This window comes from Methylobacterium sp. AC832 (genome assembly GCF_979256025.1).
Window position 1 is genome coordinate 227,807 of sequence record NZ_CEEDMV010000004.1, and the last position, 57,478, is coordinate 285,284.

48 protein-coding genes and 1 tRNA gene are annotated in these 57,478 nt (G+C 67.0%); 17 read left to right on the forward strand and 32 right to left on the reverse strand.

Annotated features, from left to right (window positions below; translation table 11 throughout):
• A partial coding sequence (locus tag AC0IXR_RS15710) for a calcium-binding protein (RefSeq protein WP_471761402.1) occupies nt 1-2,022 on the reverse strand: 2,022 nt, incomplete at its 3' end.
• A gap of 845 nt (nt 2,023-2,867) precedes the next feature.
• Between AC0IXR_RS15710 and AC0IXR_RS15715 the strand changes: the two genes are divergently transcribed.
• Entirely contained in the window at nt 2,868-6,623 is a 3,756-nt protein-coding gene (locus AC0IXR_RS15715) for an AAA family ATPase (protein WP_471761403.1), read from the forward strand.
• Between the two features lie 121 nt (nt 6,624-6,744).
• Here AC0IXR_RS15715 and AC0IXR_RS15720 read toward each other — a convergent pair whose 3' ends face one another.
• From AC0IXR_RS15720 to AC0IXR_RS15735, 4 genes are all read right to left on the reverse strand, one after another.
• Entirely contained in the window at nt 6,745-8,658 is a 1,914-nt protein-coding gene (locus AC0IXR_RS15720; RefSeq protein WP_471761404.1) for a methyl-accepting chemotaxis protein, read from the reverse strand.
• Nucleotides 8,659-9,218: 560 nt separating this feature from the next.
• A complete protein-coding gene (locus AC0IXR_RS15725; protein WP_471761405.1) occupies nt 9,219-11,045 on the reverse strand; it encodes a M10 family metallopeptidase in 1,827 nt (608 codons plus the stop codon).
• A gap of 231 nt (nt 11,046-11,276) precedes the next feature.
• Nucleotides 11,277-11,729 carry a cupredoxin domain-containing protein gene (locus AC0IXR_RS15730; protein WP_156467635.1) on the reverse strand — a complete coding sequence of 151 codons (453 nt, stop codon included), beginning with the start codon at nt 11,727-11,729 and terminating at the stop codon, nt 11,277-11,279.
• A 140-nt stretch (nt 11,730-11,869) separates the two neighbouring features.
• Entirely contained in the window at nt 11,870-12,532 is a 663-nt protein-coding gene (locus AC0IXR_RS15735) for an HAD family hydrolase (RefSeq protein WP_207411069.1), read from the reverse strand.
• A 236-nt stretch (nt 12,533-12,768) separates the two neighbouring features.
• Between AC0IXR_RS15735 and AC0IXR_RS15740 the strand changes: the two genes are divergently transcribed.
• Nucleotides 12,769-13,020 (forward strand): hypothetical protein, encoded by a 252-nt coding sequence (locus AC0IXR_RS15740; RefSeq protein WP_471761406.1) that lies wholly within the window; start codon nt 12,769-12,771, stop codon nt 13,018-13,020.
• Between the two features lie 31 nt (nt 13,021-13,051).
• Here the strand turns inward: AC0IXR_RS15740 and rmf are convergent, their stop codons facing one another.
• From rmf to AC0IXR_RS15765, 5 genes are all read right to left on the reverse strand, one after another.
• Complete coding sequence (gene rmf / locus AC0IXR_RS15745; protein WP_082470600.1) at nt 13,052-13,240, reverse strand: ribosome modulation factor; 189 nt, start codon at nt 13,238-13,240, stop codon at nt 13,052-13,054.
• A 31-nt stretch (nt 13,241-13,271) separates the two neighbouring features.
• A complete protein-coding gene (locus AC0IXR_RS15750) occupies nt 13,272-13,652 on the reverse strand; it encodes a hypothetical protein (protein WP_471761407.1) in 381 nt (126 codons plus the stop codon).
• Between the two features lie 76 nt (nt 13,653-13,728).
• Nucleotides 13,729-14,016, reverse strand: coding sequence for a hypothetical protein (locus tag AC0IXR_RS15755; protein ID WP_311276875.1), 288 nt, complete (start codon nt 14,014-14,016; stop codon nt 13,729-13,731).
• 95 nt (nt 14,017-14,111) lie between these two features.
• On the reverse strand, nt 14,112-14,360 hold the full coding sequence (locus AC0IXR_RS15760; protein ID WP_461221869.1) for a hypothetical protein: 249 nt from the start codon (nt 14,358-14,360) through the stop codon (nt 14,112-14,114).
• A gap of 270 nt (nt 14,361-14,630) precedes the next feature.
• Nucleotides 14,631-14,707: transfer RNA gene (locus AC0IXR_RS15765), tRNA-Arg, on the reverse strand.
• 189 nt (nt 14,708-14,896) lie between these two features.
• On the opposite strand from AC0IXR_RS15765, the gene AC0IXR_RS15770 reads away from it, so the two are divergent.
• Both AC0IXR_RS15770 and AC0IXR_RS15775 read left to right on the forward strand, forming a co-directional pair.
• Nucleotides 14,897-15,946: a cysteine synthase A gene (locus tag AC0IXR_RS15770; RefSeq protein WP_471761408.1), complete on the forward strand. Its 1,050-nt coding sequence runs from the start codon at nt 14,897-14,899 to the stop codon at nt 15,944-15,946.
• 188 nt (nt 15,947-16,134) lie between these two features.
• Nucleotides 16,135-16,290 (forward strand): hypothetical protein, encoded by a 156-nt coding sequence (locus tag AC0IXR_RS15775; RefSeq protein WP_018046049.1) that lies wholly within the window; start codon nt 16,135-16,137, stop codon nt 16,288-16,290.
• A 66-nt stretch (nt 16,291-16,356) separates the two neighbouring features.
• Here the strand turns inward: AC0IXR_RS15775 and AC0IXR_RS15780 are convergent, their stop codons facing one another.
• Nucleotides 16,357-17,781 carry a serine protease gene (locus AC0IXR_RS15780; protein ID WP_471761409.1) on the reverse strand — a complete coding sequence of 475 codons (1,425 nt, stop codon included), beginning with the start codon at nt 17,779-17,781 and terminating at the stop codon, nt 16,357-16,359.
• Nucleotides 17,782-18,061: 280 nt separating this feature from the next.
• Between AC0IXR_RS15780 and AC0IXR_RS15785 the strand changes: the two genes are divergently transcribed.
• The 4 genes from AC0IXR_RS15785 to AC0IXR_RS15800 all read left to right on the forward strand — a co-directional run bounded on the left by AC0IXR_RS15785 (nt 18,062) and on the right by AC0IXR_RS15800 (nt 27,776).
• Nucleotides 18,062-23,302, forward strand: coding sequence for an alpha-2-macroglobulin family protein (locus AC0IXR_RS15785; RefSeq protein WP_471761585.1), 5,241 nt, complete (start codon nt 18,062-18,064; stop codon nt 23,300-23,302).
• A 4-nt stretch (nt 23,303-23,306) separates the two neighbouring features.
• Complete coding sequence (gene pbpC, locus AC0IXR_RS15790) at nt 23,307-25,511, forward strand: penicillin-binding protein 1C (RefSeq protein ID WP_471761410.1); 2,205 nt, start codon at nt 23,307-23,309, stop codon at nt 25,509-25,511.
• Nucleotides 25,512-25,845: 334 nt separating this feature from the next.
• Nucleotides 25,846-26,880, forward strand: coding sequence for a GGDEF domain-containing protein (locus tag AC0IXR_RS15795; protein WP_471761411.1), 1,035 nt, complete (start codon nt 25,846-25,848; stop codon nt 26,878-26,880).
• Between the two features lie 179 nt (nt 26,881-27,059).
• Nucleotides 27,060-27,776 carry a hypothetical protein gene (locus AC0IXR_RS15800; RefSeq protein ID WP_471761412.1) on the forward strand — a complete coding sequence of 239 codons (717 nt, stop codon included), beginning with the start codon at nt 27,060-27,062 and terminating at the stop codon, nt 27,774-27,776.
• A 7-nt stretch (nt 27,777-27,783) separates the two neighbouring features.
• Here AC0IXR_RS15800 and AC0IXR_RS15805 read toward each other — a convergent pair whose 3' ends face one another.
• The 6 genes from AC0IXR_RS15805 to AC0IXR_RS15830 all read right to left on the reverse strand — a co-directional run bounded on the left by AC0IXR_RS15805 (nt 27,784) and on the right by AC0IXR_RS15830 (nt 34,004).
• A complete protein-coding gene (locus AC0IXR_RS15805; RefSeq protein ID WP_471761413.1) occupies nt 27,784-28,758 on the reverse strand; it encodes a sulfonate ABC transporter substrate-binding protein in 975 nt (324 codons plus the stop codon).
• A gap of 252 nt (nt 28,759-29,010) precedes the next feature.
• Entirely contained in the window at nt 29,011-30,174 is a 1,164-nt protein-coding gene (gene ssuD, locus AC0IXR_RS15810) for an FMNH2-dependent alkanesulfonate monooxygenase (RefSeq protein WP_056422701.1), read from the reverse strand.
• Between the two features lie 46 nt (nt 30,175-30,220).
• Nucleotides 30,221-31,066, reverse strand: coding sequence for an ATP-binding cassette domain-containing protein (locus AC0IXR_RS15815; RefSeq protein WP_461221837.1), 846 nt, complete (start codon nt 31,064-31,066; stop codon nt 30,221-30,223).
• Nucleotides 31,067-31,120: 54 nt separating this feature from the next.
• Nucleotides 31,121-31,909, reverse strand: coding sequence for an aliphatic sulfonate ABC transporter permease SsuC (gene ssuC, locus AC0IXR_RS15820; protein WP_471761414.1), 789 nt, complete (start codon nt 31,907-31,909; stop codon nt 31,121-31,123).
• 96 nt (nt 31,910-32,005) lie between these two features.
• On the reverse strand, nt 32,006-32,629 hold the full coding sequence (gene msuE / locus AC0IXR_RS15825; RefSeq protein WP_471761416.1) for an FMN reductase: 624 nt from the start codon (nt 32,627-32,629) through the stop codon (nt 32,006-32,008).
• Nucleotides 32,630-32,930: 301 nt separating this feature from the next.
• Nucleotides 32,931-34,004, reverse strand: a complete 1,074-nt coding sequence (locus AC0IXR_RS15830) for an HD-GYP domain-containing protein (protein ID WP_244478194.1) — start codon at nt 34,002-34,004, stop codon at nt 32,931-32,933.
• A gap of 292 nt (nt 34,005-34,296) precedes the next feature.
• Between AC0IXR_RS15830 and AC0IXR_RS15835 the strand changes: the two genes are divergently transcribed.
• From AC0IXR_RS15835 to AC0IXR_RS15860, 6 genes are all read left to right on the forward strand, one after another.
• The gene (locus AC0IXR_RS15835) at nt 34,297-34,896 is read left to right on the forward strand and encodes a SiaB family protein kinase (protein WP_471761417.1); all 600 of its coding nucleotides are present in this window, start codon (nt 34,297-34,299) and stop codon (nt 34,894-34,896) included.
• A gap of 13 nt (nt 34,897-34,909) precedes the next feature.
• Nucleotides 34,910-35,305 (forward strand): DUF1987 domain-containing protein, encoded by a 396-nt coding sequence (locus AC0IXR_RS15840; RefSeq protein ID WP_056422718.1) that lies wholly within the window; start codon nt 34,910-34,912, stop codon nt 35,303-35,305.
• Between the two features lie 5 nt (nt 35,306-35,310).
• Nucleotides 35,311-36,168 (forward strand): GGDEF domain-containing protein, encoded by an 858-nt coding sequence (locus tag AC0IXR_RS15845; RefSeq protein ID WP_056423301.1) that lies wholly within the window; start codon nt 35,311-35,313, stop codon nt 36,166-36,168.
• The gene (locus AC0IXR_RS15850) at nt 36,165-37,883 is read left to right on the forward strand and encodes a SpoIIE family protein phosphatase (RefSeq protein ID WP_471761418.1); all 1,719 of its coding nucleotides are present in this window, start codon (nt 36,165-36,167) and stop codon (nt 37,881-37,883) included. The genes AC0IXR_RS15845 and AC0IXR_RS15850 overlap by 4 nt, the downstream gene beginning before the upstream one ends.
• 184 nt (nt 37,884-38,067) lie before the next feature.
• Nucleotides 38,068-38,331: a hypothetical protein gene (locus AC0IXR_RS15855; protein WP_419953160.1), complete on the forward strand. Its 264-nt coding sequence runs from the start codon at nt 38,068-38,070 to the stop codon at nt 38,329-38,331.
• A 25-nt stretch (nt 38,332-38,356) separates the two neighbouring features.
• Entirely contained in the window at nt 38,357-39,295 is a 939-nt protein-coding gene (locus AC0IXR_RS15860) for an ABC transporter ATP-binding protein (protein WP_471761419.1), read from the forward strand.
• A 152-nt stretch (nt 39,296-39,447) separates the two neighbouring features.
• On the opposite strand, the gene AC0IXR_RS15865 is transcribed toward AC0IXR_RS15860, so the two are convergent.
• The 13 genes from AC0IXR_RS15865 to AC0IXR_RS15925 all read right to left on the reverse strand — a co-directional run bounded on the left by AC0IXR_RS15865 (nt 39,448) and on the right by AC0IXR_RS15925 (nt 53,388).
• Entirely contained in the window at nt 39,448-42,903 is a 3,456-nt protein-coding gene (locus AC0IXR_RS15865; RefSeq protein WP_471761420.1) for an SbcC/MukB-like Walker B domain-containing protein, read from the reverse strand.
• 181 nt (nt 42,904-43,084) lie between these two features.
• Nucleotides 43,085-43,720 (reverse strand): DUF4194 domain-containing protein, encoded by a 636-nt coding sequence (locus AC0IXR_RS15870; RefSeq protein ID WP_419953163.1) that lies wholly within the window; start codon nt 43,718-43,720, stop codon nt 43,085-43,087.
• Between the two features lie 85 nt (nt 43,721-43,805).
• Entirely contained in the window at nt 43,806-44,075 is a 270-nt protein-coding gene (locus AC0IXR_RS15875) for a hypothetical protein (RefSeq protein ID WP_056422735.1), read from the reverse strand.
• Between the two features lie 175 nt (nt 44,076-44,250).
• Complete coding sequence (locus tag AC0IXR_RS15880; RefSeq protein ID WP_207411088.1) at nt 44,251-45,675, reverse strand: Wadjet anti-phage system protein JetA family protein; 1,425 nt, start codon at nt 45,673-45,675, stop codon at nt 44,251-44,253.
• Nucleotides 45,676-45,754: 79 nt separating this feature from the next.
• The gene (locus tag AC0IXR_RS15885; protein ID WP_056422741.1) at nt 45,755-46,096 is read right to left on the reverse strand and encodes a hypothetical protein; all 342 of its coding nucleotides are present in this window, start codon (nt 46,094-46,096) and stop codon (nt 45,755-45,757) included.
• Nucleotides 46,093-46,560, reverse strand: coding sequence for a PTS IIA-like nitrogen regulatory protein PtsN (ptsN, locus tag AC0IXR_RS15890; RefSeq protein WP_056423307.1), 468 nt, complete (start codon nt 46,558-46,560; stop codon nt 46,093-46,095). Before ptsN ends, AC0IXR_RS15885 begins: the two co-directional genes overlap by 4 nt.
• Before the next feature lie 219 nt (nt 46,561-46,779).
• Entirely contained in the window at nt 46,780-47,391 is a 612-nt protein-coding gene (gene hpf / locus AC0IXR_RS15895) for a ribosome hibernation-promoting factor, HPF/YfiA family (RefSeq protein WP_056422745.1), read from the reverse strand.
• Between the two features lie 136 nt (nt 47,392-47,527).
• Complete coding sequence (gene rpoN / locus AC0IXR_RS15900; protein ID WP_471761421.1) at nt 47,528-49,075, reverse strand: RNA polymerase factor sigma-54; 1,548 nt, start codon at nt 49,073-49,075, stop codon at nt 47,528-47,530.
• A gap of 516 nt (nt 49,076-49,591) precedes the next feature.
• On the reverse strand, nt 49,592-50,446 hold the full coding sequence (gene lptB, locus AC0IXR_RS15905; RefSeq protein WP_156467647.1) for an LPS export ABC transporter ATP-binding protein: 855 nt from the start codon (nt 50,444-50,446) through the stop codon (nt 49,592-49,594).
• Between the two features lie 35 nt (nt 50,447-50,481).
• Entirely contained in the window at nt 50,482-51,222 is a 741-nt protein-coding gene (locus AC0IXR_RS15910; protein WP_311275602.1) for an LptA/OstA family protein, read from the reverse strand.
• A complete protein-coding gene (gene lptC, locus AC0IXR_RS15915; RefSeq protein ID WP_471761422.1) occupies nt 51,219-51,983 on the reverse strand; it encodes an LPS export ABC transporter periplasmic protein LptC in 765 nt (254 codons plus the stop codon). The genes AC0IXR_RS15910 and lptC overlap by 4 nt, the downstream gene beginning before the upstream one ends.
• A gap of 281 nt (nt 51,984-52,264) precedes the next feature.
• Complete coding sequence (locus AC0IXR_RS15920; protein WP_056422754.1) at nt 52,265-52,891, reverse strand: ribonuclease D; 627 nt, start codon at nt 52,889-52,891, stop codon at nt 52,265-52,267.
• Nucleotides 52,892-52,998: 107 nt separating this feature from the next.
• Nucleotides 52,999-53,388, reverse strand: a complete 390-nt coding sequence (locus AC0IXR_RS15925; protein WP_056422757.1) for a ComEA family DNA-binding protein — start codon at nt 53,386-53,388, stop codon at nt 52,999-53,001.
• Nucleotides 53,389-53,718: 330 nt separating this feature from the next.
• On the opposite strand from AC0IXR_RS15925, the gene rpmF reads away from it, so the two are divergent.
• Nucleotides 53,719-53,907, forward strand: a complete 189-nt coding sequence (gene rpmF, locus AC0IXR_RS15930) for a 50S ribosomal protein L32 (protein WP_018046018.1) — start codon at nt 53,719-53,721, stop codon at nt 53,905-53,907.
• Between the two features lie 110 nt (nt 53,908-54,017).
• Here the strand turns inward: rpmF and AC0IXR_RS15935 are convergent, their stop codons facing one another.
• Nucleotides 54,018-54,293 (reverse strand): hypothetical protein, encoded by a 276-nt coding sequence (locus AC0IXR_RS15935; RefSeq protein WP_056422760.1) that lies wholly within the window; start codon nt 54,291-54,293, stop codon nt 54,018-54,020.
• Nucleotides 54,294-54,406: 113 nt separating this feature from the next.
• Nucleotides 54,407-55,021: a polyhydroxyalkanoate synthesis repressor PhaR gene (gene phaR, locus AC0IXR_RS15940; RefSeq protein ID WP_056423315.1), complete on the reverse strand. Its 615-nt coding sequence runs from the start codon at nt 55,019-55,021 to the stop codon at nt 54,407-54,409.
• Between the two features lie 338 nt (nt 55,022-55,359).
• Between phaR and AC0IXR_RS15945 the strand changes: the two genes are divergently transcribed.
• Both AC0IXR_RS15945 and phbB read left to right on the forward strand, forming a co-directional pair.
• A complete protein-coding gene (locus AC0IXR_RS15945; RefSeq protein ID WP_471761423.1) occupies nt 55,360-56,541 on the forward strand; it encodes an acetyl-CoA C-acetyltransferase in 1,182 nt (393 codons plus the stop codon).
• Between the two features lie 204 nt (nt 56,542-56,745).
• Complete coding sequence (gene phbB, locus AC0IXR_RS15950) at nt 56,746-57,474, forward strand: acetoacetyl-CoA reductase (RefSeq protein WP_056422767.1); 729 nt, start codon at nt 56,746-56,748, stop codon at nt 57,472-57,474.
• The last annotated feature ends 4 nt before the right edge of the window (nt 57,475-57,478 follow it).

Here is a 57,478-nt window from a genome sequence, read left to right on the forward strand (position 1 = left end):
GGTGGTGCCGGCCTCACTCGTCGTGCCGAGCCGCTCGATCTCCTGACCGGCTCCGAGCACGTAGCTGATGCTCGTCAGCACCCGGTCGGTGCCGCCATCCGCCACCTCGAACACGCGGTCGCCCGCAGTGTCGACATAGTAGATATCGTTGCCGCCGTGCCCCTGAAGCGTGTCGGCTCCAGCCTTGCCGTCGAGGATGTTGGCGCCGCCATTGCCCAGGATCGTGTTGGCCAGCGCGTTACCGGTGCCGTTGATGGCGGCGGTGCCGGTGAGTGTCAGGTTCTCGACATTGGCCGCTAACGTGACGCTGACGGACGAGCGGACAGTGTCTGTGCCGGCATTGGCCGCCTCGACGACGACATCCCCGGCGTTGTCGACCACGTAGGTGTCGTTGCCGACGCCGCCCGCCATCCGGTCCGCGCCCCTACCGCCGTTGACGATGTCGTTGCCGGCCAAACCGAGGATGACGTTTTTCCCTTCGTCACCCGTGAGCCGATCGCTGAACTCGCTGCCTTCGAGGTTCTCGATGTTCAGGAGGCGGTCCTTTTCCGCCGGGATCGTTGTTATGATGGGAGGGGGGGTGATGATGACTCCCCCCTCGGAGGGGAAAGGGTCTGGTTGAAACACGATCGTCTTTTCTGGGACGACCGCCTGCCAGTCCTGCTCATCGAGGGACACGATCACGCCGGCCTTCGCCGATTTGTAGCTCGCGATGTCGACGCCGTCGCCGCCGTCCATACGGTCGTCGCCGACGCCGCCGTCGAGCCGGTCGTTGCCCGTGCCGCCGATCAGGATGTCGTCGCCGCCGTTGCCGTGAAGGGTATCGTTGCCGTCGCCCTCTGCGCTGTAGACGATCCCGGCGCCGCCGCCCCGGAGCGTGTCGCCGCCTTGGCCGCCGAAGAGGGTGTCGTTGCCTTTCAGGCCCTCAAGCGTGTGAGGGGCGAGCAACTTCTCACCCCATTTGGTGGTGATCACATCGAGGCTCGAATCAGCCCGAAGATTGGTGTCGTCGTTGTTCGTACCCTTGATATGCTGACCTTGCGTCAAGCTCAGCAGGGCAGCGGCAGCTTTTTCGAGCTTTTCAATGCCTCTTGCTTCTCTGAAATAATTGTTGAAGGTATATTCTTCTAATTTATTGAAATCAGTCAAAAAGTTCGGTTTTGTTGTTTGCTCTACAGGTGCTCGCCTTATGTATAGATCCTTGATGGCACTATAATCAGTCACTTCTCTTAAGGATTGAGATCCATTGGCGTAAATGAGGGTTGTCGCATCGAGCATCTGCTGTACCGATGCAGTCCCCTTATCCCCTGCGAATATTTCGGCCTGAAAAATCGATCCGGACGCCGGCTCGTAGGAAACCCTGATCCATACTTGCGTGAAACCACCGGATTGCCTCTCATACACATCGAGCTTCGCCGGCATATTGTTCTGAGCGGACTCTTCGAACTTTTCGATACCCGTGGACAGCGATTCAATTGCCGTCTGCAATGTCTCTTTATATTGTGCGCTGGACGTTGCCCCATCGCCGATCTCGCGAATGACGGCAATTCGAGTGGTAATTGCGGATAACAGCGCCGGAACGGCAATGGCGGCATCGGCATTGCTATCCAAAAGATAGTTCTTTGCCCGTGTGACCGCAGATGTCGAGAGTCTTTCCGCCTCAAACAGGTAGCTGTTTGCCAGTTCAGGATCGCTTGTTGTTAGGTACTGATGGACGTAAGTTTTAGCATCGCTTACGTCGGACTTGATATTTGATAGAATATTTCGATCGATGTCGTTCCTAACTTCATCGACTGCCGCAAGTACCTTTTTGTTCAGCTCGACGATCTGATCGAGCTGCTCGCTCATTTCATCCAGGCGTTCCACGGTCGGATCCGTGTCTGCACCACCGAAGAGCTGGGTCAATTCTTTAGGGAGTTCGACACCAGGAATCAGCGAGACCAAGTTGACGGCTAGATTTGCAACGTTCAAGGCCGCGTCGAAATATTCGAACTTCAGCCCTTTGCTTACCGAGTTAGCCATTGCATTTCCCCCCTCTTAATTAAATATTTCGAGAGGCATTAGCACGATGCGCGACAGACGCATATGAAGGGATTCTACTGTTGCGCTCGGAAGTCTTGGCGTAGCGTCTCATCGCATCGTTTGTGGCGCGATGTCACACTCCAGCCTCCCTTAGGATTGGTGGAGCCATGTTCCTATGTCGGCTTTCGAGCCCGACAAAAACTGCTTCTCACGGTGGTGTTGGGGCGGGACCTGTCTGTCCGTTCTACGGCTGGCTTGGGTGGATTGCGGATGGGTCGTCGGCGATAAGGTCGTGAGATGTGGCTTCATGACAGGCGCCGAAGAGCTTCCAAGCGCGGCACGAGGCAGACGCCGCACTCTTCGATCTCGTTATCTCCTCCGAAGAGACCGGTCGTTTCCTCCCGGCGTTCTCCGAGGGGGCGCAGTCAAGATGAGCGACTTTGCGCGTCCGCCATCCCAAGAGCTCCGAATTCGGGTCGATGCCATCCGGTCTGCGGGACCGTTCACACCGATTGTGACACCCGCGCCGTCATTCCGGAGCGCCGAAAGCGAGCCCGGACCCGGAGGGCCGCGCCAGAGGCGTGCGAGCCAGATCCGCCGGGCGTGCCCTATCGAGCCCACGGAGCGGCTCTCGATTCCGGGCTCCGCGATGCGGACCCGGAATGACGACCTGGCTTGTTCAGTGTCATGCCACATCCCGTTCACCCGAGTTCGAAGCCCTGCCGCCATCCCGCCGCGTGTGGACATCGTTGCGCGGCGTCTGCATCACCCTCGTCCGCTCGTCATCCTGGGCTATGACACCCTTCCCCGCATCCCCCTGACTTCTTGAGACGAGGCCACGACCCTTGCGCATCCTGGCGATACGCGGCGAAAATCTCGCGAGCCTGGCGGCTCCCTTCTCCGTCGACCTGTCCGGCGGCCCCATCGGCGCCACCGGGATCTTCGCCATCACCGGCGAGACGGGGGCGGGCAAGTCGACCATCCTCGACGCCCTCTGCCTCGCGCTCTACGGGGGCTATCCGCGTGTCGCCACGAGCGGCCGCGAGCGCGCGCCCGATCCCGGCGGCGATCCCATCACCATCGGCGACGAGCGGGCGATCCTGAGGCGGGGGGCGACGGAGGGCTTCGCCGAGGTCGATTTCATCGGCCGGGACGGGCAGAGCTACTGCGCGCGATGGTCGGTCTACCGGGCGCGCGGCAAGGCCAATGGCCGTCTCCAGAACAAGACGCGCTCCCTCACCCGGCTGGCGGATGGGAGCTCCGTCGGCGACAGCAAGGCCGGCATGGTCGATGCGGCGATCTGCGACCTCACCGACCTCACCTTCGACCAGTTCCGCCGCACCGTCCTGCTGGCCCAGGGGGAGTTCGACGCGTTCCTCCTTGCCGCCGAGGGCGAGCGCGCGGAACTCTTGGAGAAGATCACCGGCACGGCGATCTATTCCGAGATCTCGAAACGGGTTCATGCCGGCACCGAGGCGGAGCGCGCCAAGGTGAAGGAGCTGGAGGCTCATCGCGACGCCGTCGGCCTCCTCGACGAGGCGGCGCGGGCGGAGAAACACGCTGAACGGGCGCGGCTCCTCGCCGAGGTGGCGGACCTTTCCGGCCAACTGGCGGAGCTGAACGCGGCGCTGGCCCATGCACGGCGCATCGCCGACACACGGGGTCAGGTGGCGGCGGCCGAAGCCCGCCTCGCCCTGGCGCGCGAGGCCCTGGACATCCATCGGCCCGACAGCCTTCGCCTGGCCGAGCTCGACGCGGTCGAGCCCCTTCGCGAGCCGGCGAGAAATGCGGCTCGGGCAGAGCGGGATCTCGCCGCCGCCGAAGCCGCCCTGGCACTGGCCCTGACGACGCGCGGCGAGGCCGAAGCGCGGGCCGAAGCCGCGCGGGTGGCTCATGACGAGGCCGCCAAGGCGGACGAGGCGTCGGAAGCCGGGTTCAAGGCGCTGGGGCCGGTCTGGACGCGGGCGGCCGAACTCGACACCCGGATCGGCGAGGCCGCCACCGAATCCGCCCTTGCCGCCGAGGCGGCCGACGCCGCCAAGGCGAAGGCTCTGGAGGCACAGACGGCGCTGGCCCATCTGGATGCCAGTCACGCGGCGGCGGCGTCCGCGCGCAGCGACGTCGCCGCCCGGTTCGCGGCCGATACGGGCGGGGCTTTTCTCGCCCAACGGACGAACGAGGCCGAGCAGCTCTTTGCCAAGCGCGCGAGCCTCGGCGCGGAACTGGCCCAGGCCAAGGCCGATCTCCGCAAGGCCACGGACGAGGCCTCCCGCCTCTCGGCATCGATCGCCACGGGGGACCGGGCGATCACACAGGCGAAGGCGGCGCGGACGCAAGCGGCCGAGCGCCGGGCAGCGCTGAGCACCGAGCTCGAACAGGTCGGCGAAGCCTCGGCACGGGCGCGCTCAGGCACGATCGACCGGCTCGCCGAGCAGCTGCGCGAGGCGCTGCCCCTCGCGCGCAGCCACGCGGAGGCGTCCCTCGCCCTCGAACGGGCCAGGACCGAGGCGGAATCCGCGAGGTTGGCCCTAGAATCCGCGCGGTCGGCCAGCGAAGAGGCCGCCGCCCGGCAGGCCCGCGCGGTCGAGCTGCGAAAGGCCGTCGCCCCTCTGGCGGAGCTCGCCGAGGAGGCCGTCTCGCAGCAGGCCGCGCATCTGCGCAGCCTGCTGATCGAGGATCAGCCCTGCCCGGTCTGCGGCGCCACCGATCACCCGCATGCCCGGGACCAGGATCAGGATGGGCTCGGGCGGGTCGCGGCGGCGCTGAAGGCCCAACGTGCCGAGCAGGATGCGGCCATCGCCGCCGCCGGACAATCCCAGGCGGAGGCCGCGTCGGCACGCGCCGCCGCCGGCGCGAGGTTGAGCAATACCGAGCAGGCAGCGGCAGCCGCCATCGAGACGCTGGACCGCGCCAACGCCGCCTATGCGCTTCTCCACCCGCACCTCCTCGCCACCCATGGCGATGCGGCGGTCGGCGGACATGTCCCGACAAGGCTCGATGCCGAGGCGGTGTCCATGCTCACGGGCCTGATCGACACCCTCAAGGTCGCACGCGCGCCGCTGCTGGCCGCGCTGGAGCGGGCCGGGACATTGCGCGGCGAGATCGACGCCGTCGCGACGCGGATCGAGGCCGGTGGCCGGGAAATCGAGGCGGCGGAACTGTCCCGCGCCGCCGAGCGCGAGGCCCTGCGTCTCGCCGAACTCACCGCCAACGGCGGGACGGTCCGCGTTTCGGGCCATACGGAGCGGCTCGACTCCCTCGGCCGCGAGATCGCGCCCTATCTGGCGGGCGCCGGCCTGTCGCTGGCCAATCTCGACCGGGACGGGGCCGGCGCGGGCAAGCGCGTGGCCGAGATTGCCGCCGTGCACCGCGCCCTCGACCGGCAGCGCGAAGAGCTCGACCGGGAAGTCCAGGCCCTCGCGTCGCGTCGTGCCGGCGCGGTCGAGGCCCTGGGCTTCACCCGTGCCGCCGCGGACGCGGCCGGACGCCAGGCGCTGGCCCGCTCCGAAAAGCTCGCCGAGCTGCGGGCCGAACGCGCGCCTCTCCTCGGCGGCGAGGAGACCGGCCTGCATCGGACCCGGATCAACGACGCGCGCAAGCGCGCCCGCGATGCGTTGAAACGGGCGGAGGAAGCCCGCGCCGCCGCCCATGCCGCCCTCGCCTCGGCGGTGACGGCGGCAGAGCACGGGACCTCTTCCCGCGACGCGGCCCGGCGGCTGCGCGAGGAAGCCGATGCCGTCTTCACGGCCGCCTGCGCCCCGCGCAGTGTCGAGGCCGTGCGGGAGGCCCTCGCCCTCGCGCCGGAGATCCGCTCCTCCCTGCGCCTCGCCGTGGATGCGCGCATGGCGGAAGCCCGCGAAGCGGAGACCGCCCTCGCCACGCGGCGGGCCGACCTCGCAAACCTGCTCGACGCGCCCGAGATCGACGGGCCTGCCACGCAAGCGGCAGCGTCCGGCCTCGGCGAGACGATCACCGCCCATCAACAGGGCCTCGGCGCCATCACGGCCGATCTCGAACGGGACGACGCGGCGCGCCTGCGCGCGGCGGGGCTGGAGGCGGCGATCGCCGAGGCACGCGCCGACTTCTCTGTCTGGGAGGCGGTGAACGACGCCGTGGGCTCGGCCAGCGGCATCAAGTTCCGCCTCTTCGCGCAAGGGGTGACGCTGGAGCATCTGGTCCGGCTCGCCAACGAGCACCTGCTGGCCTTGAGCCCGCGCTACCGGCTGGTGCGCGGCGACCCGGCCAACCTCTCCCTCCACGTGGTCGATCGCGACATGGGCGAGGAGGTGCGCGCCACCCGCAGCCTGTCGGGCGGCGAGCGCTTCCTCGTTTCCCTCGCCCTCGCCCTCGCCTTGTCGGGCCTGGAGGGCCGCGATTCCTTCGTCGACACGCTCTTCATCGACGAAGGCTTCGGCTCCCTCGACGCCGAGACCCTCGACCTCGCCGTGGACGCCCTGGAGACGCTCCAGGGCCGTGGCCGCAAGGTCGGCGTCATCACCCATGTGGCGGCGATGATCGAGCGCATCGCCGTGCAGGTCCGGGTGGAGAAGCGCGGCAACGGCCGCAGCGTGGTCAGGGTCGTGGAGGCGGGGGCGGGGTGAGGCTGGGTCTGGCCGGCGCCGTCCGGCTCCTCCAACGGCACGAGGGGTGGGACGCCGTCCCGTGGCGTCCCACCCCTTCCATTTTCGTCCGTCCAAACCCGACGACGTGTTGCCCTCGGGTTCAGGCGGCCCGCACGGTCGCCAGGAAGCGGCCGACCTCGCTCGAGAGATACTCGGAGTGACGCGAGAGTTCGGACGCCGAGACGAGCACCTGGGCGGCGGCGGCTTCCGTTTCCTCGGCGGCGCCTGCCACGCCGGAGATGTTGTAGGTCACCTCCTTCGTTCCGGCCGCCGCTTCGGCCACGTTCCGCACGATCTCCTGGGTCGCCGCCCCCTGCTCTTCCACCGCGGAAGCGATGGCGGTCGCGACACCATTGATCTCCTGGAGGCGGCCTGCGATCTCGCCGATCGCGTGGACCGTCTGCTCGGTGGAGCCCTGGACACGCGCGATCTGCCCGGAGATCTCCTTGGTGGCCTGGGCCGTCTGGTTGGCGAGTTCCTTGACTTCAGCGGCGACGACGGCAAATCCGCGTCCCGCTTCCCCGGCCCGCGCCGCTTCGATGGTGGCGTTGAGGGCGAGCAGGTTCGTCTGGCTCGCGATCGTCGAGATCATCTCGACCACCGCGTCGATGCGCGCGACGCTGCCGCTCAGTTCCTCCACGAGACGGCGGGTCTCGCTGGCCTCGGACACGGCGGATTGCGCGAGGTTGGCGGAGCCATCGACCTGACGGCCGATCTCCTGCACGGACGATCCCAGTTCCTCGGCCGCGGCCGCGACGGTGTTGACGTTGGTCGCCGCCTCCTCGGCCGCCGCCGCCACGGTGGTCGACCGACCGGCCGTCTGCCTGGCGGCCGATGTCATCGTCTGGGCCGTGGCCTGAAGCTCCGTGGCCGACGAGGCGACGAGCCCGATGACACTGCTGAAGGACTTCTCGAAATCGTCGGCCATCTCCATCATCGTCCTCTGGCGCTCGCGGAGAGCGGCTTCCTTTGCGATCCGGTCACGGTCGGCCACGTCGGCGGCTTTCTGGGCGACCATCGTCTTGATGCCCTCCACCGCTCTCCCGACCGCGCCGATCTCGTCGTTCCGGGCGGCGGCCTCGATCTCGGTGTCGATGTGACCGGCGGACATGTGCTCCAGAACCTTCACGAGACTTCCCAGCGGACGGGCGACCGTGCGTGACAGGAGCTGGCTGACGACGAGGGCCATGATGACCAGGGCCGAGAGCGTTGCGACGATCATCACGAACTTGAGGCGCTGGACGGGGGCGAACGCCTTGGCCTGATCGATCGACAAGGCGACGTACCATTCCATCGCGGGCGGCAGGTTGGGCACGCGAACGAAGGTCATGAGCGTAGAGCGGCCCTCCTCCGTCACCTCCGTGAAAGCCGGTCCGATCGGCGGGAGGGGTCCGGAGACCAAGTCGGAAAGCGGCTTTCCGAGGAGCTCGGCCTTTGAATGGACGAGGATCTTTCCGGTCTTCGAAACCAGGTAGGCGTAGCCGAAACCACCGATATCGACCTCGTTGATCATCTTCGAAAGGACATCGACACTGAAGTCATTGCCGATCACGCCGAACAGCTCCTTCGTCTCGTCATAGACCGGCGCTGAAATCGTGATGGTCATTTCCTGGGTGCTGGCGGCAATATAGGGGTCCGTCATGGCGACGCCCCCGGCTTCGACCGCAGCCTTGAACCAGGGACGCTCGCGTGCATCGTATCCTGGCCTGATGGGGCCCTTCGGGATCTTCGTGTAGTTCCCCCGGACGTCCCCGAAGGAACTGAGAATGAACGACTTGGTCATGGCCGGCGATCCCAGAACCTTGTCGATCTGACGGTCGTCCATTCCCTTGACGATCTGCTGGGTGGCCATTTCCGCCAAGTCGGATTTGCCGATCAGCCAATTGCTGACGTTCCGGGACGCGGCGTTTCCGAGATTGGTGGCGCTCAGCCTGACCGCCCTCTCGACTTCCTGAGACTGGCTCGTGAACAAGTATAGCGACAGGCAGATCAGGACCAGGAACAGGGAGATCACGATCGACGCCGTCGCTTTGGAGGCGACGCCGGAAAATCCTCCGAAGAGAGTATTGCGAGAGGTCGCTGCTTTCACGGCCCTGTTAAGTAGCATTATATAGCCTATTCGTTGCCGTCTTACCCATGGAAGACTGCGCCCTCCATTTGCATGTGCAAGCGCGATATCGCCCACGAAGCTTAAGTATTAATTAATTCTTACTTTATTTGGCGGCTAATATTCGGCGATAGTCATCGATTTGTTTGTATACCGAAGAGAGCGAACAGGTCTCACCCGGCATTGCGGGGCTTTTATCGGTCATTGTGGAAGAGCAGCGAGAAATCGGCCGCCTTTCCCCTGAGAGCCCCTTGAACAAACGCCCAGCGACCGAGTGACCGGGCGGCACGGCAATCGGCCGCCATAGCGAGATGGGGTTTGCAAGCGGACCATGCGGCATGAACGGCCTCATACCCGGTCTCACCGACCCTGACCCATAGGTCAGGATCAGTGAGATCCGGCGCGCGACCGCCCCCGCGCCGTCGCGCGGGCAGGCCTCGATGAGTCAGACTCAGCGAGGTCTGTTCTTAGACGAAGAAACCCGAATCGACCTGCGAGACTCGGATATGGTCGAGCTCGACCGTACCGCCGCCCGACAGGGTGAGCAGGGCATAGCCGTCGGAGGATCGCCCGACGGCATAGCTCTGCCCGGAGAGATCGATCCGGTCACCGCTCGAGGCGCTGAAATCGAACAGCGTGTCGTGTCCCGAATGGATGTCGAAAACCGAGCGGTTGGCTCCCGCGCCGAGGAAGAACTGGTCGTCTCCGCGCCCGCCGATCAGGACGTTGTCGCCCCTGTCGCCGATGAGAACGTCGTTGCCCCAACCGCCATAGAGCCTGTCGTTGCCGGCGCCGCCTTCGAGCCGGTCGTTGCCCAGGCCGCCGAGGAGCGTATCAGCACCGTCGTTGCCGTAGAGCCGGTCGCGTCCGGACCCGCCATTGAGGGCGTTGTCGCCCGCATTACCGCGCAACGCATTCGCCACATCGTTGCCGGTGGCCTTCGTCGCGGCATTGCCGATGAGGATCAGGTGCTCGACATTCTCACCGAGCGCGTAGGAGACGCTGCTCCGCACGTAATCGGTCCCTTGCCCGGCCCACTCCACCACCACGTCGCGCCCATTGTCGACGAGGTAGGTGTCGTTCCCGGTCAGGCCGAACATCTTGTCGGAGGAGAGACCGCCGTCGAGGCGGTTGTCGGCCGTGTTTCCGACCATCCGGTCATGCCCCCGGCCGCCGATGGCGTTCTCGATCAGGGAGCGGAGGTCGCCCTGGTGCAGGAGCGCGTTGGCGACGTTGCCGACCGCAATCGCGTCACCGCCGCTATAGGCCTGGTGGTTCACGAGTTGCGCGGCGGAGAAGGTCGAGAAGGCCCCCGGGCGCAGATCCACGTCCAGGGCGGTCGCATAATTGGAGAGATCGTAGGTATCGCGGCCGTTGCCGTCCCAGATCGTCATCGAGATCTTGTTGGCGGTGGGAGCGGCTTGATCGATTCCGTCGATCGACAGCTCGCCGGTCTTGGTGTCCCAGCGATAGGTCGTGTTTCCGCTATTGGTTGCGAAATTGGCGCCGTAGAGAAACTGCAGGGCGGCGATGTCGTCCTGCATGTAGGTCTGCGGCTGGTTGAATCCCTCACCCTCGAATGAGACGCCGAGATTGGTCGGGTCGGACCGGTAGGTCATCAGGGACCAATCCTGTCCGTCCTTCTCCAGCGGAAGCGCCGCCGTACCGTAGCGGGGCGGGCTGCCGGCAAGGCCGAGTTCGGCATTCAAGGGCGCGTATGTATAATCCTGATGGCCATGCTTCAGGCCGAGCGCATGCCCGATCTCGTGCATGTTCGTTGCCTGCCCCCAGTTTCCGAGTGCCGGAACACTGTAGAACGGCTGATCGGTATAGGTTCCGAACCAGACATCCCCGGCTTGGAGATTGCTCGACGGAAAATTGGCGTGGGCCGATTCTTCATCGATCCAAGAGGTCTGGCTGAGGCGCAGCTCGGCATGGGTCGTAGCTGTCTCGGTGATCTCATGGAACTTCAGGTTGGTGTAGGAGGCAACGAGATCGAGCGTGTAGCGCGTCGCGTCCTGCTGCTGTGGGTTGAACGGCAGGTGATAGACGGGGTCGCCACTCTGGTCCGGGACACTCCCCTTGGTACTCTCGTAGCCGGACCCTTCGTAGAAGCTCCCGCTCGTCGGAAAGCTGTAGGTCAGCGTGCCGATTGTCCATTTCGACCCGATCAGAACACCATCGATATGATCGTCGCCGGCGAAATGATACGTCCCGTCGCGATCCTGAAACTGAAGTAGCAGGGCTGTCTTACCGTCGCTGCGGCTGGCTGATGATGAACCCGGTACGGCCATTGTCTCGCGCCTTCACAATCGAGCATGATTGTTCGCGCCGTGATGGCCGGTCAGGGCGATGGCTCGCATCGACAGCGCTCAAGACTGGGTTCTTGAGGCTTTCCGGTTAAGACATAGCTTAACGACACTGAGAATGGTGGCCGGACAGGCTGATCTCCGAAGAGTTGCCAGAGGCAGGGCAGCCGGCCAAGAGGATGACGGCGCCCGGCTTTGAGCCGGAGCGCCATCTGGTCATCCGGCGGGTGGCGTCAGGATCAGCTTGCCGACGAAGGGGGCATCGGCATTACGGGTGCTGGTGCAGCCATAGGCGGTCTCGCCCGCCTTCATCGTCCGCAACCGCAGCACGCCCTTGCCGTTCTGCTTCACGGTGTAGCCCTTCTCGCTCATGACGTGGACGAGGTCGCCATCCGCGTGCAGCACCTTGGCGTTCTCGAACTGTCCCTCGGCGGTGATCGTTACGGGCGCGTTCGCCGTGCTGACGATATGAAGCTCCACATTCGTGTCGGCGGGCAGCCGCAACTCGGCCGGACTGCAGACGGGCTTTCCATTCTCGAGTGCAACCGTCAGCTCGACCGGCGGCATCGCATCGGTTGCCGGTGGCGCCAGAGGCTTGCTTTGGGAATAAGCCGGACCCGCAATGAGTACGGCCGCCGCTACGGCAAGGCTTCGACGAATCGTCATCATCTTTATTGGCTCCATTACTTCGCATCCAGGCGGTGCGCAGCGTCATTCTGATAAGAACGACCACTCGCCCCTGTTCCAGGCTGCGACGAAGCGAGCCCCTGACCTGCGCTCAGACGGAGTGTCGGACCGATGGGGCGATGTCAGGCGACGAGGGGAGAGCGATCGAAACCGGCGAGCAGATCCTGCGGGTCTCGATAGATCGCGATGCAGCCGGCCTTCGACAGGTCCGCAGCGGGGAAGCCGCCACAGAGGACGCCGATCGTCGAGAGACCGGCTTTGGCCGCGGCCTCCGCATCGTAGGGCGTATCGCCGACCACGACGATCGATCGAGGTTCGAGGGGCGCGAGTTTCTTCAGGGCCGATTCGAAGATGTCGGGATGGGGCTTGGAGCGCTCCACATCATCCGAAGACGTAACGACGTCGACGAGGTCGGCGATGCCGAGCAACTCCTGATAATGCTCGACTTCGTCCTTCTTGCCCGAAGACCCCAGGGCGATCCGTAGATCCGCTGCCCTGATCCGCTCGAACAGAGCTCTCACCCCGGGGAACGGCCGCACCCGATCCAGGTACTCGCGCTTGAACAGGTCGGAGCGGTAAGCCTCGATCGTCTCGCCCTCGCGAGCGACGCGATCCGGCGGCAGGAAGACCGGCATCAGCTCGTCGCCGCCCTTGCCGATCTGGCGCCGGACCAGAGCGGGATCGGTCTCCACCCCGAAATGGGCGAAGGCATCGACCCAGGCCTGGGCATGCAGGTCGACACTGTCGAGCAGCGTCCCGTCGATATCGAAAATCACTGCGCGCATTGGTGGCCCTCCGCGCCGACAACCATCGGGAGGATGCGCCGTTCCGCCGGACCGAGGCCAAGGACCGATGGATGGCGGTCGAAGAGGGGGTCGCGTTGCGGTCGAAACGGGGGCCGCGTTGCGGTATCCGACGCGCCGCCGCTCCCCTCCAAGATGGGTTAGAGCGTGGCGGCGTGCCGCCCCGATGCGCGAATAAGCATTATCATGCTATATATTATCCTGGGCGGACCGCGTGTATGGCATTTTCGTTCTTGACCGAAGTGAGCGCCGTTTGCCCAATGATGAGCCATCACTGTCTCGACCCCCATGATCCCTACGCCCAGGCGGAAGTACTGGTGACGTTCGAGGGAGTTTTCCCCGACATCCGCCTCGTATCGGCCATCGACCAGGAAGGTGACGACATCCTCTCGGATCTGATCGATGAGCAGAAGCGCGACCTGATCGATGAAATTGCCGCGTTCCATTACGAGGCGCGGACGGCAGCCTGACCGTCCGTCGCGCTTTGTTACTGGCTTCCGCTCAAAGACGCCTTTCGTACGATGGTCGGGCCGACTCTTCCTCGCGCGGCGTGCCGTCATACCCTTCCATCCAGGATAAACGCTCCTCGCTATCGCGAGGATAGGGACATGCATCCTTGGGATGACCATGGATGCGGGCCTGCGCGCCCTGCTCGATAGGGTCGGGGCGCGAATGACGGATGTCGGCCATGGAACTGCCTCCGTGCTATGGGTGTGATCGGTCAACTCGGACAAACCGGTCGATGATCCCGCGACCAAAGGGTTCTCTCAGCCCTTTGTCCCCTCGGAGTGGGGCGACGGCCAAGCCTGGCGCTCGGCGTCCCCCCCGCACCATCGGCCTTGCAACCCGCCGCCGGATTGTCCCTCTCGTCATCCTCGACCTTGCCGATCATCTGCTCGAGCAGCGGTGGCAGCTTCATCGCAGAGGCATCGAGGATGATGGCGGCATCGAGCAGCGCATGGATCTGCGCTTCGGGAATGGGTTGACTGGCGATCTGGGCGCCGAGGACACGGTCTGCCAGCTGGCCCGCGAGCCGCGAGACCTCCGACAGCCGGCCAACCACATCCAGAGCGGTGGAGGAGGTATCCCGGCTCCGGTTCATGGCAGATGGTCTCCCCCGTCAGGTGCTCGGACCATGCCCCCACGCGCGGGACGCTTCTCGCCGGCTTCGCCGACCGTCAGCGCAAAGCCGCAGTGAAGGATCTGTCGATCGGGTTCAGGGATGTCATCCTGGGACCGCGCATCTCGGGGGCGGTCAACTCGACATCGTCGAGTACCGCATTGGCGATCGCAACAAGGTCTTCCGCCGAAGCATCCAGCCGGGGACGGATGGCCTCGGCCAGACGCGTGACGAGGGTCTGCTCGACGCCCGGGTGAATCCGCGAATTCACCTGCCTGACATAGGCAGCCAGAACGTTCTCCGCGATGTCGCGCGCGGCCTTATCGGCTTCGGGTGTATCCTGCACGGAAAGCGTCCTGATGTTGGAGATCGGATCTTGCGAGGTGGCTCTTTGACGAGAGCCGGCCTCTGTCGCTTGGCTCGACAAGTCTCGAAACCACATCAGTGTTTCAGCAGGGTCTCGAACTTCTCTTCGGACGGCAGCGTGTTCGAGAATTGCGAAAGGCGGCTCAGGCTGGGCTCGGTCAGACCGCCCGCATTCGCATAGGCGGCAAGTGCGAAGCTCACCAGCAGCTCCGCTTCCTCCTGCGTAACGGCACGTCCGCTTAAGACACTCGCGGCTCCCCGCACCGCATGCACGGCCTGACCGAATGCCGGATCTCCCCTCAGCTCCGCGACACGTCTCGGCACCCTTCCCTCCTTCGGCTTCGTTCGCCAACGATCGCCTACCGGTGGCGGATCGCAATCGATCAAAGCGTCAGAATAGCCTTGGTTTCATCCGTCCCGAACGGCGCAGCACGGAAAGGCACGCCCGAATCGATCAGACAGCGAGTCAGTCGCTTGAACGATGAAGCAGGATAAGAATGAGATAGGGTAGGGTGAATTCCCCAGGGCGCTCGCGGTGTTACCCGTGGCATGGCTCCTGGCAGTTTCAGCTAGACTGGAAACCTAGCTAAGTGTTGGCGCGCCCGAAAGGATTCGAACCTCTGACCCCCAGATTCGTAGTCTGGTGCTCTATCCAGCTGAGCTACGGGCGCCGACCTGACCGGGGGAGAGTTGTGCGCTCCGCCGTCGGTGGGGGTGTCTAGAATCTCCTTTTCAGCTTGGCAACCCCTTCTCGACCGATAGGCGTACCTTTCTGCGATCCGCGTGATCGTGGGTGGTCGCGGGACGCCGTGTCGGTCATGCTCGTTGCTCCTCACATCGCAGGAGACGCCCGACCCGTCATGACCACGCGCACCCCTTCCCTCTCCGGCGATGTCCTCGCCGCCATCGGCGGAACGCCGCTGATCCATCTGCGCAGGGCGTCGGACCTCACCGGCTGCACCATCCTCGGCAAGGCCGAGTTCCTCAATCCCGGACTGTCGGTGAAGGACCGGGCGGCCCTGTCCATCGTCGCGGATGCGGAGCGGCGCGGGTCGATCCGGCCTGGCGGCACCATCGTCGAGGGGACGGCGGGCAATACCGGCATCGGGCTCGCCCTGGTCGCCTCGGTCCGCGGCTACCGCACGGTCATCGTCATCCCGGAAACGCAATCGGCCGAGAAGAAGGAGACGCTGCGCCTCGCCGGCGCCCGCCTCGTCGAGGTCCCGGCCGTGCCGTTCTCCAACCCGGACAATTACGTGCATGTGGCGCGGCGGCTCGCCGAGCGCCTCGCTGCGACCGAACCGGCCGGCGCCTTCTTCGCCAACCAGTTTGACAACGTCGCCAACCGCCAGGCGCATGTGGACACGACCGGCCCCGAGCTCTTCGCCGCGACGGAGGGTCGGATCGACGGTTTCGTCTGCGCCGCCGGAACGGGGGGCACCCTCGCCGGCACCGCCCAGGCCTTGCGGGCGCTCAAGCCCGGAATCACCGTCGCGCTCGCCGATCCAGAGGGATCGGCGCTACATGCCTATTACACCACCGGCACGCTGAAGGCCGAAGGCTCCTCGATCACCGAAGGGATCGGCCAGGGCCGGGTGACCGCCAATCTCGAAGGGTTCCGGCCGGACCATTCCTTCCGCATCCCCGACACGGAAGCCCTGGACATCGTGTTCGGGCTGATGCGCGAGGAAGGGCTCAGCCTGGGCGGCTCATCGGGGATCAACGTCGCCGGCGCGATCCGGCTCGCGCGGGTTCTCGGCCCCGGCCACACCATCGCGACCATTCTCTGCGACGGGGCGGCGCGCTACGCATCTAAACTGTTCAACCCGGCTTTCCTCACCGAGCGCGGGTTACTGGTGCCGGCCTGGCTCACGGAAACGGCGGGCGATCTCCCCGACTGGCGGGCCTGATACCGGACGGCAACGGGTGCGTCTCGTGACCGTCCGACCGTGCGGCTGGGGCTGAAATCGACTTTCCTGCAACACCGTCATCAATCTGCATCATCGTGACGCGGTCGCGTTGAACGGAATCGGCGGATGGACGTTGCACCGGTCAAGCTCAAGCAATGTTGGTTGGGCGTGACCGGAGTTTCTTTCCCATGACCCTGACCACCATCCTGCTCATCATTCTGATCCTCGCCGTCCTCGGCGGCGGCAACTTCCTCGGTGGCGGCGCTTATCGCGGGCAGAGCTTCGGTCTGGGCGGTATCCTCATCATCATCCTGATCGTGCTTCTGGTCACGGGACGCCTCTGACCGCACGACCGGACCGGCGGGGCGTTCCGGCGCCCCGCCGGCCATGCATCCGGGACAGCGCGATCCCTACGGACAGGTGAGGCCGACCACCGAGTCAGCCACCCTGGAGGCGACCGCGCCGAGGGTGGAACCCGATCCGCCGCTGGCCGCCCCCGGCGAGATGCCGTTCTCGGCCAGGAACGCGAAGGCCACGCGGCCATCGACCATCGGGTAGCTCATTGGCGGCGCCACACCGGCGACGAGACGGGGCGACGACGGATAGCGGGCGACGAGACCCGCCAGGGCTCCGTCCCGGTCGAGCACGATGGCCCCCGACGATCCGGGCTGTAGCGGCGCGGAGAGCCGATCCCCGCCAGCTTGGCCCGACGAGACGGCGATCCCCCCTCCCCCATCGGCCCCCAGGACCACGAGCGCGTCGCCCGGCGTCAACGCGCTCCCTTTCGAGGCCAGGGTGGCAACGCGGCCCTTCGCGCCGGTCCCTTCGAGAAGTGCCAGACCGCGGCCTGCATCCACCTTGACGATACGTGCTGCCGCGCCGGCGATCCGTGGTGCCGCACAGGTCTCCAGGACCGAGGAGCTTGTCAGGACACGCCCCTGGGCGACGACGAGGCCGATCCCTGTCGTCACAGCGGCGCGGACCAGAGGCGGCAGGGCTTTCACCGCCGGAGCCGGCGTAGACCTGTCGAGTGTCCCACCAGGCTTGGCCGCTACCTGGGCAGGAGCCGCATCGGCCGTCTCCGGGAACGGCACGAAACTGTTGGCGATGGCGATGACCAGACGGTCCAGATCCGGCCCGAGGGCCTTGTCGTAGCCGATGGTGAAGCCGCGAACTCCCCCCGGAGCGGCGGCATAGCGGATGTAGGATTTGCCCGTCGCCGTCTCGCCGGTGACCACAAGGAAATCCGGCCGCTTGATCTTGTAGGTGACCTTGCGGTCGGAGCCCGGCGCGGTGATGCGGGCGAATAGGGCATCGAGACTGGTCTCCTCCGGGGCGAAGGATTTGGTGTCGAGGGTGACGCGGCCATCCCCGCTTTGCCAGCGGGTTCCGCCAGCCTGAGGGCTGCGCTTGGCGAGCAGCCGCTCAGGCACGCCGATCATGACGCCGCTCGCCGGATCGGGCTTCACGGTGAAGCGCGCCGCCTTCCGAGCCATCTCGCCGGCTGCGAGGATCGCCGCCCGCATCCTCGCGTCCGGGAAGCCGGGCGCCGGGTTGCCGGCACGCTTCTGGTAGGAGAGCAGGGCGTCATAGGTGCGGCGCCCAAACGTGCCGGTGATGACGCTGTTGTAGTCGCCGGTCCAGACCAGGGCGTCCTGCAGGCCCTTCCTGTCCGGCTCCGGCAGGGGCTCGAAGGCCGCCTTCGCCGCTTCGAAGGCGGGGTCGGCCGCCGGTGCCGCACGGGCAGGCGCCTGGGCGGGGCCTTGAGCCTGAACCGGCAGGACGAGGAGGGCTAGAGCCGCCGCAACCCCTGCGAATCGCGCGCGCTGCGTCATGGTCCACGCTCTCCGATGGCCTTTTGCCGATGCCGTTTGCGAAGGTGTGACAGAGGGATCGCCGGATTTCCAGCCGATCGTCAGAGCGAGCGCGTCATTGCGGCGCGCGCGCGAGGTGCTAGGGTCCGGCGCGGCACCGAGGGGGGATCGGATGCCGCCGAAGACGAGGTGGGCGATGTCGGGATCAACCAGGCTCGGGCGCGCGACCGCCCATTTTTCCATAACCGTCTTTGCCAGAAGCGTTCTCGCCAGTGCTCTGGCGCTCGGCGGTCTGGTCGCGATGCCGGCTCTCGCCCAGGCGCCCGACCGTCCGGTGGCGCGGATCGCACCCCCGAAACCAGCGCCATTACCCAAGGCTTTTCAGCGTGACGCGCTGGCCAGTGACGGTTTCCGTCTCGAGGCGACGTTGCGGTCGGAGGCCGCCCCCGGTCCCGCCAAACCGGCGGCCAAGCTGCGCGCCGAGGGTGAGGCCCTGGTGGAGGCCGAGAAGCCGGCCGATGCCCTCAAGCCCCTCGCCGGGGCCATTGCCGCCGATGCGGGCGACCCGCAGAACTGGATCGCCTATGCCCGCGCTGCGAGCACGGTGGGCAATGACGACCAGACCGGGGACTACTCCTTCCGCCAGCGCCTCCGCGGCCAGGCTCGGGCAGCCGCCTATCAGGCTTACTTGAAGGCACGCGGTGCCACCGCCGAGGCCGAGGCCCTGGCGACATTGGGCGAGGTCTATGCCGATGAATCCGAATGGCGGCCCTCGCTCGAGGCCTACCGCGCCAGCCTTGCGCTCGCCGACGATGCCACGGTGCGCGAAACCTATGAGGGTCTGCGCGCTGAGCACGGCTTCCGCATCCTCGACTACAAGGTCGATTCCGACTCCGCCGCCCCGCGCGTCTGCTTCCAGTTCTCCGAAAGCCTAGCCCCTAAGACCGATTTCACGCCCTTCGTCGCCGTCTCGGGCGCCGCCAACGCCGCCGTCACCGGCAGCGGGCAGCAGATCTGCGTGGACGGGCTGAAGCATGGCGAGCGCTACGCCTTCGTGCTGCGCTCGGGCATCCCGTCCTCCGTGGGCGAGGCTCTGCTGAAATCGGCCGATTACGAAGTCTACGTGCGGGACCGTTCGCCCCAGGTGCGTTTCACCGGGCGCAACTACGTCCTGCCGCGCACCGGACAGGCCGGCGTGCCGCTGGTCTCGGTCAACGCGCCGAAGATCGACGTGGAGGTGCTGCGCGTCGGCGACCGTGCCCTGCTGCCGTCCCTGCGCTCGGAGGAGTTCCTCGGTCAGCTCAGCGGCATGACCGCGAAGACCATCGCCGATCAGAAGGGCAGCCGCGTCTGGAAGGGCACGCTCGATACGGCCAAGGCCGAACTGAACCACGAGGCCATCACTGCCTTTCCGGTGCTGCAGGCGGTCGGCAAGCTGGAGCCCGGCATCTACATCATGCTGGCCCAGGCCAGCGGCGTCGCCGCCTCCACGGACGAGGATGGCGGCTACGAGGCCCAGGCCACGCAATGGTTCGTTGTCTCGGATCTCGGCCTCACCGCCTTCAAGGGCCGCGACGGCATCCACGTCTTCGCCCGCTCGCTTGCCAACGCGAAGACGGTTCCCGGCGCCGAAATCCGTCTGGTGGCCCGCAACAACGAGGTGCTGGCGACGAAGAAGACCGACGGCCAGGGCCACGTCGCCTTCGATCCGGGCCTCGCACGCGGCGAGGGCGGGATCGCGCCCGGCCTCGTCGTCGCCCAACTCGGCGACGATTACGGCTTCCTCGACTTCTCTCAGAGCGCCTTCGATCTCACCGACCGGGGCGTGAAGGGCCGTCCGCAGCCGGGCGCGGTGGAGGCCTATGTCTTCCCCGAGCGCGGTGTCTATCGCTCCGGCGAGACCGTTCAGGTTACGGCCTTGCTGCGTGACGCCGCCGGCATCGCCGTGCCGAACCTTCCCCTCACCCTGGTGGTGAAGCGTCCGGACGGGGTCGAGTATCGCCGCGTCCAGGTCGCCGATGCCGGCCTCGGCGGCCGTGCCCTGCCCCTCGCCCTGATGCCGGGCGCGATGCACGGCACCTGGCGGATCGCCGCCTATACCGATGCGAAGGCGCCACCTGTCGGCGAGGCCACGTTTCTCGTCGAGGATTACGTGCCCGAGCGCCTGGAGGTCACCCTCACCCCGAAGAGCCCGACCCTGACGAAGGGCGAGCCCGCGATCATCGACGTCGCCGCGCGCTACCTCTACGGCGCGCCGGGCTCGGGCCTCGACGTGTCGGGCACGGTCCTGGTCCAGGCCGCCGCGACGAGCGGGATCAAGGGGCTCGACGGGTTCTCCATCGGCCTCGATGACGAGAAGGTGGAGGCGACCTCGGCCGAGATCGAGGCCAAGGCCACCACCGACGCCAAGGGATCGGCGACCGTGACGGTGCCGGTCCAAGCACTCAGCGCTCCGCGCCCCACCGAGGCGAAGATCACGCTGCAGGTCGGCGAGCCGGGCGGACGGGCGCTGAGCCGCAGCCTCACCTTGCCGATCTTGCCTTCCGGCCCCGTCCTTGCCATCCGCAAGAATTTTTCTGGCGACCTCGCGGAAGGCGGTGTCGCCACGTTCGACGTGGTCATGGCGAGTCCCGACGGACGGAAGATCCCACAGAACGGCGTCGCCTGGACCCTGTCCAAGGTGGACCGGAACTACCAATGGTACCGCGAAGGCGGGCGCTGGTCGTTCGAGCCGGTCACCTCGACGCGGCGCATCGCCGATGGACGGCTCGACCTCGCCGCAGACGCGCCGGGCCGGGTCAGTTCCACGGTCAGCTTCGGTACCTACCGCCTCGAAGCCCTGGCCACCGGCCGGCCCGAGGCCACGGTCAGCGTCACCTTCACCGTGGGCTGGGGCGGATCCGAGACCGCGGACGTGCCCGATCTCCTCGACCTCAAGCTCGACAAGCCGAGCTATGCCGCTGGCGAGACCCTGCGGGCGCGCCTCCAGCCGCGCTTCAAGGGCACGGCCACCCTCGCCGTGGTGAGCGACAAGGTCCACGACATCCTCGACGTCACGGTGTCGGACAGCGGGACCACCGTGGATATTCCCGTGAAGGCGGAATGGGGGTCGGGCGCCTATCTCGTCGCCACCGCCTACCGGCCCCTCGACCAGGCGGCCAAGCGCCTGCCGGGCCGGGCACTGGGCCTCGCCTGGTTCTCGGTGGATACCGACAAGCGCAGCCTCTCCGTGACCGTAGGGGCGCCTGCGACCACGCGGCCCCGCGAAACCCTGACCCTGCCGATCCAGCTCGCTGGTCTCTCCTCCGGCGAGGAAGCACGGATCAGCGTGGCCCTGGTCGATGTCGGCATCCTCAACCTCACCCGCTACGAATCGCCCAATCCCTTCGGCTATTTCTTCGGCCAGAAGGCGCTGGGACCGGAGATCCGCGACCTCTACGGATACCTGATCGACGGCATGCAGGGCACGCTCGGCGCGATCCGCTCGGGCGGTGACGGCGGTGCTGCGGAACTCTCCGATTCTCCGCCGACCCAGGCGCCGCTGGCGCTCTATTCCGGTGTGGTCCGCGTCGGCCCCGATGGCCGGGCCAGCGTCGACTTTCCCCTGCCCGCCTTCAACGGCACCGGCCGGGTGATGGTGACCGCCTGGAGCAGGGCGAAGGTCGGCTCCGCGCAGGCCGACGTGATCATCCGCGATCCCGTCGTGCTCACCGGCACCCTGCCGCGCTTCCTCAATGTCGGCGACCGCTCGCGCTTCTTCATTGCCATCGACAATGTCGAGGGACAGGCCGGCGATTATACCGTGGATCTCGACCTAACCGGCCCGGTCCTGGTCTCGGCCGGCGCGGTCCACAGCACCATGAAGCTGGAGGCCGGCGCCAAGGGCTCCCTGGTGATCCCGATCACCGCCGCCGGCCCCGGCCTGTCGCGGCTCGACGTGAACCTCTCCGGCCCCGGAATTACCGGCACCGTCGGCCAGAGCTTCTCGCTGAATATCGGCCCCGGGACCGGAGCCCTGGTCCGCCGCTCGGTGAGTTCCCTCGAACCCGGCGCCACCATGCAGGTGACGGGCGACCTCCTCGCCGACATCCTCCCCGGCACCGGCTCGGTCTCGGTGACGGCCTCCTCGCTCGCCGCCCTCGACGTGCCCGCCCTGCTCCAGGCACTGGACCGCTATCCCTATGGCTGCTCGGAACAGACGGTGAGCCGGGCGATGCCGCTCCTCTACGTCAACAAGCTCGCCTCCCTCGACAGGCTCGGCATCGACGACAAAGTGGACGAGCGAGTGCGCGAGGCCATCGACCGCGTGCTCTCGCGCCAGGACGCTTCGGGCGATTTCGGCCTGTGGAGCGTCGGGGGGTCGAGCGACGTCTGGCTCAACGCCTACGTCACCGACTTCCTGACCCGCGCCCGTGAACGCGGATTCGCGGTGCCGCAGACCGCCTTCGCCAATGCCCTCGACCGCCTGCGCAACACCGTAGCCAACACCACGGAGGTGCGTGACGGCGGCATGGACATCGCCTACGCCGCCTACGTGCTGGCCCGGAACGGGCGCCCGGTGATGGGCGACTTGCGCTACCTCGCCGACACCAAGCTCGGTGAGTTCGCGACCCCTCTCGGACGCGGCCAGATCGCAGCCGCCCTCGCCCTTCTCGGCGACCGGGGCCGCGCGGCCAAGGCGTTCGAATCGGCGGTGACCGCGCTAGGATCCGCGCGCGACACCTCGACCTATCGCGCCGATTACGGCTCGCGCCTGCGCGACGGGGCCGGCCTTCTCGCTCTCGCCGCCGAGACGGGCCTCGCCCGCGAGACGATCCGGCCGTTGGGTCAGGTCATCACCCAGGAGCGGGCCAGCGGACGCCTCACCAGCACCCAGGAGAATGCCTGGATGGTGCTTGCCGCCGAGGGGCTCGCCAAGGACGCGGAAGCGTTGAGCTTCAGCGTCGACGGCACGCGGCAATCGGGCCCGGTCTCGCGGCTCTACCGCGCCCCCGCCCTCGACGCGAGGCCCGTCACCATCACCAATGACGGGACGGGCGCCGCCCAGACGGTGGTGAGCGTGTCGGGCAATTCCATCGCGCCGGAGCCGGCGGAATCACGGGGTTACTCCATCGAGCGAACCTATCATCGCCTCGACGGCACGGTGGTGGATCTCACGCAAGGAGTTCGCCAGAACGATCGCCTCGTGGTGGTGCTTAAGGTGGCCGAGGCCAAGGCCAGCGCCGGCCGCCTCCTGCTGGTGGACCGCCTGCCCGCCGGGCTGGAGATCGACAATCCGAAGCTCCTCGATTCCGATGCCCTGGCGGGGCTCGCTTTCGCCAAGTCGGACGTGCAGCCGGTGAGCACCGAGTTCCGCGACGATCGTTTCGTGGCGGCCTACGAGCGCAGCCCCGAGCAATCCGCCTTCTTCACCGTGGCCTACACCGTGCGGGCGGTCTCACCCGGCACCTATGTCCATCCCGGCGCCACCATCGAGGACATGTACCGCCCCGAACGCTTCGGCCGCACCGCCTTCGGTTCGGTCGAGGTGAGCGCGAAGTAGGCTCATGGAACGCGACATCCCCTCCCCTCCCCCCTTTGCGGGGGAGGGTGGCCCACGAAGTGGGTCGGGAGAGGGGAGCGCCACGTCCGGAGAGGTCGCCCCCTCTCCCGCCTGCTCCGCAGGCACCCTCCCCCGCAAGGGGGGGAGGGTTTTCGGCGGAGCCACCGCCCTTCTCATCCTCCTCCCCGCCCTCACCCTCTGGCGCTTCGTCGCGACCCTCCCGCCCCTCGACCTGACCCAGGCGAGCCTCCGCTCCACCGTCATCCTCGACCGGGACCGCCATCTCCTGCGCCCCTTCGCCACCGCCGACGGGCGCTGGCGGTTGCCGGTGACGGGGGCGGATGTCGATCCGCGCATGCTCGCCATGCTGAAGGCCTACGAAGACCGGCGCTTTGCCGACCATCCCGGCATCGACCCCGCAGCGACCCTGCGCGCCGCCTGGCAATGGCTCCGCCACGGCAGAATCGTTTCCGGGGGCTCCACCCTGTCGATGCAGGTGGCTCGCCTCGTGGAGCCGCGGCCCGAACGCTCGCTCAGCGCCAAGCTCCGGCAGATGGTGCGGGCGGTTCAGTTGGAGCGCCGCCTCGGCAAGGACGGCGTGCTCGACCTCTATCTCGCGCTCGCTCCCTATGGCGGCCCGGTGGAGGGCTTGCGGGCGGCGAGCTTCGCCTATTTCGGGCGCGAGCCCGCCCGGCTTTCCTTCGCCGAATCCGCCCTCCTCGTCGGCCTGCCGCAAGCGCCCGAGGCGCGCCGGCCGGATCGCTACCCCGCCCGCGCCCGGCAGGCGCGCGACAGGGTGCTCGACATCGCCGCCGCGCGCGGAATCATCACGCCCGCCGAGGCGAAGGCCGCCAAGGCCGAACCGGTGCCGGACCAGCGAAAGCCCTTCCCGATGTTCGCGGCCCATGCGGCCGAGGCGGCCGTGGCCGCCGATCCCGCTGCTCGGGTCCAGCGCCTCTCTCTCGACGGGCGATTGCAGGCGAGCCTCGAACGGCTGGCGGCCGAGCGCGCCGCCGCCATGGGGCCGGGCATCTCGGCGGCGATCCTCGCCATCGACAACCGCACCGGCGGGGTGATCGCGCAGGTGGGGAGCGCCGGCTATCTCGACGCCAGCCGCTCCGGTGCCATCGACATGACGGGGGCGATCCGCTCGCCCGGCTCGGCCCTGAAGCCGTTCATCTACGCGCTGGCCTTCGAGAACGGCATCGCCCATCCCGAGACCCTTCTCGACGACCGGCCGGTGCGCTTTGCCGGCTCCTACGCGCCGGAGAATTTCGATCTCAGCTACCAGGGCACCGTCACGGCGCGGCGCGCGCTCCAGCTTTCCCTGAACGTGCCGGCGGTGGACCTGCTGGAGGCGGTGGGCGCCGCCCGCTTCGTCGCCCGCCTGCGCGGCGCGGGAGCGCGGATCGACCTGCCGCGCGACACGGCACCCGGCCTGCCGGTGGCTCTGGGCGGCCTCGGCATCACCCTCACCGACCTCGCGCGGCTGTTCTCCGGCCTCGCCCGTGGGGGCTCGGTGCCCGACCTGATCCGCCGCCTCGACGGGCCGGCCGCATCGCCCCCGCCGGAGCTGCGCGTCACCGAACCGGTGGCGGCCTGGTACGTCGCCGATACCCTGCGCGGTGCGCCGCCGCCGGAGAACGCGCTGCCCAACCGGATCGCGTTCAAGACCGGCACATCCTACGGCTATCGCGATGCTTTGGCGGTGGGGTTCGACCGGCGCGTCACCATCGCGGTCTGGGTCGGGCGGCCGGACGGCAACGCCGTGCCGGGTCTCGTCGGGCGGGCGGTGGCCGCGCCGATCCTGTTCGACGCGTTCTCGCGCTTCGGCGGCGAGCCCGATTCCGTGCCGATGCCCCGCGACGCACTGGTGACCACCACCGCCGGCCTGCCGCCGCCCCTGCGCCACATCCGCAAGGACGTGCCCAAGACCCTGTCGGCGGCCCTGGGCTCGGCCCTCAAGATCGCCTACCCGCCGGATGGCGCCCGCATCGATCTCGGCCTCGCAGAGCCCGGCCCCGCGCCGAGCCTCGCCCTGAAGGCGCTCGGCGGGGTGCCGCCCCTCACCTGGATGGTCAACAGCCTGCCCGTCGCCGAGAGCGCCCGGCGCCAATCGGAATGGTCACCGGACGGCGCGGGCTTCGCCAGGATCTCGGTGATGGACGCGTCGGGTGCCAGCGACAGCGTGGTGGTGAGGCTAGAGTGACCGCCGATCCGGCGGGTCGTGGTGCAACCTTGAAAGTCGCGCGAAAGGCTTACACGCGCTCGACGAGCAACGATACTTCGCGACGACTTAGTGCACCGGCGATGGATTATCCTCGCCCAGTCGCCACGAGCAGAGCGCCGGCATTTATCACATCGCACCGGCCTCGCGACAGTTGTCGCCGGGATTCAGCTGGACCGGATCCTTCGGTGATGCGCTCTTAAGGCTTTGCCGTTAAGACAGTTTCGGTCCGTGCCGCTACGAAGTCGCCTTCATGTTTCCGATTCCCGACGTGCCGACCCTTAGTCTATGCAGCACGCTGATAAGCGTTGCTTTCATGACGGTCTATCTGACGTTGTGGCGTAACCGGACCGGACAATCTTTCCTGCTCGACTGGGCGGGAAGTTCCGGACTCTACGCAGCGATCATGATCAGCTTCGGAGTGGTGGGCGATCATCCGGTTGCGATCGCGGTCCTGCACGCGCTGCTCGGCGCTTCCTCTCTCCTGGTCCTCACCGGTGTGGACCGGTTCGACGGCCTGCCAAAGCGTCGCCCCTGGGCGATTCCCCTGATCCTGCTGCCCGGCCTCGGATATCTCGGCCCCGCCCTTCTGCTGGACCGGACGGCCGCGCAGATGGGCGGCATCCTGGGTTTGGCGGTCGTCATGCTGGCGATCGGCTCGGTTCTCGTGAGCGGCCGGCGCGGCGACGTCATGGGAGGGCGCCGCATCGCCGGACTGGCGCTCCTCGGATACATCCCAGCCTATCTGCTCACGCTGGTCATCCTGACGAACCACAGCGAGATTCCCTATGCCGTAGCCCTCGTTCCGCTGCTGGCGGACCAGATCCTGCTCCCCATCCTCAATCTCGGCCTCATCTCGATGCCGGGCGAACGGGCGCAAGCAGTTCTTCGCCGTCTCGCCCTGCATGATATGTTGACGGGCGCCCTCAATCGCGCTGGCCTCACGGCGGATTCGCCGGCTATCGTCGCCCTGGATACGGCGGTGATCGCCATCGATGTCGATCACTTCAAGTCCATCAACGACCGTTACGGCCATGCGGCGGGCGACGCGGTGCTGGTCGCCCTGGCCACCTGCGCCATGCGCCGTCTTTCGGGCCGGGACCTTTTCGTGCGCCTGGGTGGCGACGAGTTCATCGTCGTCCTCGCCGACACCGCCCGCGAGACCGCCCTCGCCTTCGCGGACGATCTACGACGTGCCTTCCGGGCGCTGCCGGACCTGCCGGCCTGGACCGCCAGCATGGGGGTGAGCATGGTCGCGGCGGGGGAAACGTCGCTTATCCGGGCGATCGCGCGGGCCGACGAGGCCCTCTACGAGGCCAAGGCGTCGGGACGCGACCGCGCCGCGGCCTGACCGCCGTGAACGCTCATCGTGGCTCGCATGCGAAGCCGGCCCGCAGCAATGACGCCCCTCGCGTGCGACGCGTCACGCCGGAGGCTCGCGAATTCGTGTGTCCTCCGCCTGGGCCAAGCTTTGAAGCGGCCGATCGATTCGACGGACGAAGGGGCGGCGGACATGAATGAGGATCGGACATGAGCGGTAGCATGGTCCCGGCGACCGATCCCCTCGCGGTCGCGGAAGCGACCCTGGCCGACGCCGCCGCCTCTCTCGAACCGGCGAGCGCACAACGCCTGCCGCTAGCCCTCAAGCTCGCCTATACGGCCTTCATGGCGGTGCTCGTGCTCGTCTACTGGAGTTGGTACGGGCCGACCAACTTCCTCTATTTCTGCGACGTCGCCCTGCTGCTCACCCTGGTGGGGATCTGGCGGGAGAGCCCGCTCCTGGTCTCCATGCCGACGGTGGGCATCCTGGCACCCCAGTTGCTCTGGGTGGTAGATTTTCTCGCCGAACTCGGCGGCGTGTCGCTCACCGGCATGACCGCCTACATGTTCAAGGCCGAGAACCCGCTGTTCCTGCGCGGGCTCTCGCTGTTCCACGGCTGGCTGCCGTTCCTGCTCGTCTACCTGGTCTGGCGCCTCGGCTATGACCGGCGTGCCTGGGCGGCATGGTCCGGCCTCGCAGTCGCGGTGCTGTTCGTGTGCTTCTTCCTGATGCCCGGTCCGCGCCCCGATGCCGGGCTGGACCCCGTCAACATCAACTACGTCTGGGGCATGAGCGACGCCGTCGCCCAGACGATGATGCCGGCCTGGGCCTGGTTCGCGAGCCTTCTCGTCGTCATCCCCCTCGTCCTGTGCGGGACGACCCACCTTGTCCTGCGCCGGCTCATGTCGGCGCCGGCCGGGCGGTAGAGCCCCATCAGCTCCCGGATTTCCGCACGGCGTCGGAGACCGTGATGGGCTTGGGCAGCAGGCCGAGGCGGTGGAACGTGTCGGCCACCTTCTGCTGGTCGGCGATCACGGCCGCGTCCAGCGGGGTCACGCCGTAGGTCAGCCGCTTGAGGGCGATTGTGAGGATCGGCGCCGGGATGCCGATGGCGGGGGCCAGTTCGCCTGCCACCGCGTCGGTATTGTCCTTGGCCCAGGCGTCGATCTCGCCGATCGCCGCGAGGGTGGTATCGAGCGCCTCCTTGTTGGCGTCGGAGAATGGGCGGGTCGACAGGTAGAACTGCCGGTTCGGCACGATGTCGGTCCCATTGACGAGAGTCCGCGCGCCGGTGGCCCGCTCGCCCGAGGCGAGAAAGGGGTCCCAGATCACCCAGGCATCGACGGCACCGCGCGAGAAGGCCGCGACCGCGTCGCCGGGCGCCAGGAAGACCAGCGTCACCGCCTCGTAGGGCACGCCGGCCTTCGCCAAGGCCTCGACCAGGAAGTAATGGACGTTCGAGCCCTTGTTCAGGGCGATCTTCTTGCCGCGCAGATCGGCGACGGTCTTGATCGGGCTGTCCTTGGCGACGAGGATCGCCTCGCCGAGCGGTGCCGCCGGCTCGTGGGCGACGTAGAGGAAATCCGGGTTGTTGGCCTGCCCGAAGATCGGCGGCGCCTCCCCGGCCGAGCCGAGATCGATGGCCCCGGCATTCAGCGCCTCCAGCAAGGGCGGCCCCGAGGGAAACTCGGCCCAGCTCACCCGGTAGCCGAGCGGCGCCAGCTTCTTCTCCAGCAGGCCCTTGCCCTTCAGCAGGACCAGCGTGCCGTATTTCTGGTAGCCGATGCGGATGACCTTGTCCTCGGCGCGCGCCAGCAGCGTGCCGAGGATCAGGAACGCGAGGGCGGTGAGGAAGGCGAGGGTCGTCTGCCGAGGCGGGGAGAGGGTGCGCGCGGTGGAACGGGGCATGGAATGTCCTCGTACAGCTTCTGGAACAGATGTCCGGTGAGAGCGCCGCCTCTCCCCGCGGGCGGGGAGAGGACCGGATGCACCTTGTCGGCCATCCGGTGAGTGGAGGCGAAGCTGGAACGAGGGTGAGGGGGACTCACCGGAAGAACCTCCTTCGGCGTCAGCCCCTCACCATCGGCTGCCGCCTCGCCGCGCCGACGACGGGGTCGTCGCAGCCCTGTCCCCGCGAGCGGGGAGAGGCGATGCTCTCCCTCAATGCGCCGCGATGCGGCGGCTGGGCACGATGTCGTTGGCGATGACTTCACCGAACGGGCCGTTGTTGCGGGCGTTGCTCGGGGGAACACCGGTGGTGGCGCGAAGCGGCAGCTTCGGGAAAACGAGTTCGGCGAAGCGGTAGGCCTCCTCCAGATGCGGGTAGCCGGAGAGGATGAAGCGATCGATGCCGAGGTCGATGTACTCCTTCATCCGGTCCGCCACCTGATCGGCCGAGCCGACGAGCGCCGTGCCGGCGCCGCCGCGCACGAGGCCGACGCCGGCCCAGAGGTTGGGTGAGACTTCGAGCTTCGTGCGGTCGCCGCCATGGAGCGCCATCATCCGGCTCTGGCCCACGGAATCCTGACGCTTGAGAGTGGCCTGCGCCCGCGCGATGGTCTCGTCGTCGAGGCGTGAGATCAGGTTCTCGGCCGCGGCCCAGGCTTCGCCCTCGGTCTCGCGGACGATGACGTGGAGGCGGATGCCGTAGGAGAAGGTCTTGCCCTTGCGGTCGGCGGCTTCCTTCGCCTTGGCGATCTTCTCGGCGACGCCCGCCGGAGGCTCGCCCCAGGTCAGGTAGACTTCGCAATGCTCGGCCGCGACTTCGATGCCGGCGGGCGAGGAGCCGCCGAAATACAGTGGCGGATAGGGTTTCTGGACCGGTGGGAAGATGAGCCGGCCGTCCTCCACCTTGAGATGCTTGCCTTCGTAATTCACCGTCTCGCCGGACATCAGCCCGCGCCAGACATGCAGGAACTCGTCAGTGACGACGTAGCGCTCGTCATGGTCGAGGAAGACGCCGTCGCCGCGCAGTTCCACCGGGTCGCCGCCGGTGACGACGTTGATGAGGAGGCGCCCGTCAGAGATCCGGTCCAGGGTCGCGGCCATGCGGGCGGCCATGGACGGCTCCTGCAGGCCGGGACGCACCGCCACGAGGAAACGCAGGCGCTTCGTCAGCGCCGCGAGAGCCGAGGCGATGACCCAGGAATCCTCGCAGGAGCGGCCGGTGGGCAGCAGCACGCCGTAATAGCCGAGCTCGTCCGCGGCCTGCGCGATCTGGCGGAGATAGGCCAGCGACACGTCGCGGGCGCCTTCCTGCGCGCCGAGGTAGCGGCCGTCGCCATGGGTGGGAAGGAACCAGAGGACGTCGGTCTCTGCGGTCATGGGATGCTCCTGGTGTTGTGCCGGTGGGATCGCGCGCGTCCGGGGATCAGACCGGGGCACGGTCCTTCAGCAGATGGTCGAGGATACGGCCTTCCAGCCGAGCGAGTTCGGGGTCGCCGCGCCGGCGCGGGCGGGGCACGTCCACGGTCAGGTCGAGGGCGACGCGGCCCTCCTCCACCACGAGGATGCGGTCGGCCATGGCTGCCGCCTCGGCGACGTCGTGGGTGACGAGGATGGCGGTGAAGCCCTGGTTGCGCCAGATCCGCTCGATCATGTCCTGCATGTCGATGCGCGTCAGGGCGTCCAGTGCACCGAGAGGCTCGTCGAGGGCGAGCAGGCCCGGCCGGCTGACGAGGGCGCGCGCCAGGGCGACGCGCTGGCGCTGGCCGCCGGAGAGGGTGGCCGGCCAGTTGCCGGCCTTGTCGGTGAGGCCGACCTCGGCCAGCACGGACGCGGCCCGCTCGCGCCGTTCCTGGCGCCGCCCGGCCCCGCCGAGCCCCACGGCGACGTTGTCGGCGACCCGGGCCCAGGGCAGCAGGCGCGGCTCTTGGAACATGATGCGCTTGGTAGCCGAGCGCGCACCTGGGTTCTCCAGGTCGATCCGCCCCGCGCTCGGCTGTTCGAGCCCGAGAATCAGGCGTAGCAAGGTGCTCTTGCCGCAGCCCGAACGGCCGACGATGGCCACGAACTGGCCCGCCGGGATGTGCAGGTCGAGCCCCTCGATCACCTGATGACCGTCGAAGGATTTCGCCAAGCCGCGCAGGGTGACGGCGACCCCTGTGCCTGCGGTCGCCGCAGGACGCGTGGACTGGCGGAGCGGGGGAGCGACGGGCACCTCGCGGGGCGGCGCGAGAGGGGCGTCGGACGCCCGAAGCAGGGTGGAGGCGGTCATGGACGTCGTCCGTAGGGTTGATCGAAGAACAGGGGCACGTCGGGTCGATGCCCCTCAGATATTCCGATAGGCCGGGTTCCAGGCGAGGAACGAACGCTCCAGCAGCCGGGTCAGGGTGTCGGCGATCTTGCCGAGGAGGGCGTAGATGACGATGGCCAGCACCACCACGTCCACCAGCATGAACTCACGCGCCTGCATCGCCATGTAGCCGAGGCCGGACGAGGCCGAGATCGTCTCGGCGACGATGAGCGTGAGCCACATGATGCCGAGCGCGTAGCGCAGGCCGACGAAGATCGAAGGCAGCGCACCGGGCAGGACCACCCGAAGGAACAGGGTCGTGGGCGACATGCCGTAGACCCGGCCCATCTCCACCAGTTGCGGATCCACCGAGCGGATGCCGTGCAGGGTGTTGGCGTAGATCGGGAAGAATACGCCGATGGCCACGAGGAAGAGCTTGGCCTCCTCGTCGATGCCGAACCAGAGAATGACCAGGGGGATCAGCGACAGGTGCGGGATGTTGCGCACCATCTGCAGGGTCGTGTCGGTGAGCTTCTCGGAAAGCTGCGACAGGCCGTTGGCGAGACCGAGGGCGAAGCCGATGCTGCCACCGATGAGGAAGCCGACGGCCGCCCGCAGGAAGCTGATCCAGAGATTGGCCCAAAGCTCACCGGTCTTGCTCGCCTGCCAGCCCGCGGCGATCACGTCCGAGGGCGCGGGCATGAAGCGGGTGGAAACGAGGCCGGTCGAGGCCGCCGCCTGCCAGCCGGCGATGATCGCCACCGGCATGAGCCAGGGTGTCAGGCGGCCGAGGATGTCGGAACCGATGGTTGTCTGCCGTGGCATGTGTCCAGCCCTTGCTGACTGAGGCTCTGTAGGAGGCGCCGATCTCGGCGCCGTCGGGCGCATCGCCCGGCCGGCGCCCCCGGTCGTCCGAGGGGGCTATCGGTTCGGAGCGGCGAAGGCGGCGGCCGGCGCGGCCTCGAACGAAGCCGAGGGCTTCGCCCGTGCGCCGAGCAGCGCAGCGAGCTGGGACGCGGCATCGGAAACGCGGCCCCGCACGCCCTCGTCGACGAGGATTCCGTCGGAGAAATCCGCGTCGCTGCCATAGACGGAGGTCGGGACGGTCTGCGCGCTGAAGAAGCCGAAGAGAGGCCGAAGGGAATGCTCGACGATGAGGGCGTGACGCGCGCCTCCGCCCGTGGCCGACAGCACGACGGGCTTGCCCACGAGAGCCGCCGGATCGACGAAGTCGAACAGGTGCTTGAACAGGCCGGTATAGGCGCCCTTGTAGACCGGCGTCCCGACGATGAGCGCATCGGCGTTCTCGATCGCCTCCAGGATACGCCGGGCCGGCAGCGAAAGCTGATCGCGCGACCAGGCCGCGCCGAGGCCGGTCCCGGCATCGACGACGTCGAACAGGCGGATATCGGCGCGGAGCCGCGCACCGGTCGCCTCGGCCACCGCTTCGACGAGCGCCCGCGTCTTGGAGGGACGCTGGAGATTGGCGCTGAAGCCGACGATGCGGGGGAGCGGGCCTGAGAAAGAGCTGCCTTGTAGAGACATCGAGCGCCTACCGATCGGGTTCGGGAATGTGCCGGGGGCATCGATCAGACCGTTCCGTCCGATCGTCGAATGCGCCCCGGCATCGTTGCCGAACTGTGATCGCAGCGACGATCCGGGTCAACGAAACGTGCTTTTAAAAGAACAAGGTGAGGGAGATGGGTCTTCGCTTAGATCTCACACGAAGAGATAAAACTTTTGAACTAGAACTTTCTTGCAAAAATCGCGGCCGTCCTGCGACATCGATCCAAGTGAACGGGTCCCGCAAACGGGTCCGGGTTCGGTAAACCGAACGCCGCAATCCCTAGACCAGGGCGTCGTCGGGGGTCGAGAGCCTGACGATGGGCAGGAAGGCCCGCAGGAGCGGCATGTCGAGCTTGCCCGTCATCCCGAGCATGATGGCATGGGCTTCGGCATGCGGGAGCGGCTTGCGATAGGCGCGCCGTTCGGTGAGGGCGGAGTGGATGTCGCAGATCGTCACGAGGCGGACGAGATCGGAAATCGCATCGCCGGTGAGGCCGGACGGGTAACCGCTGCCGTCGAGCATCTCATGGTGATGCCTGACCACATCGAGCATCGCGGGATCGAACCCTTCCTGCCCGGTGAGCATGTCGGCGCCGGCGGCGGCGTGAGTCCGCATGATGGCCAGTTCGTCCGAGGTCAGCGCGCCGGGCTTGTTGAGGATGGCAAGGGGGATCTTGGCCTTGCCGATATCGTGCAGCAGCGCGGCCTTGGTCAGGCGCTTCCGGTCGGCCCGCGGAATCCCGAGGTGGAAGCCAAAGGCCGCGGCGAACCCGGCGACGCTGAGGGAGTGCTGATAGAGCAACTCGTCGTAGCGTCCGAGCACGTCGAGCCACGCACGGATCCCCCCCTCCGAGACAGCTTCCAGAATGACGTCTGTGCCGGCATCGACCTCGTCGGCCGAGATCGACTGGTCGAATTGCGCCGCATGGAACATGCCCGCCACGACCGAACAGGCGCGATGCGCCTTCGCTTCCACAGCGGCGTTCTCGCCGTCGCGCCGTGTCCGCATCTTCCGGCCGGCGTCGATCAGGCTGAGGAGGAGGGAGAGGATGGTCGGGCGCGGAGTATCGGCCGCGGCGATGCGCAAGGCCGGATTCGCCTTGTGCGGGATGTCGGCAGGCGAGCCGGTGAGGACGAGGCAGGGTACGCGCAACATGAGGAGGCGGGTCGCCCAGGCTGCCGCCACGCCTTCCCGAGGGTCCATGTCGATGACTGCGACGACGGGGAGGATGGCGGGTATCGACTGGTCGCCGAGGACGCTGCGGCAAGGGAGAATCGTGGTGATGGCGCGCGCCAGCAGCCTTACCCGGTCCGGCCGATCCGATACGATGAGGACGGACTTCTCTTGCGTCACGATCCGATCCACTTCAGACCGACGAGGTCTGGATTCGTGCCCACGCCAACGCGCACCCGCGACTTCTACAGTGTCAAATCCCTATAAATTGTTTCTCTCGACCGGTCGGCTCAACGGCTCATGACTTGACGACAAGACTTCGGAATTGGGAAGTCCCCCTTCCGGATCATGACGGACCCTGGCCCGGCACACCGTGGTTAATCGGGTGGAACGAATTGTGCTTCTCTCGGGCGAGCGCCGGAGCGATAACTCTCCGTAGACGCTTTGGAGCTAATGCTTCCGGATCGTGTGCTTGGACGCCGCTCCGGCATCACCATCCGCCTTGTCCAGGGAGGACGCATTGCTCGCGCAGGATTTCAAATCCTTCTTCGAGACGTCGAAGCGCAACGGCATCATCCTTTCGTTCGGCGGCGACCTTTCGGAGAATGTCCTGTTCTCGCTCGGGGAAGTCCTGAAGCTTCGGATGATCCAGGGTGAGACGGACGCCACCATCGCCAAGCGGGTGTTCTCGATCTTCGTCGAGCAGGCCCAGAACATCATCCGGTATTCGGCCGACAAACTTCCCACGGACCGGGCCTCCGGCGGTATGATCAGCGCGGGAATGATCGTTGTGGGCGTCGAGAACGGACATTTCTTCGTCGTGTGCGGCAACGAGATTCCCAAGGCCGATGCCGCTATCCTGCGCGAGCGATTGGACCATATTGCCGGCATGTCGAGCGAAGAACTCAAGCGTTTCTACCGCGAAAAGTTACGCCAGGCCCCCGATGAAGGCAGTCTGGGCGGCAGCATCGGGCTGATCGAGATCGCCCGCCGGTCGAGCGCACCGGTCGAGTTCGAATTTCACGACCTTGGCAGCGAGCGCAGTCTGTTCTGCCTCAAAGCCTTCATCTGACGGCGCCCCAGCAATGGACCGGATTCAGATTCCAGCCACCCCCCGATCCCCCGAGGTGGATTTCGACTTCGCCGCCGGCCGTTTCAGGCTGGCCGGTGAATCGTACCCGGAGGATGCCGCGGCCTTCTTCGGCCCCCTGCTCCAGGCCTTGCGGACCTACCTCGCCGCATCGAGCACGGATCCGATCGTGTTCGAAGTCGCCCTCGTCTATTTCAACTCTTCGAGCGCGAAGGGCCTGATGAACCTGTTCATGCCTCTCGAAGACGCCGCCGAGGCAGGGCGTAGCGTCACCATCCGCTGGCTCCATGCCGAGGGGGACGAGACCATCGCCGAGGCCGGGGAGGATTTCGCGTCGGACTTCACCCACGCACGGTTCGATCTCGTCGAGACCGCGCAGACGGGGCACTGATGCGGATGAAGACCAAGCCTGAGATCGTTGCGCAGATCGGCGATCCACCCGCCGTCGGCGAAGCGTTCAGCCTTTACGATACCGAGGAAGCGGTCCTGGTGAAGACCGACGGAATGCTGGCGGGCCTGGCGCAGGTCGCGGGCGGCGTCCAGCAGCTCGCCGAGGCCTACCGCCGCAGCTATGACGAGCAGCGCCGCCTCGTGAGGTTGAGCGACCGGATGCAGTTCGACCTGCAGAGGGCGAACCGCCGCCTCGCGGAGCAGCAGCGCGACCTCCAGGCCCTCAACGAGGCGCTGTCCGGCGAGATCGAGAATCGGACCCGTCTCGAAGCCAAGCTGAGGAGCCTGGCCGATACCGACGATCTCACCGGCGCGGTGAACCGTCGCCGCTTCATGGAAATCAGCCGGCGTGAATGGCTGAGATACGAACGCGACCGAGTTCCCGCCTGCCTCCTCATGGCGGATCTCGACCGGTTCAAGCGGCTCAACGACGAGTTCGGCCATGCCGCCGGGGACGCGGCTCTCATCTGCTTCGTCGAGACCTGTCGCAAGCGGCTGCGCAAGGTGGACGTGATCGGCCGCATGGGCGGCGAGGAATTCGCGATCCTGCTCACCGAGATCGAACCCGATGCCGGGCTCGTGGTCGCCGAGGACTTGTGCCGTCTCGTCGACGAGACCGGCGTGGAATGGCCCGGCGGACCGCTGGCACTCTCCGTCAGCATCGGCGTCGCGGCCATCGAGGGAACCGAGACCTTCGAACAGACGCTCGGCCGGGCCGATGCCGCGCTTTACGCCGCCAAACATGCCGGACGCGGCTGCGTCCGCTCGTTCCGCAGCTCGATCCGGACCGTCTCGCCGCCATGACCTCCGATCCGGGGGGCAAGGTGGCATCGCCCGCCGTCGGTTCTCCCCCCCGCAAGCGCTCCTTGAGGGGCGGCGGTCCCCTGAGCGGCGACGACTTCCGGGAACTCGCCGGTTTCGCCGACGCCTCGGCATCCGCGCCCGGCACGATGCGGCCTGGGGCGCTGCGCGGCTCTGCGCAGGGACGCGACCTCGACAGTCTGGCCCACACCCTGTTCCTGCGGATCTACCCGGTGATCGCCATCGTCGTGCTGGCGACGCAGATCGGCATCGCCTGGGTGAACTACACCGACAGCCTCAGGCTCTATACCGAACGGGCGAACCTCCTCGTCACCCTGACCGCCCATTCCATCGCCCGCCCCGATTGGAGCGAGCGCCCGGACGTCTACACGGCGCAGATCCAGGCCCTCACCCTCGATCCGGCCTTCCAGTTCGTGCGCGCCTGGAACGCGGCAGGCGGGCTGGTGATGTCCGTCGGCGAGATACCGGCCGGTCGGGGCCTCGAACTCATCCGCGCCTCCAGCACCGTCACGGTGGCGGGGCGCGCAGAATCCGCGGGGCGACTGACGCTGGGATTGTCCACCGAAGCCCTGCGCCGCAACGCCGAGAAACAGGCGCTCCTGGCGTTGGGGGCGACCCTCATCCTGATGCTCGCCTTCGTGCTGACCCTCCATGCCAATGTCCGCAAGCACGTCCTCGCCCCCCTGAAGCGACTGCTGCTCGCCATGCGCGAGGTCGAGCACAAACGCTGGTCGTTGGTGGAGTTCGACGGTGCCGTCCGGGCCAGCAACGAGATCGACGTTATCTCCTCGGCCTTCAACCGTATGGTAGAGGGCCTGCGCGCCGGCGACGAGGCGAAGCAGCTTCTCGCCGAGCTCGAACAGGCTCATGCCAAGCTCGCGGACGCCAACAATCAGGTGATGGAGAGCATTGGCTACGCCCGCCGGATCCAGACCTCCGTCCTGCCCGACCGGGCGGCACTGGCCGGCGCCGGCATTGACGTGGCCGTTCTGTGGGAGCCGCTGCATCAAGTCGGCGGCGACTATTTCTGGCTGGAACGCCTCGACGACCTCAGCATCGTCGTGGTGGCCGATTGCACCGGCCACGGGGTGCCGGGCGCCTTCATCACCCTCATCGTCGCCACCGCGCTCGACCGGCTGCTGCACGAGCGCGGCCTGCGCTCGCCCGCCGAGATCCTGACGGCCCTCGACGAGATGGTCCGCGTCCAGTTGCGCCAGGACGGGCGCGGTGCGGAATCCGACGATGGGCTCGATTGCGGCGTGTGCATCTGGGACCCCGCGGCACGAAGGCTGAGCTTCGCCGGCGCCGGACTGGCGCTCACCAGCATCACGGAAGCGGGCCTCGCCCGGATCAAGGGCGCGCGGCACGGGCTCGGCTACCCACGGCACGGGAGCACCCGGTTCACGACCGAGGACATCATTCTGGACGTGGCGCCGGGCGACACCTTCTACCTGATGACCGACGGCCTCACCGACCAGATGGCCCCCCCCGGCGCGCAACGCCGGCTCCTCGGGCATCGTGGCGTGTCGGATATTCTCGTTCGCAGCCGCGACGAGGAACTCCGCCGGCAGATCAGCATTCTCGAGGCTGAGCTCGTTGCCTATCGGGGGCTCGAGAGCCGCCGGGACGACATGACCCTGGTCGCGTTCCAGCCGATACGTCCCACCTCGCCTGACGCCGCTGAGGACAACCGGTGATCGACCGGTGCGCTGGCACACGCAAGACCGCGTGAGGATTCGGCACTGTCTGCGCTGTCGTCAGTAGACCGCCTCGGAAAGCCATAACCTTGCCGTCATGGCGGACCAAGCATGGCGGACCGGGAACGCTGGTATCCGCGGCCTGCTACTGCGTCATTATATGTTTCAAAAGTCGAGATTGATCATGACACGCTTCCTTGCCGCGTCCGTCTGTCTGGGCCTGTTCGTCGCCGTGCCCGTTCAGGCGCAGCCCTCGAACATTTCACAGCAGCCTGCGCCGAAGCGCATGACCACTGCCATGGGCGTGACCAAGCCGCCGGGCTCCACCTTCAATCGGGCCTCCACCGAAGCCGACATGCTCAAGGCCCAGAAGATATCCGCAGCGCGCGACAAGGCTTGGGACCGGAAGATGCGGACCACCATGGGCTCGATCTGCCTCGGCTGCTGACGCCAGAGACCGCGAGGCTCGGTCGATGATCCGGTTCGAGGGCGTCTCGCGCCGCTTTGCCGGCGCGGAGCGGCCCGCCGTCGACGGGATCGACCTCGACATCGCCGCCGGGACGACCTGCGTCCTCATCGGTCCCTCCGGCTGCGGCAAGTCTACGACGTTGCGCATGGTCAACCGTCTGGTGGAGCCGGATGCCGGACGTGTCCTCCTCGACGGACGCGACGTGGCGGAGGTCGATCCGGTGCGGCTGCGCCGTGGTATCGGTTACGTGCTTCAGGGCATCGGTCTGTTCCCGCACCGGAAGGTCGCCGAGAACGTCGCCACCGTACCCCGCCTCCTGGGCTGGACACGCGCCCGGATCGCAGATCGGGTGGACGAGATGCTCGACCTCGTCGGCCTCGACTCGGACGCGTATCGCCAGCGACGGCCCGACGAATTGTCCGGTGGCCAGCGCCAGCGCGTCGGCGTCGCCCGCGCCCTGGCGGCAGACCCTGACGTGCTCCTCATGGACGAACCCTTCGGCGCCGTGGACCCCGTCGCCCGCGACCGGCTTCAGGAAGAGGTCGGCGAGATCCTGCGCAGGCTCAAGAAGACCGTGATCATCGTCACCCACGATATCGACGAGGCGATGCGGATGGGCGACCGCGTCGTGCTCATGCGAGAGGGCCGGATCGTCCAGGCCGACACGCCGGACCGCCTGCTCGCAGCCCCAGCCGACCGATTCGTGGAGAGCTTCGTCGGTGAAGACCGGGCCTTGCGCCGGTTGGCCCTGAGCCAAGCGGGCGCGATTGCGGTTCCGGGCGATCCGGGCGATGCGCCGGGCGTCACCGCGGAAACGTCGTTGAAGGACGCCCTGGCGCTGCTCCTATCCAGCGGCGCCGATCACCTCGCGGTAACCGGGAGCGATGCCCCCGCCATCCTGACTCTTGCCGCGATCCGAGACGCTGCCTCGCGTCGGGTCTGATCGCGCCTTCGTCACAGCAAAGCGCATCGCATTAGGCACCCTTTCCCCTCTCTCCGCCTACGGGGAAAGGACCCGAAGGCACCCCGTCGGGCCTTCGGTGAGCGAGAGGCGAAGCCAAAGCGACGGTGAGGAGGTGCCTCCGGCCACGCCCCTCACTCCGCCGCGTCGGAGACCTGGAATCGCTCGATACCCTGGCGTTCCGGGTTGATGGCGGCGAGTGCGCGCTTGGCCGTCTCGAGCGGATGCTCGGCCTCGATCCGGACCGAGGTCAGATCCGGGCTCTTGTAGACGGTGACGATGGTGTCCATCACTTCGGTGAGGGTGGTGCGCTTGTCCTCGGGCGCCGCGATGAGAAGCTGTAATCCCCAGGCTTGGTAGAGGTCCACCAAAGCCTGGGAGTTGCGCACGTCGAGTTTCGAGAAGGCCTCGTCGAGGAGACAGAGTCCGAGGCCGGGATTCTCGTCGCCGGGCCGGTCTCCAGGATAATAGGCCGAGGCGAGTGACGCGGCGATGGCGACGTAGAACGGCGCCTGTGCCTCGCCTCCCGACCCGCGCAAGGCCCGGTTCGACATGGTGGTGCGGTTACCTGCCTTGTCGCGCATGCCGATCTCGTAGACGAAGTAATTGCGGTAATCGGCAAGCCGCGCCGCGCTCTCGTCCCCGGCGATCAGGGCGGTGATCTCCTCGATCGCGGCAGCGAGCGGCCCCGGGGGTACGTCCTCGCCCTCCCCCGGCAGGATCGCCTGCGCTGCGTCGGCCGAACGCGCCACCTCGGTGGCGAGGGCATGCACGGCGGCGTAGCGACGATCGACGGTGGCCTCGAAGGCGTAGGTCTGACCGGTGAAGGTCTGGGTCGAGAGACGTTCGTTCAGGGCATCGAGACGGGTGCGGACCCGCTCGAACTTGTCGGCGAGGCGAGTCAGCAGGTCCTCGGTCATGAGGCGGCGCATCTCGCTCTCCGCGCGCACGGCCTGGTCGCGGTAGCGCCGCAGCTCGTGGCCCGCCACCTCGTCATGGGCGCGGGCGACCCAGGAAAAGCCGAAGGAGGCCGGGGCATCACGGTTGCCCAGGGGGTTCTCGATACGCCACTGGACGCAGTATTCAGCGAGATCGCGCTCTGCGGCACGGCCTTGCGTGCGCGCCGTCTCCATCGCCTCGCGGGCGGCGCCGCGCGCCGCATTGGCCAAAGCCGCCAACTCCTTGGATTCGAGGCCCGCCGCGTCGGCCCGCGCTTTGGCCACCGCCAGCGGATCGAACCCGTCCGGCCGGACGAGACGGATGCGCACGGAATCTCCCGCGATCCAGCGGGCATGGGCGCCGCGCCTTGCCTGAAGCGCGGCGCGGATCGCCTCCCGCGCGGTGGCGACCTTCGCCTTCAGGCCCGCTTCCTCGCCGAGCAGCGCGTCGCGCTTCGGCTCCAGCACCTGAACGAGTTCGGTGAGATAGGCCGATCGCTCCTTGGCGAGCTCCTTGATCTCGGCCTCCAGCGCGCCGGTATCGGCCTTCTCCACGGCTTCGCGCTCGGTGGTGAGGCTGCGTCGCCGCCCCTCCATCGCGTCAGCCTCCTGGCGCAGGGAGACGATGTCGAGATTGGCGTCGGCGAGTCGGACCCGCAGCATGGCGGCAATGCGGGCGGCCTCTCGCAGCACGCCGGCCGCGCCGCGCAGGCGCCGTGCCTCATTGACCGCGTGTTCCAGGTTCTGCCGGCTCTCCGCCGTGGGACCGCGGCTGCCACGGGTCATCATCAGTTGAACCGGCCGCACTACGGAATAGGCCATGCCGGAGGTCGAGCGTCCGCTCGGCGCCACGGCGCGACTCATATGGGCCAATGCCGCGTCGTTGGGGGCGAGATCGTAGCCGCCGAGCCGGGCCGCGAGAAACGCCTGGGCATGGGGATCGCGAGTCTCGATCAGCGAGATCGGCCCTTCGTCGTCGCGCCCGCCCCGGCGGCGCGCGGTGTCCGTCGTCTTCACCAGCAGGCAGCGATAGAACTGGCTCTTGCGGGCTTCGAGATGGGCGAAAGCCTCATTCAGCCGGTCCGGTTCGACGACGAGAGCTTCGCGGGCGCCTCCGAGCAGGCCCTCCAGAGCCGGTCCCCATTTCGGATCGGTGATCTCGGCGAGTTCGCAGATCGGCGTCGCCTCGATCCCGAGCCGGGCGAGTTCGTCGCGGAAAGCGGCCGTGTCCGAGGAGAGGCGCGCGCCGCCCGCGCGCCCGCTGCCGACTTCGGCCGAGAGGGCATGCGCTTCCTTCTCCTGGGCGCGGGCACGCAGGGCCATGTCCTCGGCAGCGGTATCGAGGGGGGTGGCGATGTCGGAGAGGGAGGCGAGGGCCGTGAGAAGGGGGCCGAGCGGTCCGTCCGAGCGAAGCGATTCCTCGGGGGGCGCATCGCGGCGCAGGCCGGAGCGCGAGCAGGCGGCCACGATCCGCGCCGATTCCGGATCGATGCGCTGGATCTCGGAGAAGACGACGTTGAGCTTGCCCGCCTCCTGCACCAGCCCCACCAGATCGGCGACGCGGGCGGCGAGGTCGCGCTTGTCGCGCGCCAGCATGGCGAGGCCGGCATTGGAGGCGGCGAGCCGCCCCTCCCCCTGGCTCCCGGCCAGCATCGCTTTCTTGCCCGCGATCTCGCCGTCGATCTCGCGCACGAAACCCTGGCTGGTGCTCACGCTCTCGCGGGCGATGCGCAGGCGTTCCGCCACGTCGCCGAGGCGAGAGCGGGCCTGGCTGTAATCGAGGATGCGGCGTCGCAGGTCGGCGCCGGCCGCTCGTAACTCGTCGAGGGTGGCCGAGAGGCTGGCCTCCGCCCAGGTTTCGTAGCGTTTGAGGATGCGGCCGAGATGGGAGAGCCGGCGCTCCAACTCCTCGATGGTCTCCAGGAGACGGCGCCAGTTCTCCACCGACTGGCGGATGCGCGCGACGTCCAGGGGCTCGGGTTCGAGGACGAAGGAGCGCACGAAGGCGGAGGAATCGAAGATCGGCTTGAACGCCACGGCGTTGGAGAACGTACGCAGGAAGTGGCGCGGCTCGGGGCTCGGCGCGCCCTCGCGCATCAGCGCCAGGACGTCGGCGGTGAAACGCTCGCCCGATGAGCGGAACTCCTCGAACCTGTCCGCCCGGATGCGGAGATCCTTTGCGATCTCCGGCCAGGGCGCCACGTAGCTGCCCTCGGCGGTCTCGCGGACGTAATCGGCGATCTCGAACCGGTGTCCGACCGCGATGAAGCGCGAGAGGGTGGTCTCGCGACTGTCCTCGGCCCGGGCCGCGAGCGCGAGACCGACGGAGACGACGCGTCCGGTGGTTTCGTTCTCGAAGACGAGGACGATGAGGGTCTCGCAGGCCTCGCGGGTGGGACGACCGCCCTCGGCGGGGTCGCTGATCCAGCCGAGGCAGTAATCGCGGACCGTGCGGGCGCTGCGCCCCGAGGCAGACGCGTTGAGGGCGAGGCGGCTGGCGTTGTTGCCGGCGAGCACGGTGCCGACAGCGTCGAAGATCGTCGACTTGCCGGCCCCCGTCGGCCCCACCAAGGCAGCCGCTCCCCGGATCCGGATCTGTTCGCGGCGGATCAGGTACCAATTCGAGAGGGCGATGTCGGTGAGCCGATACACCGGGCGGGCAAGTCCTCGATGGAAATGACGGAGCCACGGCATGGACGGGGCGGCCCGACGATGCAAGTCGATGGTCCCGCCGTCCTCTTTTTCACAGGGGGCGATGTCGGGGCTTCGAGCCGTGCCACGCATGTTTCATGTGAAATCTTAACCCCGATGTGGATGCCGCCCTTGATCGGGCTCAGCCGTCATCGTCCATTCGCGCCGCTGCCCAGGCGCGGACCTGCTCCATCCAGGAATCGGGTGAGAGCACCGCGACACCGGGAAAGATCATCAGCGGCGTGATCTTCTCGACCTTGTCGCGCTCGCCCAGGCGAAGGGCACCCTTGCGGGCGAAAAGGCGCAGGATCTCCGTGAGGCGCGCTTCTTCCGGCGCCTCGCTGCGGGCGGCGGTGCGGATCGATTCGGCGATGTCATCGGTGGTACATTCCACGACACCGTCGGTGGTGACGCGGTGTTCCCGAAGCCCTTCCTCATAGGCGAGGCGCAGGGCCAGCAGCACGAGGGTCTCGTCCTTGCGCAGGCGCTCGGCCTGCCCGTCATGGCGTACGCCGTCGGCGGGCACGCGCAGGAACACCATCTGGTCGCGGGGCGAGACCTCGAACGAGTAGCCGAGACAGGCAAAATAGCTTTTGAAGAACGGCGCGTAATACCGGGCGATCTCGTAGGACCGGCCGATACCGGGCGTATCGGCATAGAGGCACTGGCTCTTCAGCACGACTTGAAGCGCGCGGATGAGATCCTCCTCGGACGGTGCACGGGCACCCGGAGGCGGTGGCTCGTCGCCATCGACGATGGCGCGGAAGGCCTCGATCATTCAGACGGTCCGGTCGAGCGGGACACGGCGCCCCGTCACCCCGCCTCGTTACTCGGATCGCCCTCGCGACACAAAACCCGCTTCCTCACGCGGCTTTCGCCGGGGAGGCCTTGAACAACGACAGGCATTCCGTGTCGCGATGCATGCTCAGGATCGAGGCACGGTCGATAGAGGGGTTCTGGGAGAGCACGCGCTGCACCTCCTCCACCACCTTGGAATAACGGTCACCGTCGAAATTCCGCTCCAGCGGGCTGACGGCGATGTAGGTCTCGACGACGAGAACCCTCTCGGTTCGCTCTTTCCCCACCTCGACGGCGATCCAGGCGGATTTGATCAAGCACTTGCCGGTACTCATGGGTTAACCTCCTTATCAGTCCCGCTTTGATGCGGGTATACCAAGAGGATGATCCGACTCTTCAAGTCTGCCAAGGGCATTGACACGTTTGTGATGACATCTCGTCTGTCACGACAATTGTGCAATGCACGCAAACATTCGGTCCTGCCCACCGTACGGAACGACGCGCGGGGTCTTATCTCCGCGGTCGCCGTTCGCCCGCGCTCGCTGGCCCGCGTGTTGGGGGCGGGGACGACCGCTCCACCATGAAATCCGGACAATCGAGCCAGCCGTTGGAGACACGGCCCGCGACACGGGTGAGGCGGTAGCGATCGTTGAGGAGCCCGTCGAACAGCACGTCGATCTCGCGCAGACGCTGGAACACCACGAACTCGTCCACATCCGCCACGACGATCTCGGATCCGCGGATGGCGGGGTTCGTCCCGAGCTTGCGCTCGACGAAGGCGATGACGCGCTCGGGCGTCACCATCACCCGCTGGCGGAAGGCGTCCTTGGCCAGGATGAAGGCCTCGATCGCCGGGTCGAGATGGATCTCCGGCAGCGGCTCGGACAGGATCGCTGCCCGCCTCATCCGGGGCGTATAGAAATGCGGCTCCCCGATCGGCGGACGTAGCAGCGAGACCTGGGCGAGGGGCGCCGAATCCGACCATTCGGCAGCCCCCACCGCCCGTAGCGCCGCCGCCGTGCGCTCGATCCGGTCGGAATCGCGGTGATCCGTGTAGCGCAGGGACGCGGCGATCCGGCGCTCTAGCCGGGCGACGATATCGGCGACGCTGTCGAGATGCCGGTCGAGCCCCTCGAAGATCGACAGGATCTCAGCGAGGTCGCGCCGCACCGCCCGCTCGGCGAGGGGAAGGTCGGCGGCCCGCCCCTCGCGCAGTCCCGCTTCGGCGAGGGCCCGGATGGTGAGGGGGTCGCGCAGCGCTCGTCCGGCCTCCCGCACGATGCCGGAGCGGAAGCGGAACGGGTTCAGGCGCGTGTGAAGGGTACGGTAGTCACTGACGAGGTGGCGCGCGACGAACTCCTCGAAATAGAGCCGGAAGGCCGTACCCTGGTCCTCCTCGCGCAGGATGCGCTCCTCGATCTTGCGCATGGAGCCCGCGAGGCTGCGCAGGTGTCCGAGGAAGGCGCGGGACGCCTTGGCGGCGTTGACGAGGGCCTCCGAACGCTCGGCCGGGTTGGCCACGGCACTCTCGAGACTGCCCAGCACTTCGAGCACGGCGCCGCCATAGGAGCGGGTCTCGCCCCGGTCGATACGGGCCAGTTCCTCGATGACGTGGCGGGCATCGGGGTCGAAATCGACCACCGGCACGTAGCGCTCGCGCCGCTCCACGAGCCAGCCGGCCTCCAGGAGACGTCGATAGACCGCGGAGCGGCGCTCGATCGGATCGGCCGGCGTGGCATCGTCGTCGGCGATCTCGCCCTGGGACCAGTCGGCGGAGAAATCGCCGATGGAGGCGAGCAACTCGCTCTTGCGCAGAGGTTCGGTTGTCTCTGCGAAGACGCGCGCATGCAGATGCAGCAGCAGGGCCGCGTTGAACGCCCGGCTCGGCGAGGCGAGCGGCTTGAACAGGTCGTCGGAGAGGCGGGCGAAAAGCATGGCGGTGTGGACGAGGACAGCCGATGCCTCGCCCCTGAGTCAATCGGCGGGCATCAACCGCCTGTGCGTGGTCGTGTCTTCAAAGACCGCGGCAGCGAGTCCGGATGAGCCCCGAGAAATCCTTCTCCGAGGTCTGCACTTCGTTGAGCTTGGCGGCCCGCTCCGCTCCGGAGAGGCAGCGGCCGTAGACGCTCGAGACCCGGCGCATGGTCTCCACGTGCCGGCGCCAGACGCGGCACCGGTTGGCATCGTCACCATCGGCCTGTTCGAGCTGGTCGATGGCTTGGCGCTGCATCGAATTGGCAACGAGGACGTCGCGCGCGCACGCGACATCGGCATGGGCGGGCGCGCCCCACAGGATGGCACACGCGACGGCGGCAGCCGCCGAAGACCGGCACTTATCCAAATTCACGCGTTTCATGCCGCTTCGGATTTCGTCGTCTGAGTCAGTAGAGAATAGAGCGCGCTGGAATCCCGCGCCGCGCGGATCCGCTCCAGCATGCCCGGCTCCCGCAGCAGCCGCGCCACTTGGGCGAGCGCCTTGAGGTGCTCGGCCCCTGCCCCTTCCGGAGCGAGCAGGAGGAAGGCGATATCGATGGGTTGGCCATCCAGCGACTCGAAATCCACCGGACGCTCCAGGCGGGCGACGAGGCCGAACAGGCGGTCGAGCCCCGGAAGCTTGCCATGGGGAATCGCGACACCGTCACCGATGCCGGTAGACCCCAGTCGCTCACGCTGAAGCAGGGTTTCGAACACCTCGCGCTCGTCGAGCGCGGGAAGCTGGCGCACCGCATGGGCGCTCAATTCCTGGAGGATCTGCTTCTTCGCGCGAGCGCGCAAAGAGGTCACCACGGAATCTGGACTGAGGAATTCCAGAACTGGCATGATAAGGACAGTCGCCCCATCGGCGACGGCCAAATGGACGCCGCTCATTTGAAATAGCGCTACGGATGCGTGGTTCCCACGCACCCGGAAACGGCCGATGGTCGACTAACGGCCCTTAGGCCGGATAGCCAGCCGGGATCACGCATCCCGGACGGCCATTCGGCCTCTCGTCACGGATCGGCTTTCTCCGAAGAAGAATCTCCGCTCCGGGCCGATCGATCAGGACGCCGCATCGGGTGGGTCCACCCATCCGATCGCTCCGTCACTGCGGCGGTATACGACGTTGATCCGTCCGGTGCCAGCATGAACGAACACGATCACCGGGGCACCGGTGAGGTCGAGGGCCGTCACTGCCTCGCTCACCGAATGACGCTTCAGCGTCTTGGTGCTCTCGGCCACCACGGGAGGATGCGCCTCGTCTTCCTGATCCGCCTCGTCCTCGAGGTCGTCCCCATCCAGCTCGCTCGGCGATTGGAACACCGCATAGGCCGCCTGGACCGTCGCTCCCTCATGCAGGGCAGCGCCATGATCCTTGAGGCGGTGCTTGTAGCGCTTCAGTCGCTTCTCGAGCTTGTCGGCGGTCTGCTCGAAACTCGAATGCGGGTCATGCGAGGCGCCCGAGGCTTCGAGGGTGAGACCGGAAACGAGGTGGAGCACGCAATCCGTGCGGTAGGCCGTGCCGTCCCGTCGAAGCGTCACATGGCCGGAGCAGGTGCCGTTCATGTGGCTGTCGAGATACTTCGACAAGGTCCCGGCCATTCGCTCTTCGACGCGCCCGCGAAGGGCTTCGCCAAGGTCCAGGCCATGGCCTGTGACACGCAATGACCCCATGTATCCTCCGGTTTTTCGACGTTCGGCAGGTGAGTAAAGGAGCGTCGGGGAGAGAAGTCAACGGAATGGAAAGCCGGCTCCGCGGGGTGCGCCGCACACGGTTGCGGGATCGGCTCCGCGCTTCACGGACCGCGCCTCAGCGGGCGTAGGCGAAATGCTCGCGGCGACGCTCGATCGAGGACGGGATACGCAACGATTCCCGGTATTTCGCCACCGTGCGCCGGGCGATGTCGATGCCCTCGTCGCGGAGCTTCTGCACCAGCGCGTCATCCGAGAGCACGTCGCCGGCCGCCTCGCCGTCCACGAGCTGCTTGATCCGGTGGCGCACGGCTTCGGAGGAATGCGAGGCCGTGCCCGCGGCCCCCGGAATGGCGGCGGTGAAGAAGTACTTCATCTCCAGCGTGCCGCGGCTGGTGCCGATCGACTTGTTGGAGGTGACCCGCGAGACGGTGGATTCATGCATGCCGATGGCCTCGGCGACGGTCTTGAGGTTGAGGGGCCGCAGATGGGCCACCCCGTTGACGAAGAACGCATCCTGCTGGCGCACGATCTCGGAGGCGACCTTGAGGATGGTCCGCGCCCGCTGCTCCAGGCTTCGGGTGAGCCAGTTGGCGGTCTGCAGGCATTCGGACAGGAACGCCTTGTCGCCCTCGGCCGACGCGCCGCGCGAGACGCGGGCATAGTAGCTCTGGTTCACCAGCACGCGGGGCAGCGCCTCGGCGTTGAGTTCCACGAGCCAGGACCCGTCGGAGGCAGCCCGCACGAACACGTCGGGGATAAGAACCTCCACGGCGCGCGAGCCGAAGGCCCGGCCGGGCTTGGGATCGAGACGGCGGAGCTCGGCCAGCATGTCCACGAGGTCCTCGTCGTCGACGCCGCAGAGACGGCGCAGGCTCGGAAAATCGCGCTTGGCCACGAGGTCGAGGCGGGAGACCAGCGCCTGCATCGCCGGATCGAACCGGTCCCGTTCGCGCAGCTGCAGGCTCAGGCATTCGGCGAGATCGCGGGCAGCGATGCCCGGCGGATCGAAGGTCTGGATCAGCTTCAGCATCCGCGCCACCGAATCGAGGCTGGCGCCGAGGCGCTCGGCCACCTCGTCGATGGATTCGCGCATGTAGCCGGCATCGTCCACCGCATCGATGAGGAAGCCGGCGATCAGCCGGTCGCCCGGGTCGCGCGTAGCGAGATCGAGCTGCGCGCTGAGATGCTCGCGGAGAGAGACTTCCGAGGTCAGGGTCGCCTCGAAATCCGGCGCCTCTCCATCGAAGCTGCCGCCGGTATTGCCGTAGGGCGCAGGTGTCAGAGACAGCATGTCGCCGGACGCGGCCTCGCGGGCATGGCTGGGATTCTCGTCGGAAAAGACGTTGTCGAGGCGGGTGTCGAGGACGCTCTCCATCTCGGCACCGCTGGCGGTGAGCTCGGTCGCCATCCAGTTGTCCGGCTCGGACGAATCGAAATCCCCCTCCCCGTCGCCCAAGGCGTCCACGGCCGGCTCCGTGCCTACGCGCTCACCGTCCGCATCGCCTTCGACGCGCTCCAACAGCGGGTTTCGCTCGAGTTCGGCGTCGACATAGGTGGCGAGGTCGATCTGGGAGAGCTGAAGAAGCTTGATCGCCTGGAGAAGCTGTGGCGTCATCACCAGGGCTTGGCCCTGACGCATTTCCAGTCGCTGCAGCAAACTCATGGTGTTGCCCCGACGCCTTCAGGTGAGCCCAGCCGAGAGCAGGCACAGAACCCCTACGCCACTCGGCATGAATATTGCTTCTTTTTCTCTTCGCATATGTCTATCGCCATCTCGCCCTGCCGTCAAAGCGCGAAGTGCGTGATTCCCTTGGACTTGCCGCAGCGCAACATCGAAGCGGATGACTCAGAGCATCCTCTGTCCGGCCCGGCCAAACCCAACGCTCTGATATTCCACGTCAAAAAGCCATCGCCTCGCGAGCGACATTGCCGGCTCGCTGAAACAACATGCACAAAACGCATGCACTCCAGAGAAGGCATGAAGTTTGGCGACAAAATAGGCAGTGGGTGGAAGGGTACCGGCTGAGGCCGGGAGGCATCCGTTGCCTCGGGCCATCCGCGAGGCGGCAACGCAGCATCGCGGTCGTTTCGTCTCACCGCATGTCACATCTGGAATGAATCAGGTCGTGCGAGTCGCGCGAAGCTTCGCGGTCCTTGGACCCTACTAGCCAGCGAGGACCTAAAGGCGGAAATCCTCGCCGAGATAGAGACGCCGTGCATCCTCATTGGCAACGATCTCGGCCGGCGTACCCTCGGTGAGGATGCGGCCGGAATGGGCGATATAGGCGCGGTCGATGAGGCCCAGCGTCTCGCGCACGTTATGGTCGGTGATGAGAACGCCGATCCCGCGCTGCTTCAGGTGCTTCACCAGATCCTGGATGTCGCCCACCGCGATGGGGTCGATGCCGGCGAAGGGCTCGTCGAGGAGCATGAAGCTCGGAGAGGTCGCCAGCGCGCGGGCGATCTCGCAACGGCGGCGCTCCCCGCCCGAAAGCGCGATCGAGGGTGATTTGCGCAGGCGCGCGATGTCGAATTCCTCGAGCAGCGAATCGAGCTTGCGCTCGCGCTCCTTGCGGTTCGGCTCCACCACTTCGAGCACCGCGCGGATATTGTCCTCCACCGACAGGCCGCGAAAGATCGACGCTTCCTGCGGCAGGTAGCCGATGCCGAGACGGGCCCGCTGATACATCGGCAGGTGGGTGATCGGCAGGCCGTCGAGACTGATCGAGCCGCGATCGGCCGAGACCAGTCCGGTGATCATGTAGAAGATCGTGGTCTTGCCCGCGCCATTGGGGCCGAGCAGGCCCACGGCCTCTCCGTTGCGCACGGTCAGCCCAGCCTCGTGGACCACGGTACGCGCGCCATAGCTTTTGCGGAGGCCCTCGACGTGGAGGATGCCCGGACCGCCGCCATTCCCGGACAGGCCCGTCTCCCCGGCCGCCGGCCGTCCCTTACCGCGGCCGAAGAGGCGCGACAGGAGCGACGGCGCACGCCCGGCTCCGTCTGAGACGGACCCGGCGATTCGCGGGCTGATCGGGTCTGGCACCGAGGCCAGCGGCAGAGCGGAGGTCAATTGGCCTGCGCTCTCGGTTTCGCGGCAGGCTTGTCCGCGCTGGCTTCGGAAGGCTTGGGTGCTGGCTTGCCCGCAGCGCTCGCCGGCTGGGCGCAGCCCTTGGCCCCGCCCTTGGCGGCTTCCTCCTTCTGTGGCACGAACATCGCGGATACGCGGCCGCCGGCCACCGGATCCATGTTCGCCCGGCCGGTATTCATGTCGTAGACGAGGCGACTGCCGCGGGTAACGTTCTGGCACTGGCTCAGCACGACATTGCCGGTGAGCACGATGCGCTTGGCCTCTTGGTCGAATACGGCATTGTCTCCGGTGGCGACCTGATCGTTCTGCACCACGGTGACGGGGCCGGCACATTCCACCTTCTGGATGCCGTTTTCGGCCATGCCGGCTGGGGATTTGGCGCCGTCGGTGGCGGGCGCGGGTGCCCCGGGCTTGGCATCCTTGCCGCGCTTGTAATGCACCGTCATCGTCGAGCAGCGAATGGTGCTGTCGCCCTGCACGGCCACGACATTGCCGGCGAAGATCGCCTTGTTCTCCCGGTCGAACACGTCGAGCCGGTCCGCGTCGATCTTCACGGGGTCCTTGCCGCCGCTCGCGCCGAAGGTGCTCCCGGGAGCGGTCGGCTTGTTCGCCTTCGCAGCAGGCGCCGGAGACGTGCCGGATGGAATCTGCGCCACTACATTCCCCGCCGCGAGGAGGCCGCAGAGGGCGAGGGTGGAGACCAGCGTGGAACGGTTCACCGGCGTGCCTCCCCATCCTGCGGTTCGGCGGCGGAGGTGAGGATGCGCGGCGATTTCACGTCTGGCTTGCTCTCGGAGCCGGCGCCCTCGGCCTTGTCCGATCCGTGGAACACCGTGTGGACGTTGCCGATGAAGGAGATGACGCGGCCGTTATCGACCATGTCGAGGCCGTCGGAGGCCACCGTCCCGGTGGGAAGCGTCACAGCGACGGCCTGGTCGGACTTCACCGTCCCGGCCTTGAAATCGATGGCGGCAGTGAGGAGACGGATATCCTCGCCCTTGTCGGTCCAGAGCTTGATATCGCGTTCGAGAACCAGGGTCTCGCGTGCCGAATCGAACAGGCCCGAGGCGGCTTCCATATGGGCGAGCCCGCCGGAATCGTCGGTGACGAGATGGCCTTTCATCGCCTGCAGTTCGATCAGGGTCGGCTTGCGCACGTCCTGGAAGGCGGCCGTAGCGATGACCTCGTAGCCCCGATCGTCCTTCCGGAAACCGGACAGACGCGGGTTCTCCATCTTGACCTTGGTGCCCGACAGGGTGACCTGCCCCATGGTGACGGCCGGCAGGACGGTGCCGAAGGGGTTGAACAGCGTCCCCACGACGAGGGCGAGAATCGCCGCACCGGCAGAGAGAGGAATGAGGCGGCGCAGGTAGCGAACCTGCGTACTGTGGTTGCGAGCCCGCTTATGAGCGCGGTTGCGGCGCGCATCGGCTCCCGATCCCGTCGTCCCCGTCGCGTGGATGGCGTCGACCCCGTGCATGGTGATGATCCGAGCCGCTTCGCCTGACCGATCCGATGAGACACCGGCACGTTGCACCCTGCAACATGCCACATCCCGTCAATCATGTGCTGAGCCGTGCGTGCCAGCGTCAACCATGTCGAGCGCCGGATGCGCGCGGCCGATGGCGAAGTTGTGGCCGTGCAACAACGTTATGGGCGGAGCATTGAGGAATCATCAACCGCACGGGGTCGCAGGGGCACGATCGATGTGCGCCGCCGCACCGTCCCCTGCACACTCTCCTGCGGCATGCGCGTGCCCGATCAGGTGTGGGCGAAGATGTCGGTCTCGGCCCAGCCTTCGAGATCGAGGAGGGAGCGGGTCGGCAGGAAGTCGAAACAGTTCCGCGCGAGATCCGTGCGCCCTTCGCGGGCGAGCATCGCATCGAGGCGGGCACGCGCCGCATGCAGATGCAGCACATCGGAGGCCGCATACTCCACCTGCGCCTGGCTCAGGGACTCGGCGCCCCAATCCGAGGATTGCTGCTGCTTCGACAGGTCGACGCCCACGAGTTCGCGGACCACGTCCTTGAGGCCGTGCCGGTCGGTATAGGTGCGGGCGAGCTTGGAGGCGACCTTGGTGCAGTAGACGGGGGCCGGCATCACGCCGAAGGCCCTGAACAGCACGGCGAGGTCGAACCGGGCGAAATGGAAGATCTTCGTCACAGCCGGATCGGCCAGCACGCGCTTGAGTATTTCGGGCGGGCTCGAGCCAGGCACGATCTGCACGACATCGGCACTGCCGTCGCCGCGCGAGATCTGGACGACGCAGAGCCGATCACGATGCGGATTGAGACCCAACGTCTCGGTATCGATGGCGATGGCCGCGCCCGGCACGTAATCGGCCGGGAGATCGCCGCGATGGACGCGGATGATGGGCTGAGGAGGCATCGGTTCTGTGTCTTCTGGCGGGGCAATCGCTACCCCGGCCGCGTAACACCGCGCCTGCCCGCGAACAACCCGGCGCCGGACGAGCGCCGGGTCATCGAGCCGGGCGGCTACTTCTGCTTGGCGATGACCTTGTCCTTGATCCCGTCATAGACGCCCTGTGTGAGGATCTTCTTCGACACGAGTTGGTCCTTGCCGTGATAGGGCCGGCCCTTGACGATCGCTGCGGAGCGCGCCGCACCGATACCGGGCAGGGCTTCAAGTTCCGCCACCGAGGCGCTGTTCAGGTCGATGAGATCGACCTTGGCCGATGGCGTGACGGGAGCGACGGGCTTGTCCGCCGTGGGCTTAGCCGGGGCGGCCGGAGCTGTCGGAGCCTTCGGTGCAACGGTGGGAGGGGTGGACGTCGAGGGCGTCGACGGGCTCGGTGCTTGGGCAAGGGCGGGAGCCGCCACGAGGCAGCCGAGCACGGCCAGAGTGCGGAGCAGAGATGTGGTCATGCGAGATGAAGTCACGGCAATCTCCCGGGATGTGGCGGCGCAGTCTTCGACGAGGCGTCACCGTATCTGCAAAGTGAAGTGCGACGGTTGAACCGGCGCTTAACGGGACTTCACAGACCGGTGAACCTTCCGGCGAGTCCGGACCGGCAGCCTCCCCGCAGGATCGGCGGTTCCTTTTTCCGGACGTCCGACCTCGGGCGGCTCTAGCCAGACGGCCGATGTATCGCTATACACCCGCCATCGAATCTCCGTTTGAACACGGTGCCGAGGTTGCCTCTTCCCTCGCGGGGCGGCGCCCGTGCACCCTTTTTGCCGTAGCAGGACTACCCCATGGCCGTTCCGAAGCGAAAGACCTCCCCCTCGCGGCGCGGCATGCGCCGGTCCGCCGACGCCCTCAAGGCTCCGACCTATGTCGCCGACAAGGATTCGGGCGAGCTGCGTCGTCCCCACCACATCGATCTGAAGACCGGCATGTACCGCGGTCGCCAGGTCCTCAAGGTGAAGTCGGCCGAGGCCTGATTCTTCGCTCCGTCATCGGTCCGATAAGGACCGGGACGAAACGACGTCATGAAACTCTGTCTTGCGAAAACCGCCTTCGGGCGGTTTTTTGCGTTGCCTGCCCCGATACGTCAGGCGCGACGCCGGCCCGTGCCGATCCGCGTCGTCTCGGCGTAGCGCGCCGTGGCGGAGCGCATACGCTCCGTGCGGGAGGCACGCATGGCCGGGTCGCCGCTGATGAGAAGCTGGGTCAGAAACTCGGCGTTCGGCCTGCCATAGGTAGCGCTCGACCTGCGTGAGACTGCCTCGCCGCCATCGACGACCACGAGCGTCCGCGCCGTCTCTCGATCCCCCTCGGGGACCGACTGTCCCGTTTTGGGGCGCTTTCCCGTGCCGTTCTGTGACACTTATCGCCTTTCCGCCTGTGATGGGCAGAAAAGCGCAACGTGCGGGCCGACGTTAACGTTTCGTCAGCATTCCTTCAGAACGAAATCGGCGATTGGTTATTTGCGCCGCCGAGCTACTTCTTGGCGAGATCTTCCAGACGGTTCCGCATCTCCGCCATCTGCCGCTTCAACTCGTCGAGGTCGCTGTCGGGCGCGGGAGCCGCGCTCGATGGCTGGGTCGGCGTCGGCGCCGATGCGGAGGTCTTCATGCCGGAGAGCGGCCCCGTGCCGAAGGTGGTGAACATCTTCATGGCATCGCCGAAGAAGCTCATATTGGCCCGCACCTGCTCCTCCATGGCGCTCTGGAACACCGAGGGGGCGAAGCTCTGGTTCATCTTCTCGCGCAGGCCGTCCTGGTCGCGGGCGAAATTCGCCATGGAGAATTCGAGGAAGCTCGGCACCATGGTCCGCATGCTGTCGCCATAGAAGCGGATGAGCTGGCGAAGGAAGGCCACCGGTAGCAGGTTGTCCTCGCCCGCCTTGTTCTCCTGCTCGAAGATGATCTGGGTCAGGACGGAGCGGGTGATGTCGTCGCCGGAACGGGCGTCATAGACAAGGAAATCCTCCCCGTTCTGCACCATCGTCGAGAGGTCTTCGAGGGTGACGTAGGTCGAGGTTCCGGTATGGTACAGACGCCGGTTCGCGTATTTCTTGATAACGGTTTGCTGCGACTTACCGTTCTCCGCCATCCTCGTGGCCTTTCCCGACACATTCATTCCAGCGCCCAATCCCTTCGAGGCCCGATGCGCCGTCCGGGTATCATTTATCACTGCGCGTAAGCGGACCTTAAGGCTTTCGCCCGCCGACGAAAACAGCAATCTGGCCCTGATCCCCGCAGAATAGTGCCACACTCCGCGCGACGCCTTCGGTAACAAAGACCGGCAGGTCACTCGCCGACTCCCTCGCCGAGCTTCCGCACGCGCTTGACTTCACCTTGCCCAGCGCTTTCATCGCTTCAGTTGGCCTTAAGTGCGCATGCCCATCGGAGGGCTTCAACGTCGCGCGGGCTACCCAGAGGAGAACGTCAATGGCAGCGGAAGACATCGTCATCGTCGGAGCGGCGCGCACCGCCGTGGGTTCGTTCGGAGGTGCCTTCAACACCGTTCCGGCCCATGAGCTCGGCGCCATTGCGATCAAGGCCGCCCTGGATCGCGCCGGCGTCTCCCCCGACGACGTGGACGAAGTGATCTTCGGCCAGGTCCTCACCGCCGGCGTCGGCCAGAACCCGGCCCGCCAGGCCGCCATCAAGGCCGGCATCCCCGAGAAGGCCACCGCCTGGGGCGTCAACCAGGTCTGCGGCTCGGGCCTGCGCACCGTCGCCCTCGGCATGCAGCAGATCGCCAATGGCGACGCGACGGTCATCGTGGCCGGCGGTCAGGAATCGATGTCGCTCTCCCCTCACGCGCAATACCTGCGCGGCGGCCAGAAGATGGGCGACGTGAAGCTCGTCGACACCATGATCAAGGACGGCCTCTGGGACGCCTTCAACGGCTACCACATGGGCACCACCGCCGAGAACGTGGCCCAGGCCTTCCAGCTCACCCGCGAGCAGCAGGACGAGTTCGCGACGAAGTCGCAGAACAAGGCCGAGGCCGCCCGCAAGGAAGGCCGCTTCAAGGACGAGATCGTCCCCGTCACCGTCCCCGGGCGCAAGGGCGACACCATCGTCGACACCGACGAGTACATCCGTGACGGCGCCACCGTGGAGGCGATGGCCAAGCTCAAGCCCGCCTTCTCGAAGGACGGCACCGTGACGGCCGCCAACGCGTCCGGCCTCAACGACGGCGCTGCCGCCATCGTGCTCATGTCGGCCTCGGAAGCCGAGCGCCGGGGCATCACGCCGCTGGCCCGGATCGTGTCCTGGGCCACCGCCGGCGTCGACCCGAAGGTGATGGGCACCGGCCCGATCCCGGCCTCGCGCAAGGCGCTGGACAAGGCCGGCTGGAAGCCCTCCGACCTCGATCTCATCGAGGCCAACGAGGCCTTTGCCGCCCAGGCGCTGGCCGTGAACAAGGACATGGGTTGGGACACCGACAAGGTGAACGTCAATGGCGGCGCCATCGCCATCGGCCACCCGATCGGCGCGTCCGGCGCCCGCGTCCTCGTCACGCTGCTGCACGAGCTCAAGCGTCGCGACGCCAAGAAGGGTCTCGCCACCCTCTGCATCGGCGGCGGAATGGGCGTCGCCATGTGCATCGAGCGCACCTGAAGCGTTCCGGCACGATTGAATACAGTATAACGGCTGCGCCCCCGACAAAAACCTTGGACATCGTCCAGGAGAATTCTTGAGGGCGCAGCAAATTTAAATGGAATGGGCGGAAGGACACGGGTGCGCTAAGCCCCGGCCGTCCCGCTCATGTGCAAGAAATTGCACGTCACGATCCATCAGACGTCAAGAAAATTGGAGGAAGCCATGGCTCAGGAACGCATCGCCCTCGTCACCGGCGGAACGCGCGGCATTGGTGCCGCCATCTCGGCGGGCCTCAAGGCCAAGGGCTACAAGGTCGCCGCGAATTACGGCGGCAACGACGAGGCCGCCAACGCCTTCAAGGCCGAGACCGGCATCCCGGTCTTCAAGTTCGACGTCGGCGACGCCGCCGCCTGCGAAGCCGGCATCAAGGCCGTCGAAGCCGAAGTCGGCCCCATCGACATCCTCGTGAACAATGCCGGAATCACCCGCGACGGCGCGTTCCACAAGATGACCTTCGAGAAGTGGCAGGCGGTCATCAAGACCAACCTCGACTCGATGTTCACCTGCACCCGCCCCGTCATCGAGGGCATGCGCGCCCGCAATTTCGGCCGCATCATCCTGATCTCGTCGATCAACGGCCAGAAGGGCCAGGCCGGCCAGACCAACTACTCGGCCGCCAAGGCCGGCGTGATCGGCTTCGCCAAGGCGCTGGCCCAGGAAAGCGCCTCGAAGGGCATCACCGTCAACGTGATCGCGCCGGGCTACATCGCCACCGACATGGTGATGGCGGTGCCGGAAGATATCCGCAACAAGATCATCTCGACCATCCCCGTGGGCCGCCTCGGCGAGGCCGAGGAGATCGCCCGCGCGGTGGAATATCTCGCGGCGGAAGATTCGGGCTTCATCACCGGCTCGACCCTGACGATCAACGGCGCCCAGTACATCGCCTGACGCC

Excerpts from the sequence above, each read along its gene's own strand:
- AC0IXR_RS15725 (WP_471761405.1), bottom strand. The coding sequence starts at position 11,045 with ATGGCCGTACCGGGTTCATCATCAGCCAGCCGCAGCGACGGTAAGACA.
- AC0IXR_RS15730 (WP_156467635.1), bottom strand. The coding sequence starts at position 11,729 with ATGATGACGATTCGTCGAAGCCTTGCCGTAGCGGCGGCCGTACTCATT.
- AC0IXR_RS15735 (WP_207411069.1), bottom strand. The coding sequence starts at position 12,532 with ATGCGCGCAGTGATTTTCGATATCGACGGGACGCTGCTCGACAGTGTC.
- AC0IXR_RS15740 (WP_471761406.1), top strand. The coding sequence starts at position 12,769 with ATGGCATTTTCGTTCTTGACCGAAGTGAGCGCCGTTTGCCCAATGATG.
- rmf (WP_082470600.1), bottom strand. The coding sequence starts at position 13,240 with ATGGCCGACATCCGTCATTCGCGCCCCGACCCTATCGAGCAGGGCGCG.
- AC0IXR_RS15750 (WP_471761407.1), bottom strand. The coding sequence starts at position 13,652 with ATGAACCGGAGCCGGGATACCTCCTCCACCGCTCTGGATGTGGTTGGC.
- AC0IXR_RS15770 (WP_471761408.1), top strand. The coding sequence starts at position 14,897 with ATGACCACGCGCACCCCTTCCCTCTCCGGCGATGTCCTCGCCGCCATC.
- AC0IXR_RS15775 (WP_018046049.1), top strand. The coding sequence starts at position 16,135 with ATGACCCTGACCACCATCCTGCTCATCATTCTGATCCTCGCCGTCCTC.
- AC0IXR_RS15780 (WP_471761409.1), bottom strand. The coding sequence starts at position 17,781 with ATGACGCAGCGCGCGCGATTCGCAGGGGTTGCGGCGGCTCTAGCCCTC.
- AC0IXR_RS15785 (WP_471761585.1), top strand. The coding sequence starts at position 18,062 with ATGCCGGCTCTCGCCCAGGCGCCCGACCGTCCGGTGGCGCGGATCGCA.
- pbpC (WP_471761410.1), top strand. The coding sequence starts at position 23,307 with ATGGAACGCGACATCCCCTCCCCTCCCCCCTTTGCGGGGGAGGGTGGC.
- AC0IXR_RS15795 (WP_471761411.1), top strand. The coding sequence starts at position 25,846 with ATGACGGTCTATCTGACGTTGTGGCGTAACCGGACCGGACAATCTTTC.
- AC0IXR_RS15800 (WP_471761412.1), top strand. The coding sequence starts at position 27,060 with ATGAGCGGTAGCATGGTCCCGGCGACCGATCCCCTCGCGGTCGCGGAA.
- AC0IXR_RS15805 (WP_471761413.1), bottom strand. The coding sequence starts at position 28,758 with ATGCCCCGTTCCACCGCGCGCACCCTCTCCCCGCCTCGGCAGACGACC.
- ssuD (WP_056422701.1), bottom strand. The coding sequence starts at position 30,174 with ATGACCGCAGAGACCGACGTCCTCTGGTTCCTTCCCACCCATGGCGAC.
- AC0IXR_RS15815 (WP_461221837.1), bottom strand. The coding sequence starts at position 31,066 with ATGACCGCCTCCACCCTGCTTCGGGCGTCCGACGCCCCTCTCGCGCCG.
- ssuC (WP_471761414.1), bottom strand. The coding sequence starts at position 31,909 with ATGCCACGGCAGACAACCATCGGTTCCGACATCCTCGGCCGCCTGACA.
- msuE (WP_471761416.1), bottom strand. The coding sequence starts at position 32,629 with ATGTCTCTACAAGGCAGCTCTTTCTCAGGCCCGCTCCCCCGCATCGTC.
- AC0IXR_RS15840 (WP_056422718.1), top strand. The coding sequence starts at position 34,910 with ATGGACCGGATTCAGATTCCAGCCACCCCCCGATCCCCCGAGGTGGAT.
- AC0IXR_RS15845 (WP_056423301.1), top strand. The coding sequence starts at position 35,311 with ATGAAGACCAAGCCTGAGATCGTTGCGCAGATCGGCGATCCACCCGCC.
- AC0IXR_RS15850 (WP_471761418.1), top strand. The coding sequence starts at position 36,165 with ATGACCTCCGATCCGGGGGGCAAGGTGGCATCGCCCGCCGTCGGTTCT.
- AC0IXR_RS15855 (WP_419953160.1), top strand. The coding sequence starts at position 38,068 with ATGACACGCTTCCTTGCCGCGTCCGTCTGTCTGGGCCTGTTCGTCGCC.
- AC0IXR_RS15860 (WP_471761419.1), top strand. The coding sequence starts at position 38,357 with ATGATCCGGTTCGAGGGCGTCTCGCGCCGCTTTGCCGGCGCGGAGCGG.
- AC0IXR_RS15870 (WP_419953163.1), bottom strand. The coding sequence starts at position 43,720 with ATGATCGAGGCCTTCCGCGCCATCGTCGATGGCGACGAGCCACCGCCT.
- AC0IXR_RS15875 (WP_056422735.1), bottom strand. The coding sequence starts at position 44,075 with ATGAGTACCGGCAAGTGCTTGATCAAATCCGCCTGGATCGCCGTCGAG.
- AC0IXR_RS15880 (WP_207411088.1), bottom strand. The coding sequence starts at position 45,675 with ATGCTTTTCGCCCGCCTCTCCGACGACCTGTTCAAGCCGCTCGCCTCG.
- AC0IXR_RS15885 (WP_056422741.1), bottom strand. The coding sequence starts at position 46,096 with ATGAAACGCGTGAATTTGGATAAGTGCCGGTCTTCGGCGGCTGCCGCC.
- ptsN (WP_056423307.1), bottom strand. The coding sequence starts at position 46,560 with ATGCCAGTTCTGGAATTCCTCAGTCCAGATTCCGTGGTGACCTCTTTG.
- hpf (WP_056422745.1), bottom strand. The coding sequence starts at position 47,391 with ATGGGGTCATTGCGTGTCACAGGCCATGGCCTGGACCTTGGCGAAGCC.
- rpoN (WP_471761421.1), bottom strand. The coding sequence starts at position 49,075 with ATGAGTTTGCTGCAGCGACTGGAAATGCGTCAGGGCCAAGCCCTGGTG.
- lptC (WP_471761422.1), bottom strand. The coding sequence starts at position 51,983 with ATGCACGGGGTCGACGCCATCCACGCGACGGGGACGACGGGATCGGGA.
- AC0IXR_RS15920 (WP_056422754.1), bottom strand. The coding sequence starts at position 52,891 with ATGCCTCCTCAGCCCATCATCCGCGTCCATCGCGGCGATCTCCCGGCC.
- AC0IXR_RS15925 (WP_056422757.1), bottom strand. The coding sequence starts at position 53,388 with ATGACCACATCTCTGCTCCGCACTCTGGCCGTGCTCGGCTGCCTCGTG.
- rpmF (WP_018046018.1), top strand. The coding sequence starts at position 53,719 with ATGGCCGTTCCGAAGCGAAAGACCTCCCCCTCGCGGCGCGGCATGCGC.
- phaR (WP_056423315.1), bottom strand. The coding sequence starts at position 55,021 with ATGGCGGAGAACGGTAAGTCGCAGCAAACCGTTATCAAGAAATACGCG.
- AC0IXR_RS15945 (WP_471761423.1), top strand. The coding sequence starts at position 55,360 with ATGGCAGCGGAAGACATCGTCATCGTCGGAGCGGCGCGCACCGCCGTG.
- phbB (WP_056422767.1), top strand. The coding sequence starts at position 56,746 with ATGGCTCAGGAACGCATCGCCCTCGTCACCGGCGGAACGCGCGGCATT.